Annotated in this window: 41 protein-coding genes and 2 pseudogenes (1 of these 43 running past the window's edge); 8 read left to right on the forward strand and 35 right to left on the reverse strand. The window is 68.6% G+C overall.

Going from position 1 to position 41,130, the window contains the following annotated elements:
* A protein-coding gene (locus LOK44_RS19745; RefSeq protein ID WP_237571795.1) for an FAD-dependent oxidoreductase crosses the window boundary here: on the forward strand, positions 1-302 show its final stretch. It extends 1,336 nt beyond the left edge of the window; 302 of the gene's 1,638 nt are visible here — the last part of the coding sequence; its start codon lies beyond the left edge, outside the window; the stop codon is at positions 300-302.
* 73 nt (positions 303-375) lie between these two features.
* Positions 376-1,320 (forward strand): alpha/beta fold hydrolase, encoded by a 945-nt coding sequence (locus LOK44_RS19750; RefSeq protein ID WP_237571796.1) that lies wholly within the window; start codon positions 376-378, stop codon positions 1,318-1,320.
* On the opposite strand, the gene LOK44_RS19755 is transcribed toward LOK44_RS19750, so the two are convergent.
* Complete coding sequence (locus LOK44_RS19755) at positions 1,317-2,666, reverse strand: flavin monoamine oxidase family protein (protein WP_237571797.1); 1,350 nt, start codon at positions 2,664-2,666, stop codon at positions 1,317-1,319. The genes LOK44_RS19750 and LOK44_RS19755 overlap by 4 nt on opposite strands.
* 145 nt (positions 2,667-2,811) lie before the next feature.
* Between LOK44_RS19755 and LOK44_RS19760 the strand changes: the two genes are divergently transcribed.
* Complete coding sequence (locus LOK44_RS19760; RefSeq protein WP_237571798.1) at positions 2,812-4,362, forward strand: flavin-containing monooxygenase; 1,551 nt, start codon at positions 2,812-2,814, stop codon at positions 4,360-4,362.
* Positions 4,363-4,366: 4 nt separating this feature from the next.
* On the opposite strand, the gene LOK44_RS19765 is transcribed toward LOK44_RS19760, so the two are convergent.
* Positions 4,367-6,010: an alkaline phosphatase D family protein gene (locus LOK44_RS19765; RefSeq protein ID WP_237571799.1), complete on the reverse strand. Its 1,644-nt coding sequence runs from the start codon at positions 6,008-6,010 to the stop codon at positions 4,367-4,369.
* A gap of 148 nt (positions 6,011-6,158) precedes the next feature.
* Between LOK44_RS19765 and LOK44_RS19770 the strand changes: the two genes are divergently transcribed.
* Positions 6,159-6,326 (forward strand): hypothetical protein, encoded by a 168-nt coding sequence (locus tag LOK44_RS19770; RefSeq protein ID WP_170314462.1) that lies wholly within the window; start codon positions 6,159-6,161, stop codon positions 6,324-6,326.
* Between the two features lie 55 nt (positions 6,327-6,381).
* On the opposite strand, the gene LOK44_RS19775 is transcribed toward LOK44_RS19770, so the two are convergent.
* Both LOK44_RS19775 and LOK44_RS19780 read right to left on the reverse strand, forming a co-directional pair.
* Positions 6,382-7,497: an Rv3169 family protein gene (locus tag LOK44_RS19775; RefSeq protein WP_237571800.1), complete on the reverse strand. Its 1,116-nt coding sequence runs from the start codon at positions 7,495-7,497 to the stop codon at positions 6,382-6,384.
* On the reverse strand, positions 7,497-8,672 hold the full coding sequence (locus tag LOK44_RS19780) for a phosphotransferase family protein (RefSeq protein ID WP_237571801.1): 1,176 nt from the start codon (positions 8,670-8,672) through the stop codon (positions 7,497-7,499). Before LOK44_RS19780 ends, LOK44_RS19775 begins: the two co-directional genes overlap by 1 nt.
* Before the next feature lie 41 nt (positions 8,673-8,713).
* On the opposite strand from LOK44_RS19780, the gene LOK44_RS19785 reads away from it, so the two are divergent.
* Together LOK44_RS19785 and LOK44_RS19790 are read left to right on the forward strand one after the other, a co-directional pair.
* Entirely contained in the window at positions 8,714-9,337 is a 624-nt protein-coding gene (locus LOK44_RS19785; RefSeq protein ID WP_237571802.1) for a TetR/AcrR family transcriptional regulator, read from the forward strand.
* 17 nt (positions 9,338-9,354) lie between these two features.
* Entirely contained in the window at positions 9,355-9,690 is a 336-nt protein-coding gene (locus LOK44_RS19790; RefSeq protein ID WP_237571803.1) for a hypothetical protein, read from the forward strand.
* Here LOK44_RS19790 and LOK44_RS19795 read toward each other — a convergent pair.
* The 18 genes from LOK44_RS19795 to LOK44_RS19880 all read right to left on the reverse strand — a co-directional run bounded on the left by LOK44_RS19795 (position 9,687) and on the right by LOK44_RS19880 (position 28,125).
* Complete coding sequence (locus tag LOK44_RS19795; RefSeq protein WP_308192769.1) at positions 9,687-11,045, reverse strand: FAD-dependent oxidoreductase; 1,359 nt, start codon at positions 11,043-11,045, stop codon at positions 9,687-9,689. The genes LOK44_RS19790 and LOK44_RS19795 overlap by 4 nt on opposite strands.
* Entirely contained in the window at positions 11,042-11,824 is a 783-nt protein-coding gene (locus LOK44_RS19800) for an enoyl-CoA hydratase (protein ID WP_237571804.1), read from the reverse strand. The genes LOK44_RS19795 and LOK44_RS19800 overlap by 4 nt, the downstream gene beginning before the upstream one ends.
* A 10-nt stretch (positions 11,825-11,834) precedes the next feature.
* A complete protein-coding gene (nuoN, locus tag LOK44_RS19805; protein WP_237571805.1) occupies positions 11,835-13,412 on the reverse strand; it encodes an NADH-quinone oxidoreductase subunit NuoN in 1,578 nt (525 codons plus the stop codon).
* Positions 13,409-14,983 carry an NADH-quinone oxidoreductase subunit M gene (locus LOK44_RS19810; RefSeq protein ID WP_237571847.1) on the reverse strand — a complete coding sequence of 525 codons (1,575 nt, stop codon included), beginning with the start codon at positions 14,981-14,983 and terminating at the stop codon, positions 13,409-13,411. Before LOK44_RS19810 ends, nuoN begins: the two co-directional genes overlap by 4 nt.
* A gap of 5 nt (positions 14,984-14,988) precedes the next feature.
* Entirely contained in the window at positions 14,989-16,872 is a 1,884-nt protein-coding gene (gene nuoL / locus LOK44_RS19815) for an NADH-quinone oxidoreductase subunit L (RefSeq protein ID WP_237571806.1), read from the reverse strand.
* 3 nt (positions 16,873-16,875) lie between these two features.
* Complete coding sequence (nuoK, locus tag LOK44_RS19820; protein WP_163918553.1) at positions 16,876-17,175, reverse strand: NADH-quinone oxidoreductase subunit NuoK; 300 nt, start codon at positions 17,173-17,175, stop codon at positions 16,876-16,878.
* Positions 17,172-17,909 (reverse strand): NADH-quinone oxidoreductase subunit J, encoded by a 738-nt coding sequence (locus LOK44_RS19825; protein WP_237571807.1) that lies wholly within the window; start codon positions 17,907-17,909, stop codon positions 17,172-17,174. Before LOK44_RS19825 ends, nuoK begins: the two co-directional genes overlap by 4 nt.
* Entirely contained in the window at positions 17,906-18,454 is a 549-nt protein-coding gene (gene nuoI, locus LOK44_RS19830; protein WP_308192770.1) for an NADH-quinone oxidoreductase subunit NuoI, read from the reverse strand. Before nuoI ends, LOK44_RS19825 begins: the two co-directional genes overlap by 4 nt.
* The gene (gene nuoH / locus LOK44_RS19835; RefSeq protein ID WP_237571808.1) at positions 18,447-19,670 is read right to left on the reverse strand and encodes an NADH-quinone oxidoreductase subunit NuoH; all 1,224 of its coding nucleotides are present in this window, start codon (positions 19,668-19,670) and stop codon (positions 18,447-18,449) included. Before nuoH ends, nuoI begins: the two co-directional genes overlap by 8 nt.
* Positions 19,667-22,051 (reverse strand): NADH-quinone oxidoreductase subunit G, encoded by a 2,385-nt coding sequence (locus LOK44_RS19840; RefSeq protein WP_237571809.1) that lies wholly within the window; start codon positions 22,049-22,051, stop codon positions 19,667-19,669. The genes nuoH and LOK44_RS19840 overlap by 4 nt, the downstream gene beginning before the upstream one ends.
* Positions 22,048-23,361, reverse strand: coding sequence for an NADH-quinone oxidoreductase subunit NuoF (gene nuoF, locus LOK44_RS19845; protein WP_237571810.1), 1,314 nt, complete (start codon positions 23,359-23,361; stop codon positions 22,048-22,050). The genes LOK44_RS19840 and nuoF overlap by 4 nt, the downstream gene beginning before the upstream one ends.
* A complete protein-coding gene (nuoE, locus tag LOK44_RS19850) occupies positions 23,358-24,197 on the reverse strand; it encodes an NADH-quinone oxidoreductase subunit NuoE (RefSeq protein ID WP_237571811.1) in 840 nt (279 codons plus the stop codon). Before nuoE ends, nuoF begins: the two co-directional genes overlap by 4 nt.
* Positions 24,194-25,510 (reverse strand): NADH dehydrogenase (quinone) subunit D, encoded by a 1,317-nt coding sequence (gene nuoD, locus LOK44_RS19855; RefSeq protein ID WP_237571812.1) that lies wholly within the window; start codon positions 25,508-25,510, stop codon positions 24,194-24,196. The genes nuoE and nuoD overlap by 4 nt, the downstream gene beginning before the upstream one ends.
* Positions 25,510-26,208 carry an NADH-quinone oxidoreductase subunit C gene (locus LOK44_RS19860; protein WP_237571813.1) on the reverse strand — a complete coding sequence of 233 codons (699 nt, stop codon included), beginning with the start codon at positions 26,206-26,208 and terminating at the stop codon, positions 25,510-25,512. Before LOK44_RS19860 ends, nuoD begins: the two co-directional genes overlap by 1 nt.
* Entirely contained in the window at positions 26,205-26,762 is a 558-nt protein-coding gene (locus LOK44_RS19865; RefSeq protein ID WP_163918544.1) for a NuoB/complex I 20 kDa subunit family protein, read from the reverse strand. Before LOK44_RS19865 ends, LOK44_RS19860 begins: the two co-directional genes overlap by 4 nt.
* A gap of 6 nt (positions 26,763-26,768) precedes the next feature.
* A complete protein-coding gene (locus tag LOK44_RS19870; protein ID WP_163918543.1) occupies positions 26,769-27,143 on the reverse strand; it encodes an NADH-quinone oxidoreductase subunit A in 375 nt (124 codons plus the stop codon).
* Positions 27,144-27,323: 180 nt separating this feature from the next.
* On the reverse strand, positions 27,324-27,746 hold the full coding sequence (locus tag LOK44_RS19875; RefSeq protein WP_237571814.1) for an Rv3143 family two-component system response regulator: 423 nt from the start codon (positions 27,744-27,746) through the stop codon (positions 27,324-27,326).
* A gap of 10 nt (positions 27,747-27,756) precedes the next feature.
* Positions 27,757-28,125 (reverse strand): nuclear transport factor 2 family protein, encoded by a 369-nt coding sequence (locus LOK44_RS19880; RefSeq protein WP_237571815.1) that lies wholly within the window; start codon positions 28,123-28,125, stop codon positions 27,757-27,759.
* 53 nt (positions 28,126-28,178) lie between these two features.
* Here LOK44_RS19880 and LOK44_RS19885 point away from each other — a divergent pair, with 53 nt between their 5' ends.
* Positions 28,179-28,805 (forward strand): class I SAM-dependent methyltransferase, encoded by a 627-nt coding sequence (locus tag LOK44_RS19885; protein ID WP_237571816.1) that lies wholly within the window; start codon positions 28,179-28,181, stop codon positions 28,803-28,805.
* A gap of 5 nt (positions 28,806-28,810) precedes the next feature.
* On the opposite strand, the gene LOK44_RS19890 is transcribed toward LOK44_RS19885, so the two are convergent.
* The 11 genes and pseudogenes from LOK44_RS19890 to LOK44_RS19940 all read right to left on the reverse strand — a co-directional run bounded on the left by LOK44_RS19890 (position 28,811) and on the right by LOK44_RS19940 (position 38,755).
* Entirely contained in the window at positions 28,811-29,155 is a 345-nt protein-coding gene (locus LOK44_RS19890) for a DUF6285 domain-containing protein (protein WP_237571817.1), read from the reverse strand.
* The gene (locus LOK44_RS19895; RefSeq protein ID WP_237571818.1) at positions 29,152-30,132 is read right to left on the reverse strand and encodes a phosphotransferase family protein; all 981 of its coding nucleotides are present in this window, start codon (positions 30,130-30,132) and stop codon (positions 29,152-29,154) included. The genes LOK44_RS19890 and LOK44_RS19895 overlap by 4 nt, the downstream gene beginning before the upstream one ends.
* Positions 30,129-31,387: pseudogene (locus LOK44_RS19900) on the reverse strand (acyl-CoA dehydrogenase family protein). The gene LOK44_RS19895 and the pseudogene LOK44_RS19900 overlap by 4 nt, the downstream one beginning before the upstream one ends.
* A gap of 26 nt (positions 31,388-31,413) precedes the next feature.
* Entirely contained in the window at positions 31,414-32,019 is a 606-nt protein-coding gene (locus LOK44_RS19905; RefSeq protein WP_237571819.1) for a TetR/AcrR family transcriptional regulator, read from the reverse strand.
* A gap of 7 nt (positions 32,020-32,026) precedes the next feature.
* Entirely contained in the window at positions 32,027-32,950 is a 924-nt protein-coding gene (locus tag LOK44_RS19910) for a hydroxymethylglutaryl-CoA lyase (RefSeq protein ID WP_308192771.1), read from the reverse strand.
* Complete coding sequence (locus LOK44_RS19915) at positions 32,947-34,146, reverse strand: CaiB/BaiF CoA transferase family protein (protein ID WP_237571820.1); 1,200 nt, start codon at positions 34,144-34,146, stop codon at positions 32,947-32,949. The genes LOK44_RS19910 and LOK44_RS19915 overlap by 4 nt, the downstream gene beginning before the upstream one ends.
* A gap of 74 nt (positions 34,147-34,220) precedes the next feature.
* Positions 34,221-35,399, reverse strand: coding sequence for an alpha/beta hydrolase family protein (locus LOK44_RS19920; RefSeq protein ID WP_237571821.1), 1,179 nt, complete (start codon positions 35,397-35,399; stop codon positions 34,221-34,223).
* Entirely contained in the window at positions 35,396-36,502 is a 1,107-nt protein-coding gene (locus LOK44_RS19925) for a homogentisate 1,2-dioxygenase (protein WP_237571822.1), read from the reverse strand. Before LOK44_RS19925 ends, LOK44_RS19920 begins: the two co-directional genes overlap by 4 nt.
* Before the next feature lie 67 nt (positions 36,503-36,569).
* Complete coding sequence (locus tag LOK44_RS19930) at positions 36,570-36,959, reverse strand: nitroreductase/quinone reductase family protein (protein ID WP_237571823.1); 390 nt, start codon at positions 36,957-36,959, stop codon at positions 36,570-36,572.
* A gap of 15 nt (positions 36,960-36,974) precedes the next feature.
* Positions 36,975-38,129, reverse strand: coding sequence for an acyl-CoA dehydrogenase family protein (locus LOK44_RS19935; protein ID WP_237571824.1), 1,155 nt, complete (start codon positions 38,127-38,129; stop codon positions 36,975-36,977).
* A gap of 47 nt (positions 38,130-38,176) precedes the next feature.
* Positions 38,177-38,755 carry a TetR/AcrR family transcriptional regulator gene (locus tag LOK44_RS19940; protein ID WP_237571825.1) on the reverse strand — a complete coding sequence of 193 codons (579 nt, stop codon included), beginning with the start codon at positions 38,753-38,755 and terminating at the stop codon, positions 38,177-38,179.
* Positions 38,756-39,009: 254 nt separating this feature from the next.
* Between LOK44_RS19940 and LOK44_RS19945 the strand changes: the two genes are divergently transcribed.
* Complete coding sequence (locus LOK44_RS19945; RefSeq protein WP_237571826.1) at positions 39,010-39,981, forward strand: esterase family protein; 972 nt, start codon at positions 39,010-39,012, stop codon at positions 39,979-39,981.
* 21 nt (positions 39,982-40,002) lie between these two features.
* On the opposite strand, the gene LOK44_RS19950 is transcribed toward LOK44_RS19945, so the two are convergent.
* Positions 40,003-41,001, reverse strand: a complete 999-nt coding sequence (locus tag LOK44_RS19950; protein WP_237571827.1) for an oxidoreductase — start codon at positions 40,999-41,001, stop codon at positions 40,003-40,005.
* A 14-nt stretch (positions 41,002-41,015) separates the two neighbouring features.
* Positions 41,016-41,130: pseudogene (locus LOK44_RS19955) on the reverse strand (IS110 family transposase); the annotation flags it as partial.

Genomic DNA, 41,130 nt, shown 5'->3' on the forward strand with positions numbered 1-41,130 from the left:
CGCCGTCGGCGTGGCAGGCCGCGGTCGACCTGGCTGAGACCATGACACGGAAGGTCGCCGGTGACCTGCGGGCCGTCGTCGCGGTGCCCGCGACGCTCGAGGACGAGGCGGCCTTGGGCACCACGCTCGTCGACGGCCAGGCCAATCTCGCGGCTGCCTACGGATTCGGCGCGGCCGACGAGGTGCCCGAGGCATGCCTGATCAGGCCCGACGGGTACGTGTCGTACCGATCGGCCGCCGTGGACGTCGGTCGGCTCGTCGAGCACCTCTCGACGACGACCATGCATGTCGGCGCGGAGTAGTTGACAGGCGTCAACCCCACCTAGTTAGACTTCTCCCGCCGCGGCAAGGGTGCCGTGGCGGATCGGAGTTGCCGTGCCAAGGCGTCTGCTGCCCTACGCGCCGGTCGAGACGCTGCCGAAGGGCACGCCCGTGCTGGTCCGCTCCGCGGACGGCACCCGGCTGCACACCGAGGTGTTCGGTCCGGCCGACGGCTACCCGATCGTGTTGGCCCACGGCATCACCTGCGCGACGCGCGTGTGGGCCAACCAGATCGCGGACCTGTCGACCGACTACCGCGTGATCGCCTACGACCACCGCGGCCACGGCCGCAGTGCCGTCCCGAAGCGCGGCCGGTACAGCCTCGACTTCCTCGCCGCCGACCTCGACGCCGTGCTCGACGCGACGCTGGCGCCGGGTGATCGCGCGACCATCGCCGGCCACTCCATGGGCGGCATCGCGATCCAGGCGTGGTCGCAGCGCTATCCGGCCCGGGTGCGCCGCTGCGCCGATGCGGTCGCGCTGATCAACACGACCTCGGGCGAAATCCTGCACCACGTGAACTTCCTGCCCGTCCCACGCGCACTGGCGGCAGGCCGCGTCAGGGCGGGCGGTCAGCTGCTCAAGCGGCTGGGGTCCGCGCCGCTGCTTCCCGGTTCCATCCAGCAGAGCCGACGGCTCGTCTCGACGCTCGCGGTCGGACCGAACGCCGATCCGGCCATCGCCGACTTCGTCTTCGACCTGTTCGCCAAGACGCCTCCCGCCGGCCGCGGTGCGTGGGCGAGGGTGTTGGTCGACTCGATGAGTTCGCGCCATCTGTCGCTGACCAATCTGACCGTGCCGACTCTGGTCATCGGAAGCCGCCAGGACAGGCTGCTCCCGATCCGCGCGTCACGCCGGATCGCGGCCGACGCCCCGAACCTGGCGTCCTTCGTGGAACTCGACGGCGGTCACTGTGCGATCCTCGAGCGCCCCGACGAGGTGAACGCCCACCTGCGCACCCTCGTCGAGTCGGCGCGCGAGTCGCGGCTCAGTTCCTAGCCCGCCGCCAGGAAGTCGCCGACCTCGCCCGCCGCACGGCGTCCCGAGCGCACCGCGCCGTCGAGGAAGCCCGTCCACGTGTCAGCGGTCTCGGTGCCCGCCCAGAACACGCCGTCGACCGGTCGGCGCAGCCACTGGCCGTACTGGGTCCACGACCCCGGCGGCACCGCGGCGGTCGGGCCGCCCGGCGCGAACTCCTCACTGCCCCAACGATAATCGAGGTAGTCGATCGGGTGCAGCGCCTTGGCGCCGAAGAGTTCGGCGAAGCAGGCCAGGACCCTTTCGCGACGCTCCTCGGCGGACAGCGGGTCGAAGGTGCGCGCGTCGGTGAAGCCGAGGAGCACGCCGGGGCCCTGCGCGGACCCGGACTCCTCGGGGCTCGTGTCGAACGTGATGAACACCGGTCCCTCGTCCGACAGCGCCTCACCCGAACGGCCGTCCGCCCGCCAGAACGGCGTCTCGTAGGCGGCGTAGGCCTTGCTCAGCCTGCCCTGGGGCCAGTGCTTGGCCAGCGCGGCGTAGCCGGGCGGCAGCGCGGGCTCGAACGCGATCGCGTCACGGTGCTGCGGTGGGATCGCGACCACGGCCGCGCGGGCCTGCGTGGACGTGTCACCCGCGTGGACCACGACACCGTCCGCCGTGCGCTCGATCCGGGTGACCACCGTGCCCAGGCGCACCTTGTCGCCCAGGTCGGCGGCCATCCGCTCGGCGATCTGCTGGGTACCGCCGGGGAAGCGGTCCTGTTGGGCACCGCCCTCGACGTCGAGCATGGGGCCGATCCCACCCGCGGCCTTTACGTACCGCACGGCGTGCAGCATCGACACCTCGTCGGGCTCGCAACCCCACGTCACCCGCGACATGATCGCCATGAGGTCCCGGGTCGACGCACCCGCGTGCACCGAGCGCAGCCACCGGTCGAGCGACTGCGAGTCGAGTCGGTGCGCACCCGGCGCCGTCCACGGCTCCGCCAGCGGAACCTGCTTGGCGAGCCTCTCGAACCGCCACTGGATCCGCGACACGTCGACCAGTTCGAGCAGCGACAGCTTCGGGATCGTGCTGCGGTAGGAGCGCACCCGGCCGCGCCACTGGATCAGGTTCTTGCCCTGGCCGTACGTCGGCACGGTCGGGCAGCCCAGTTCGGCCGCCAACGCGTTGACCTCGGTCTGGGTGGGGCCGACGAAGGTGCCGCCCAGGTCGACCGGCACCCCGGCGATGGTGTCGGTGAAGGACCGCCCACCCACCCGGTCGCGGCCCTCGAGCACCACCACCTCGTGACCGCGCTGGGTCAGCAGCCGCGCCGTCATCAAGCCCGCGAAGCCAGCCCCCACCACCACCACGTCCGCCATCCACCCAGTGTGGCGATTCGTGCACGCGGAGGAGCGTGTACCGCACCTTTTCGTGCACGAGTCGCGCCCTGGCCCCTAGGGTGGTGGTACGCGACAGGACCATCATGCTCCACGAGTGGTCCTCGACAGCCAATGGAGGTTCGCCATGAGTGTCACCGAGCACGACGCCGCCGGAGCAGACACCGAGATCACCGAGACCGTCGACGTCCTGATCATCGGCGCCGGGATCTCCGGCATCGGAGCGGCGTACCGGATCGCCGAACGCAACCCACAGTTGCGCTACACCATCCTGGAGCGCCGGTCCCGCATCGGCGGCACCTGGGATCTGTTCCGCTACCCCGGCATCCGCAGTGACAGCGACATCTTCACGCTGAGCTTTCCCTTCGAGCCGTGGACGCGGCGGGAGAACGTGGCCGACGGCGGCGACATCCGCGACTACCTCGACACGACGGCCCGCAAGCACGGCATCGACCAGCACATCCGGTTCGACACCCACGTCACCTCCGCCGAGTGGGACCCGGCCACCGACACGTGGACGGTCCGCGCCGAGCAGGACGGTCCCGATGGCCGACGGGCCACCACCTACCGGGGCCGGTTCGTGTTCTTCGGCACCGGCTACTACAGCTACGACGAGCCGCACCGCCCAGACTTTCCAGGCATCGACGAATTCGGCGGCCAGGTCGTGCACCCGCAGTTCTGGCCCGAGGACCTCGACCACTCCGGCAAGCGCGTGGTGGTGATCGGCAGTGGCGCCACCGCCATCAGCCTGATCCCCGCGCTGGCGCGTACCGCGGCGCACGTGACGATGCTGCAACGCTCACCCACCTACATGATGTCGATGGCGCGCATCGACCCGATGGTCGAGGCCATCCGAAAGGTGCTGCCGCCCAAGCCGTCGCACGCGGTGGTCCGGCTGCGCAACGCGCTGTTCCACGTGCTGTCCTACTTCATGTTCCGCAAGGCTCCACGGTTCGGGCGATGGCTCATCCGCAATCGGACCATGGCCGCGCTGCCCAAGGGCTACGACGTGGACACCCACTTCAAGCCGCGCTACGACCCGTGGGATCAGCGCATGTGCCTGATCCTCGACCGGGACCTGTTCAACGAGATCGGTGCCGGGCGAGCGGAAGTGGTCACCGACCACGTCGACCACTTCGACGCCACCGGCATCGTGCTGAAGTCCGGGAAGCACCTCGACGCCGACGTCGTGGTGACCGCGACCGGGCTGCAACTGCAGGCGCTCGGCGGCATCCGGATCGTCGTCGACGGCCAGGAGGTCAATCCCGCCGACCGGTTCGTCTACAAGGAGTACCTGCTCGAGGACGTCCCGAACATGGCGTGGTGCATCGGCTACACCAACGCGTCGTGGACGCTGCGCGCCGACATGACCGCCCGCGCCTTCGCGAAGTTGCTCGCCTACATGGACTCGAAGGGCTACACGCACGCGTACCCGCATCTCGGCGACGGCCCCATCGACGAGAAGCCGACCTTCGACCTGCAAGCCAACTACATCAAGCGCTCACCGCACGCGCTGCCGCGATCGGGCACGAAGCGGCCGTGGCACGTCCGGCACAACTACCTGCTCGACGTCGTCGACCACCGCTTCGACCGGATCGAGGAGTCGATGGTCTTCGGCCGTACGCACGGTCGGGCCCCCGCCCCGACTCCGGCGAACCGGGCGGCGCAGACGGCCTAGCCGCTCACTCGGTCAGTGGGATCCTGGCGACCTCGACCAGATCGCCTGTCTCCGAGGGCTGTTCGAAGACGACCTCGGCCTTCCTGCCCGCGGTGTTGAGCGCCGCGATCGTGTTGCCGAACAGCGGCCCGCTCAGGTTGCGCCACTCGATCGGTAGGTCGGGCGACCCACTGTGGCGGGCCAGGCGCCGGGTGACCCGCGCTGCGCGCGGTGACCAGCTGAGCTTGAACGCGGGTTTGACGAACATCGGCACGTAGTTGTGGACCGGTGAACACACCAGCTGGTGCACCCGCGCCGAGGTCGACCCGGGCACGACCGCGCGTGCGGCGTAGCTGTGGTGGACGTCGCCGGAGAGCACCGACACGGTGGCGGGACCGCCCTTGCCGTCGGACGCGCGCGATGCGGCCCGGACGATGGTGTCGGTGAGTCGCAGGAACGACTGCAGGAACGCCGCCCAGTGCTCGAAGTCCGCTGCCTGACGGAACTTCTCGGCCAGCTTTCCGCGGATGCCGCTGCGGTTGGCCGCGATCTCGTTGATGGTCTGCAGGTCGCCGATGGCCGGCGGCAGCAGCCACGGCAGCGAGGAGCCGAGCACGAGGTGGTCGAGGTCGTCGAGCCCCTCGTCGACCTGATCCTCCAGCCACTTGAACTCACGGTCGCCCAGCATCTTGCGATCGCCGCTGTCGAGGATCCGGGCGTTGCGCGAGTCGACCATGATGAGCCGGCTGCGGCCCAGATCCCACCGGTAGCTGAACCGCAGGCCCTTGTCGCCGTCGACCTCGCTGTCGGCACGGTCGGCGAGATCGGACAGATGCGGCCAGGTGTCGGACTCCGCGGTCAGCACCTTGCGGTAGTCCTTGTCGGCCGACAGTTCGGCCGGGCTGAGGTTGCCCAGGTGCTGATACACCCAGTAGGAGGCCAGGCCGGCCCGGATGCGGTCGCGCCACCACGGCTTGGCGTTGACCTCCTTGCGCCACGCGGCGGAGGTGTTCCAGTCGTCGCGGATGTCGTGGTCGTCGAAGATCATCGCGGTCGGCAGCGTCGAGAGGATCCACCGGATCTCCGGGTCGCCCCACGTGTGCCGGTACAGCGATTCGTACTCGCCGTAGCTGACGACCTCGTCGGGCGGCCGCTGGCCCGAAGTTCGACGGCCCGACCGGCGACCCGCCAGCTTGCGGCGCGCGTCGGGCGTCAGTTCGTCGGCGTAGACCTGGTCGCCGAGCAGGATCAGCGCATCCGGCCACTGGTCGACCGGCAGTTCGGTCAACCGCTGGGCGTAGCAATCCAGCGCGTCCTGGCCCAGCTTGTCGTCGAGCTTGGCGTCGCCCGTCTTGGGGTAGCGGCACGACCCGAAGATGGCGCGCAGCCGGTACGCGGACTCCGGCCCGCGGGTGCGGATGACGCTGGGCGGGAAGGCGGAGTCGGCCTCCGGCCAGACCTTGGCGCCGTCGATCCGGACCTCGTACTCCGTGGTCGAATCCGGCGTCAGGCCCTGCACCGGGACGATGGCGTAGTGGAAGCCCTGTACCTCGAACGTGGGCGCTGAACATCCGAGTACCTCGACGGTCGCCGAGTGCTCCGTTTGGACCCACACCTGGGCTGTGGTCGCGCCGACGTGGCGCAGGACGGGACCGAGTAAGAGGCTCACCAACCCAGCCTAGGGGTAGTGGATTCCTGCCACTCGGCGATCAAATGCTGCCACCGGAATTAAACCCCTGACCTGCAGGTTCTAGCTATCAGACCGGCCGGAGAACCTCCCCCCGGCCACCGAGAACCAGAGCAGAAGAGAGATCATCATGAAGAAGTTTGGATTCGCCAGCGTCATCGCGACCGGTTTCGCCGCTGCTTTGCTGGGCTTGGCAGGACCTGCCGCCGCCGACAGCACCCACCACGGATGGATCCAGGACATCCAGCAGCAGGCCACCGTGGGCGTGGTCTCCTCGACCATCGGCAACGGCCGCTAGTAACCGACGACGAGGGGCACCCGAGCGATCGGGTGCCCCTCGTCGCGTTCGGCTGTCAGTCGGCGACGGTGAGCCAGTCGGCGAAGCCGGAGGGGTCGTGGCGACCGAGCGCGCCGTGTTCGAACAGACCCCACCCTTCGACCGGTGGCGCATCGCCCTCCGTGCAGAGGCCGCGACCGACGTGGTCGATGACGCCGAATCCGGCCCGCCCGACGATCGCGGGGTCGGTCATGTCGTAGGTGAGTCGTTCGGTGAACTTCTCGCCCTTCCAGAGCCCATGCACCCAGTCGGAGTCGCCGCCGTACCCACCGCCGACGTGGATCGGCACTGGGAGCTTGCTCTCCACCTCGAACCGGACCGGTGAGCCGTCGCCTGCGGTCGCGTCGATGGTCGCCCCGGTGGGGATACGGGTGCCCGAGCGGTAGTGAATCTTGATGCGCGGCCAGCCCAATTGCTCGATGCGACCGTCCTTCCAGATGCGGGTGCAGTCGTTGAGCGAGCGGAACCCCGTCGGCTCCTCTTGGATGATCAGCACGATCGAGAAGTCGTCGAACGCCATCGGCACGTACAACCACCACATGCCTTCGAACGGCGGATCGGCAGGCCGCCCGGCGGGCTCCGACTCGCCGATCGGGCGGATGCCCCAGGACCGGTCCCGCGACCCGATCCACGTCTGCGGGTCGACGGTGATCTCCTGACCATCGATCGCGAGACGACCGCTCCACGAACCCAGTTGGGCGAAGCGCTGGGCGTCGAGCGTGACGCGGTTGCCCGCGCGCAGGACGTGGCGTTGCTCCTGCACGACCGGGAACAGGCCGGTCCAGGTGAGGTCGGCGGCGACGCCCTCGGTCTCCTCGAGCACGATGCGCAGTCGGTGCAGGGGCTCGTCGACCTCGACGCGGTAGTTCACCACCTTCTGGTTGAGCCGGTCACCGTCGATCGCATCCGAGAGGTGCACTGCCGTCTGCTCGTCCCCGCGTCTCACGAGCACGAACGCGTCCTTGACGCCCAAGTTCGGGTAGTAGCCGATTCCGCTGATGAGGAAGACGTCGCCGGTGCGGTCGTGGGCGTTGAAGTACGACCGGTCGTAGAAGTTGCGGTCCGACGACCCGGGTGACGCAATGGGCTGCGGCAGTTGGTGAACGGGGAATTCGTCCATGGGGCCAAGCATCAGGCGATTCCTCCTTCCCGGGTCGCTGCGCTCCTGCCCTCCGCCTCTCCGATGAGCCGCTTCAGCAGGCCGACGTGATAGAACGTCGACTCCACGTCGTCGGGCTGGTCCATCTCGCCGAAGCGGACGCGCCGGGCAGTGGTGCGCATGAACACGCAGCACCAGATCACCCCGGAGTAGACGTAGAACCATCGCAGGTCGCCGAGCGTGACGCCGGTCAGTGCCTCGTAGGTGGCGCGCACGTCGTCCTCGCGCATCACCTCCGGCAGGCCCGGGAGCCCCGCCATCCCGGCCAGCTCCTGAAAGACGTCGTGCGCGAACACCATCCACGCGACGTCGAGTTCGCGCGGTCCGACGGTGGCCATCTCCCAGTCGAGTACCGCGACGGGGCGGAAGTCCTCGTAGAGCACGTTGCCGATTCGCGAGTCGCCCCAGGCGAGTACGGGCGGCTGCGCGGCCACGTCGTCGGGGAAGTTCTCGTCGAGCCATGCCAACGCCCGCTCGACGGTAGGGGAGCGGCCGATGTCGGGGACGGCGAACTCGTACCAGTCCTTCAGCCAGCCGAAGTGCCTGCGCAGCGGGTTCTCGCCGGGCGGGTCCATCTCGGCGAGGAACCCAAACCGCTGCTGTGGGTCGGAAATCGAATGCAAGTCGGCAAGCACCCGAACCGTTGCGTCCTGCAGCTCGCGCTGTCGCTCCAAGGGAGCGTCGAAGAACCAGTTGTCCCCGAACGTGTAGGGCATCACGTCGGGCGGCACCAGGCCGTCGACGTGGTCCATCAGGAAGAACGGGGTGCCGAGCACGGTGCCCACGTCGTCGATCCACCGGACGCGAGGCACCGGGACGTCGGTCAGTTCGCCGACCTGGCGTATCACCTCGAACTGGTGGTCCAGCCGGTAAGACGGGAACACCGGCACGTCCTCGGTGGTCGGCGCCACCCGCGCCACCCACTTCTGCTCGACGGGTCGACCGTCCTGTTGCCATCGTCCGGTGAGGATGATCGTCTCCGACGACATGCCGTTGGAGTCGATGCCGCTCTCCACTGTGACGTCGGGCGCGATTCCGCCCGGCATGACCGTCGAGAGCCATTCCGACAGCACGGCGGGAAGGGCCGTGGTGTCGCGGGATGAGTGCTGCAGGCGGCTGACGTCTTCGACAGCCGGTTCGTTGGCCACGGTTCACCTTTCCGGAGAATAACGCTACGGTGAGTAGCGTTATGAAAACAGACTCGGGTGCCGATGTCGAGACCCGCGAGGATCAGGGGCGAAATTCGGGCGCCGGTCGACCACGCGACCCACGCATCGACGCTGCCATACTCGAGGCCACCGCGGACCTTCTCGTCGAAATCGGTTATGCCAACCTCACGATGGCCGCGGTCGCCGAGAAGGCGGGCACCACCAAGACCGCGCTGTACCGCCGCTGGTCCAGCAAGGCCGAACTCGTCCACGAAGCCGCGTTTCCCGCTGCGCCGACGGCGTTGAGCGCCCCCGAGGGCGACATCGCAGGCGACGTGCGGGCGATGATCGCCGCGACGCGCGACGTCTTCGTGACCCCGGTGGTGCGGTCGGCACTGCCCGGCCTCATCGCCGACATGGCCGGTGACCCCGAGTTGAACGCCCGCGTCCTGAACCGCTTCGTCGGGCTGTTCGACCTGGTCCGCGAACGGCTCGAACACGCGATCTCCCAGGGCGAGGTGCAACCCGACGTCGACCCGGTGCGCCTGATCGAGATCGTGGGTGGCGCAACGCTTCTTCGCCTGCTGCTCGACCCCGGTGGCGGACTCGACGACACCTGGGTCGATCAGACCGCCGCCATCATCAGCCACGGCGTCAAGGTCTGACCAGTACCGTTTACGGCATGTACGTGCAGCTGACCGTGAACGACGAGGACGGGGTGCCCGAGGTCTACTCCACTCCGCCCTGGACAGACGATGCGGATGGTCGCGCCGAGACCGCCAGGGTGGTCGTCGACCCCGTCGGCAGGCCCGACGGTGACCGCGCCGGGGTGTTGCTCACCATGACCATCGGCGAAGCCCTGGTCCTGGGTCGCAGGATCACCGAGATCGCCGAGCTGGCCGCCGAGGGGCAGTTCTCCAGGCGCGGCACCCAGTGGCGCAAGGAGGTCCAGGACCGCAAGCGGCGGGAGGCTTGGAACGTTCTGATGGCGGGCTCCGACGACGAGACGCCGGACTAAGCCAGGGCGCCCAACAGCTGATTGAACGCCTCGGTCATCGAGGGGTGGGTGTAGATCTCGTCGCGCAGCGTCGAGGCCGTGATGCCGTGGCGCATGGCCAGGGCGACGGTGTTGATCACCTCGTGCGAGTCGTAGCTCAGCAACGCGGCGCCGAGGATCTCGTCGGTGTCGGCGTCCACGACGGCCTTCATCATTCCCTTGGCCTGGTGCACGATGCGCGCCCGCGGCACGGTCGCCATCTTGGCCACCGGCAGTGCCGCCACCTTGACGCGGTGACCCGCGGCCCTGGCCTCGCGCTCGGTCATGCCCACCCGCGACAGCGGCGGCGTCATGAACAGCGAGAACGGCACCGCCCGCCGGTCGGCGGTGGAGCGGGATCCGGAGCCGGAGAGTTGATCGGCGACGATGCGGTAGTCGTCGAGCGAGACGTACGTGAACTGCGGGCCGCCGTTGACGTCACCGACCGCGAACACGTGCGGCACGTTGGTGCGCAGGTACTCGTCGACCTCGATCGAACCGTCGGGCCGCGTGACGACGCCGGCGTTCGGCAGGCCCAGATCCGCCGTGACGGGATGCCGGCCCAGTGCCACCAGGATCAGGTCGGCGTCGACGCTCGTCGGCGCACCGCCCATCTCGTAGTGCACGGTCCCGCCATCGACGGCCGTCACCTGCGCCGACGTGACCACGCGGACGCCGGCTTCGCCCAGCAGTTCGGTTGCGCACGAGGCGATGTCGTCGTCCTCGCGACTCAGGACCGCGTCGTGACGTTCCAGCACGGTCACCTCGGCGCCGTACGCGGCGTACATCGCGGCGAACTCCAGTCCCACGTATCCGCCGCCGAGCACAACCAGCCGTGCGGGCAGGTCCTCGGTGGACAGCAGGTCCGTGCTCGTCACGGCACGCGGGTTGTCGCGCAGGCCGGGGACGTCGGGCCACGTCGGCTCCGATCCCGTCCCGATCACGATGGTGCGACCGGTCACGGTCACCGTGCCCTCGGCGGTGTCGACGGCCACGGTGTGCGGATCGACGAACGACGCGGCGCCGGTGAGGACCTCGACGCTGGGAATGGTGTTCAGCATCGCGAAGTTCTCCGCGCGCAGCCCCGTGGTGAGGTCCGCGGTGGCCCGCACTGCGGCGGTGTAGACCACGGGCGTCGGCGGGTGCACCGACACCTCCTCGGCCTGGTAGACCATCGACTTCGTGGGGACGCAGCCGATGTTGATGCACGTGCCGCCGTACATCCGAGCCGAGCGTTCGATCATCACGACGCGCTTGCCCTGCTTGCCGAGTGTGGCCGCAAGAGTCTTGCCGCCCTTGCCGAAGCCGATGACGATCAGGTCTGCGTCGATGGTCACGGTGCCGCCTTTGGGTTGATCTGCGCCTTGTTGTTGGCGACGACGTCGCGGCGGCGTTGATCCAGCCCCGCGAGGTCGTAGTCGTGCGCGCCTGCGATGTCGCCTTCGGCGGCCAGTGCGGGTTGGGTCACGGTCGCAGCGCCGCGCACGTAGATCTCCTTGAGTCCCAGCATGGTCGGACGCGGCACCTCGGCGATCCTGCTTGCGAGTTCGACCGCGTGGGCGAGCAACCGCTCGTGCGGGACCACCTCGGTGACGAGCCCGATGTGCTCGGCGCGTGCGGCGTCTACCACCTCGCCGGTCATCGACAGCCGCCGTGCCATCGCCACACCGACCACCTGAGGGAGCCGTGCCGTCATGCCGCCGCCCGGCAGGATGCCCACCCGGGCATGGGTGTCGGCGAACACTGCGCGGTCGGAGGCGATCAGGAAGTCGCAGCCCAACGCCATCTCCAGACCACCGGTGAAGGTGGCGCCATTGACCGCACCGACGACGGGTGTCGTCATCTGGGCCACGGCCGCGATGCAACTCTGCGTCTTGAACTCCTCGAAGTACTTCAGGCCGTCGCGCGCGGCCTCCTTCAGGTCGATGCCCGCGCAGAACGCCGGATCCGTGCCGGTGAGCACGACGGCCCGCACGGCGTCGTCGACGTCCGCGGTCCGAAGTGCGGCGTACAGCGCGCGAATCAGCTCGCGGTTCAGAGCGTTTCGCGACTCGGGCCGGTTCAGGGTCAGCACCCGGACGTGCTCGTGGTCGGCGACGAGCACCAGTTCGCTCATGGCGGGCACGCTAGCGCACGAACTGACTCGCGTCGTTGGCCAGGTCGAGCAGCGGCTGGGGTAGCGCGCCCAGGGCCAGGGTGATCGCCGCGGATACGACGACCGCCGCCATGCTCAGCGAACTCGGCACCACCACCGTCGGCGCGTCGTCGGGCGGGTCGGTGAAGAACATCAGCACGATCACGCGGACGTAGAAGTACGCGGCGACCGCGCTGGCGCACACGCCGACGATCACGAGTGCCGACGCGCCACCCTCGGCCGCCGCCTTGAACACCGCGAACTTGCTGACGAAGCCACTGGTCAACGGGATGCCTGCGAACGCGAGCAGGAACAGCGCGAAGACCACGCCCACGAGCGGATGTCTGCGCCCCAGGCCCGCCCACCGGGCCATGTCGGTCTCCTCCTCGCCGGCGGCGTTGCGCACCACGCTCACCACGGCGAACGCGCCAAGCGTGCTGAAACCATATGCGGCGAGGTAGAACAGCGTCGCCGACAGCCCACTCTCGTTGAGCGCGACGACGCCGGTGAGGATGAAGCCGGCGTGGGCGACCGACGAGTACGCCAGCATGCGCTTGACGTTGCTCTGCGACACCGCGGTGATGGTGCCCACCACCATCGTGAGGATCGCGACCGCCCACATCAGCGGGCGCCAGTCGTCGGCCAGCCCGGGCAGCGCCACGTAGAAGATGCGCAGCGTCGCACCGAACGCGGCGATCTTGGTGGCCGCGGCCATGAAGGCGGTGACCGGCGTCGGCGCTCCCTGATAGACATCGGGGATCCATGAGTGGAAGGGCACCGCACCAACTTTGAACAGGACGCCGACAGCCAGCAGCGCGACGCCGACGAGCGCCATCGTGGTGTCGCCCGTGCCTGCCTCGACCGCGTCGCCGATTCCACCGAGGCTCAGCTCGCCGGAGTAGCCGTAGAGCATGGCGATGCCGTACAGGAAGAACGCCGAGGAGAAGGCGCCGAGCAGGAAGTACTTGAGGGCGGCCTCCTGCGACAGCAGCCTGCGGTGCCGGGCAAGACCGCACATGAGGTAGAGCGGCAGCGACAGCACCTCTAGCGCGATGAACATGGTGAGGAGGTCCTCGGAGGCGCCGAAGAGAAGCATGCCGCCGAGGGCGAACATGGTCAGCGGGAAGATCTCGGTCTGTGCGACACCGGCTTTGGTGGCCTGGATCTCGGCGACGCTGCCCGGCACGGCCGATGCCTGCGGGGTGAAGGCGTCGAGCCCGGCCGCGCCCTCGTCCGCGTCGACCTCGGAGGCGATGCGGCGCTCGGCGATCAGCAGCGTGCCGAGTATCCCGATCACCAAGAGGGTGCCCTGCAGGAACAGTGCGGGCCTGTCGATCGCGACCGAACCCATCACCGCGGTCCTGCCGATCGAGTCGCCGAGGTCCAGCCACACCTTGACCGCGGCGACCAGTGCCGCCGCCTGGGCGACCACCGCGACCGTCAGCTGCGCCGGGTAGCGGCCACGGCGCGGTACGAAGGCCTCGATCAACACGCCGACGATCGCCGCGCCCAGCACGATCAGCAGCGGCGACACCAGTCCGTATTCGACCGTCGGCGGCACGAGGTTCATCGAGCGGGTCCTTCCTGCGCCACGCGCGGTGCCGGATCCTGCCGGCCGATGGTGGTCAGCGTGTGGCCCACGGCCGGGTCGATCACGTCCAGCGCAGGCTTCGGGTATACCCCCAGCACCAGCAGGATCGCGATCAGGGGCGTGATCACCAGCAGTTCGCGAGGCACCAGGTCGGGGATGGCCTCGTTGCCGACGGTGACCGGCCCCGTCATCATCCGCTGATAGGCCCACAGCACGTAGATCGCCGAGAGCACCAGGGCCAACGCGGCGAACACCGCGAACACGGGGTAGACCGTGAACGTGCCGATCAGCACGAGGAATTCGCTGACGAACGGGGCGAGACCCGGTAGCGACAGCGTCGCGAGACCGGCAACGAGGAACGTGCCGGCCAGCACCGGCGCCACCTTCTGCACCCCGCCGTACGCCGCGATGGCTCGAGTGCCCCTGCGGGACACAAGGAAACCGGCGACCAGGAACAGCGCGGCGGTCGAGATGCCATGGTTGACCATGTAGAGCGTCGAGCCCGACTGCCCCTGACTGGTCATCACGAAGATGCCAAGGATGATGAACCCGAAGTGGGATATCGACGTGTACGCGATCAGCCGCATCACGTCGGTCTGCCCGATCGCCACGATCGCGCCGTAGACGATGCCGATCACCGCGAGCGTGATCACCAACGGGCGGAACGTCATCGACGCGTCGGGGAACAACTGCAGGCAGTACCGCAGCATGCCGAACGTGCCGACCTTATCGACCACCGCCATCATGAGCACCGCGGTCGCGGGTGTCGACTCCACCGCCGCGTCGGGCAGCCACCGGTGGAACGGCCACAGCGGCGCCTTGACCGCGAACGCGAACATGAAGCCGAGGAACAGGGCGTTGAGCACTGCCGGATCGACGTCGAGCGCACCGCTCGACATCGCGTCGACGATGGCGCGGAAGTCGAACGTGCCCGAGGCGAACGCGTCACTGCCCGCGGTGGCCACGTACAATCCGATGACCGCGGCCAGCATGATCAGGCCGCCGAAGAGGTTGTACAGCAGGAACTTCACCGCGGCCTTGCTCTTCTCCTGCCCACCGAAGCCGCCGATGAGGAAGTACATCGGGATGAGCATCGCCTCGAAGAAGACGTAGAACAGCAGCACGTCCAGCGCGGTCAGCGAGATCAGCACCATGCCCTCGACCGCCAGCGTCAAGGCCATGTAGGCGTGTACCGAACGGGCGTGGCCGCCCGCGTCCGCTTGATTGCGGGCTCCGCCCGCGTCGTTCCAGCCGGCGACGATCAGCACGGGGACGAGTACCGCGGTCAGCACCACCAGCGCCAGCGCGATGCCGTCGATGCCCAGGATGTACCCCGTGCCGAACGAGGGGATCCAGTCGTGGTCCTCGACGAACTGATACCGGGCGCCGCCGGGCTCGAACCGCACTGCGAGCAGCGCGGTCACGGCCAGCACCACCAGCGACACCGCGAGCGCGGCGTACTTCGCCAAATGCCTTGCCCCGGCGGGCAGCAGCATCACCAGGGCGGCACCGACCATCGGCACGGCCCACAGGATCGTCAACCACGGCATGCTCGTCACCAGACCCTCGCCGCCAGGATCGCCGCCACCACGACGGCAGCCCCGCCCAGCATGGACAGCGCGTAACTGCGGGCGAAGCCCGTCTGCAGACGCCCGAGGCCACGCGAGGAACCGCCGACGACGGCGCCCATCCCGCGGGACACCCCGTCGATGCCCTCGTCGTCGATCTCGACGAGACCGGCGGTGAGCAGCTGGCCGGGTCGCATCAGGAATTCCTCGTTGGCGGCGTCGCCGTACAGGTCTCTGCGGGCAGCGACGGTCAGGGCGGAGACGTCGTCGGGAGCGGTCTCGAGCACCGGCCGCCTGCCGTACATCCGGTAGGCGATGAGTGCTCCGACGGCGATGACCGACATGGTGATCACCGTCATCACCCATGCGGGGACGACGTGGTGCGCCTCGTGCGCGCCGACGACCGGTTCGAGCCAGTGCTCGAGCGTGCCGCCGATCGCCAGCAGCGCACCGGCGCCGACCGAGCCCACCGCGAGCACGATCATCGGCAACGTCATCGTGGCAGGCGACTCGTGGGGATGGCTGTCGGGTTGCCAGCGCCTCTCACCAAAGAACGTCATCAACATGACTCGCGTCATGTAGAACGCCGTGATGCCCGCGCCGAGCAGTGCCGCGCCGCCGAGCAGGATGCCCTTGAGACCGCCTGCGCCGAAGGCGGTCTCGATGATGGGGTCCTTGGAGAAGAAGCCCGACAGCGGTGGCACGCCGATGATCGCGAGGTAGCCGAGCCCGAACGTCACGAACGTGATCGGCATGTACTTGCGCAGCCCGCCATAGCGGCGCATGTCCGTCTCGTCATTCATGCCGTGCATGACCGAGCCCGCACCGAGGAACAGCCCCGCCTTGAAGAAGCCGTGGGTGAGCAGGTGCATGATCGCGATCGCGTAGCCGGCCGGGCCGAGGCCCGCGGCGAGCACCATGTACCCGATCTGCGACATCGTCGACGCGGCGAGCGCCTTCTTGATGTCGTCCTTCGCGCACCCGATGATCGCGCCGAACAGCAGTGTGACCGCACCGACCACCACGACGCCGGTGCGGGCCGCGGGCGCCAGGTCGTACACCGGCCCGGACCGCACGATCAGGTACACGCCCGCGGTGACCATGGTGGCGGCGTGGATCAGCGCCGAGACAGGTGTCGGACCCTCCATCGCGTCGCCCAGCCACGACTGCAGCGGCACCTGCGCGGACTTGCCGCACGCCGCGAGCAACAGGAGCAGGCCGATGGCGTTGAGTGCGCCCGGCGACATCTGCCCGGCGGCGTCGAACACGCCTGCGTAGGAGACGGTTCCGAGTTGGGCGAACATCACCATGAGCGCCAGCGCGAGGCCGATGTCGCCGACCCGGTTGACGACGAACGCCTTCTTGGCGGCAGTCGCCGCCGACGGCTTGTGCGACCAGAACCCGATCAGCAGGTACGACGCCAGGCCGACGCCCTCCCACCCGACGTAGAGGCCGAGGTAGTTGTCGGCGAGCACGAGCAGCAGCATGGCGGCCACGAACAGGTTGAGATAGGCGAAGAAGCGCCTGCGTTCGGGGTCGTGCGCCATGTAGCCCATGGAATACACGTGGATGAGGGAGCCGACGCCGGTGATCAGCAGCACGAAGCAGATCGACAGCTGATCCAGCTGCAGCCCGAAGTCCACCCGGAGTTCGCCGACCGGGACCCAGGAGAAGAGATTCTGGTGCATCGCGCGGTCCTCGGCGCCGCGGCCGAGCAGATCGACGAACAGCACCACCCCCACCGCGAACGAGGCGACGGCGGTCGCCGTGCCCAGCAGATGCCCCCAGGCGTTGGTAGCTCGCCCGCCGAGCAACAGCACCACCGCACCGGCCAGCGGTAGCGCGATCAGCAGCCACACCGGAAGTGTCATCTACTAGTGCCTCAACAGGTTCGCGGAGTCGACCTCGGCCGACCGTCTGGCCCGGAAGATGGCCATGATGATCGCCAGCCCGACGACGACCTCGCACGCGGCGACCACCATCGTGAAGAACGCGACCACCTGGCCGTCGAGATGGCCGTGCATGCGGCTGAACGTGACGAACGCCAGGTTCGCGGCGTTCAGCATCAGCTCCACACACATGAACATGACGATCGCGTTGCGGCGCAACAGCACTCCGGCCGCCCCGATGGTGAACAACAGCACCGACAGATAGAGGTAGTTGGTGGGATTCACGTCCCGCTCCTGGGCGTCAGGATGGCGCTGACGGACAGCTCCGAGTCGGACCCGTCGGGAAGCCGCGCGGAGATGTCGACGGCGTTGTGCCTGGCGTAGACGCCAGGGTTGGGCATGGGCGTCGGGTGACTGCCCGCGGCGAACCGTTCGATGGCCATCTCGCGCTGCGTCTTCCGGCGTCCGATCCGTTCCCGGTGCGCGAGCACCATTGCGCCGAGTGCCGCCGTGATCAGCAGCGCGCTGGTGAGTTCGAACGCCCACAGGTAGCGGACGAAGATCAGCGCGGCGAGGCCCTCGACGTTACCGCCGGCATTGGCCTGCGCGAGGCCGGTGAACCCGCCCGCCGACGCGTTGCCAACACCGGCGATCAGCAGCAGTCCGAACGCCACGCCCGAGACGATCGCGGCCACGCGCTGTCCGCGGATGGTCTCGACGAGCGAATCTGCCGAGTCGACCCCGATGAGCATGAGGACGAACAGGAACAGCATCATCACCGCGCCGGTGTACACCACGATCTGCACGACGCCGAGGAAGATCGCGCCCTGGGCGATGTACAGCACGGCCAGGATGATCATGGTGCACGCGAGGAAGATCGCCGAGTACACCGCCCGCGGTGCGGCGACCATCGCGATTGCGGCGATGACGGCGAGCGTGCCGAAGGCGTAGAACAGCACCGCCTCACCGGTGGACGTGCGGAACGCGGCGTCGGCGGCGAGTACGAGTTCCGCCGTCACAGCACGGGTTCCCTCGGTGTGGCGAGTCCGTCGGCGGTGACGTTGCCGCGGTAGTAGTCCTCGTCGGTGCTGCCCTCGGCCATCGCGTGCGGCGGTGGTGTCATGTCCGGCTGCAGCGGTGCCAGCAGCTTGTCCTTGCCGTAGATGAGGTCGGACCGATTGTCGTCGGCCATCTCGTAGTCGTTGGTCATCGTCAGCGCCCGGGTGGGGCAGGCCTCGATGCACAGGCCGCAGCCGATGCACCGCAGATAGTTGATCTGATAGACGCGGCCATACCGCTCACCAGGGGAGAAGCGTTCCGCCTCGGTGTTGTCGGCACCCTCGACGAAGATCGCGTCGGCCGGGCAGGCCCAGGCGCACAGCTCGCAGCCGATGCACTTCTCCAGCCCGTCCTCGTACCGGTTCAGTTGGTGGCGACCGTGATAGTGCGTGGCGGTCGGGCCCGGCTGCTCCGGATACTCCTCGGTGATCGGCTTGTGGAACATCGCCTTGAACGTGACGCCGAAACCGGCGACCGCGTCGATGAAGTTCGGTTTGCTAGGCACGGGTGACCTCCTTGCTGGGGATCGGGGGAGTCGGGAACGAACCCGAGTCGGGACTCGGTCCAGGGTCGAGCCTCAATCGTCTGCGTCGCAACTGTTTTCCCATGTACACCAGTAGGCCGACGCCCACCACCGCGCTCGCGATGACGAGGAAGACTGCGAGCCCGCCGTACCCCTCGGCGCGCAACGTGCGCACGATCGCGACGGTCATGATCCACACCAGCGAGATGGGGATCAGGACCTTCCAGCCCAGATTCATGAACTGGTCGTAGCGCATCCGTGGCAGCGTGGCCCGCAGCCACATGAAGAAGAACAGGAACATCCAGACCTTCGCCACGAACCACAGCAGCGGCCACCAACCAGTGTTCGCGCCGTCGATCAGGCTGATCGGCCAGGGTGCCTGCCAGCCGCCGAGGAAGAGCGTGGCGGCCAGTGCCGACACCGTCGTCATGTTGACGTACTCGGCGAGCATGAACATCGCGAACTTCAGCGACGAGTACTCCGTGTGGAAGCCGCCCACCAGTTCGCCCTCTGCCTCCGGCAGGTCGAACGGCGCACGGTTCGTCTCGCCGACCATCGACGTCACGTAGATCAGGAAGGACGGCAGCAGCAGGAAGACGTACCACAGGTCGCGCTGTCCGGCGACGATCTCCGAGGTCGACATGGTGCCCGAGTAGAGGAACACCGCGGCGAACGACAGCGCCATGGCGATCTCGTAGGAAACCACTTGAGCGCTGGAGCGAAGCCCACCGAGCAGGGGGTAGGTCGATCCGGATGCCCAGCCGGCCAACACGATTCCGTAGACCCCGATCGACGTGACCGCCAGCACGTAGAGCACGGCGACGGGCAGGTCCGTCAGCTGCAGTGGCGTCTGATGGCCGAAGACGCTGACCATGCCGCCCATCGGGATGACCGCGAACGCCATGATCGCCGGCACCACCGAGATGACGGGCGCCAGCAGGTAGATCGGCTTGTCGACACCGGCCGGAACCAGCCCTTCCTTGAGGGCGAGCTTGACCCCGTCGGCGAGGCTCTGCAGCAGGCCGAACGGACCGACGCGGTTGGGTCCGTACCGCATTTGCATGCGGCCCAGCACCTTCCGCTCGACCAGGATCGCGACCAGCACCGTCAGCACGCAGAACACGAAGACGCCCAGCGCCTTGGCGAGCACCAGCCACCAGGGGTCGTGCCCGAACGACGAGAGGTCGGGATAGGTCACGACGGGTCACCCGCCCTGGCGATGTCGACGACTGAACCCGGCTGCGCCGCAACGAGGCCCAGCGGCGCCCACACCACGCCGTCGGGCATCGCGGTGATCTCCAGGGGCAGCGTGACCGCACCCGCCACGACCACCGGATCGCCGTCGACCGCGCCGATGGCTTCGGCGCTCGCCGGCGACAGCCGCGCGATGGCGGGCCGGGCCGTTCCGGCCAGGTGCGGCTCACCGTCCTGGAGGCGGCCGCGGACGGCGCCGGTGCCGAGCAGCATGCGCCATCCGGTGAGCACTGCGGTGCCCGCCGGTGGTTGCGCAGGCGCCTGCGCCGCGACGTCGGGACCCTCCGGCGTCGATCCCTCCCACGCTCCGAGTCGCATGATCTCGGCGCGGGTGCCCGCGGCGTCGCGCAGGGTCAGGTCGATGCCCACCTCGTCGGCGAGTGCCGCCAGGACGCGCATGTCGGCGGTGGCCTCGGGCGGCAGCGCGGGCTCGAACGGCCGGAGCCTGCCCTCCCAGTTGACGAACGAACCCGCCTTCTCGGCGACGGGTGCCACGGGGAACACCACGTCGGCGCGCTCGGTGACGTCGCTGTGCCGCAGCTCCAGGCTGACCACGAACCGTGCGGCGTCCAGGGCGAGGCGCGCTGCCTCCGGATCGGGCAGGTCGGCGAGTTCGACGCCGCCGACGAGCAGTGCATCGAGCGACCCGTCGAGTGCGGCGGCCAGTATCGCCGACGTGTCCCGCCCTGCCTGCGAGGGCAATTCGTCGACGTGCCATGCCGCGGCCACCTCGGCGCGGGCGCGGGTGTCTTCGACCGGGCGGCCGCCAGGCAGGAGATTGGGCATCGCGCCGGCCTCCAGTGCGCCGCGGTCGCCCGCGCGACGTGGCACCCAGCCCACCCGGGCGTCCGCGGCTCGTGCGAGTCGGAGCACCGCGGAGTAGGCGCCGGGTGAGCACGCGAGCCGTTCGCCGACCAGCACGACCGTCCCGGGTACCACGTCGGCGGCCAGCGCGTCGAGCGCCTCGGCCTCCGCGCCTGGTGGGGTACTGATGAGCGCTCCGCCCAGCTTGGTCAAACCCCGACTGGCGAACGGCGCGACGGCGGTGACCGCGAGGCCGCGCTTGCGCACGGCCTTGCGCAACCGCAGGAAGACGATCGGCGACTCCTCCTCGGGCTCGAATCCGACGAGCAGCACGGCGGGCGCGGTCTCCAGATCGGCGTACGTGACCGCCATCGAACGGCCCGCCACGGCTGTGGCCAGGAAGCGCGCCTCCTCTTCCGAATGGGCGCGGCTGCGGAAGTCGACGTCGTTGGTGCCGAGCACGATTCGCGCGAATTTGGCGTAGGCGTAGGCGTCCTCGAGCGTCGCGCGGCCACCGACCAGGACGCCGGTGCGGACGGACGCCGACGTCAGACCTCGGACCGCGACCGCGACGGCCTCCGACCACGACGCCGGGCGGTGGGTGCCCTCTGGCGTGCGGATCAACGGGGTGTTGATCCGGTCGCCCTGCCTGGCGTAGGTGAACGCCCAGCGGCCCTTGTCGCAGTTCCACTCCTCGTTGACCTCGGGATCGTCACCGGCAAGACGGCGCAACACCTTTCCGCGGCGGTGATCGGTGCGCTGGGCGCACCCGGAGGCGCAGTGCTCGCACACGCTGGCCGACGACACCAGGTCGAACGGTCGGGCCCGGAAGCGGTAGGCGGTCCCGGTCAGTGCGCCGACGGGACAGATCTGCACGGTGTTGCCGGAGAAGTACGAGTCGAACGGCTCCCCGGCCGCGATGCCGACCTGCTGCAGCGCGCCGCGCTCGATCAGCTCGATGAACGGGTCGCCCGCGATCTGATTGGAGAACCGGGTACACCTCGCGCACAGCACGCACCGTTCGCGGTCGAGCAGTACCTGCGACGACAGATTGATGGGTTTCGGATAGGTCCGCTTGACGTCGGTGAAGCGAGAGTCGGCCCGGCCGTTGGACATCGCCTGGTTCTGCAGGGGACACTCGCCGCCCTTGTCGCACACCGGGCAGTCCAGCGGATGGTTGATGAGCAGCAGTTCCATCACGCCGTGCTGCGCCTTGTCGGCGACCTCCGAGGTGAGCTGTGTGCGCACCACCATGTCGGGGGTGGCGGTGATGGTGCACGAGGCCATCGGTTTGCGCTGGCCCTCCACCTCGACCAGACACTGTCGGCAGGCGCCGACGGGGTCGAGCAGCGGGTGGTCGCAGAACCGGGGGATCTGGATGCCCATCAGCTCGGCGGCGCGAATCACCAACGTGCCCTTCGGCACGCTGATCTGGTGGTCGTCGATGGTCAGCGAGACCATCTCGACCTCGGGCGGGGCCGGTGCCGCCTTCTGGCCGGCCTCGTTCTTCGCCGTCGTCATACGCCAACCCCTTCCGGCGCTGCGAGCATGGATGCAAGAGGGTCGAACGGGCACCCGCCTTCGAGGTGGGCGAGGTACTCGTCGCGGAAGTACTTGACGGACGACACGATCGGGCTCGCGGCGCCGTCGCCGAGCGCGCAGAACGACTTGCCCAGGATGGCGTCGGAGACGTCGAGGAGCTTGTCGATGTCGGCCTCGTCGGCCTGCCCGGCTTCGAGCCGCGCATAGATCTGCGCCAGCCAGTACGTGCCCTCCCGGCACGGCGTGCACTTGCCGCACGACTCGTGGGCGTAGAACTGCGTCCACCGCCGCACCGCACGCACCACGCACGTGGTCTCGTCGAAGATCTGCAGCGCCTTGGTGCCGAGCATCGATCCCGCCTTGGCCACGTTCTCGTAATCCAGTGGTACGTCCAGGTGTTCGGCCGTCAGCAAGGGCGTGGAGGATCCGCCTGGTGTCCAGAACTTCAGCTCGTGCCCGGCCCGTACCCCGCCGGCGTACTCGAGCAGCTCGCGCAGCGTGATGCCGAGCGGCGCCTCGTACTGACCGGGACGCGTGACGTGACCGGACAGCGAGTAGAGCGTGAAGCCCGGTGACTTCTCCGACCCCATCGACTTGAACCAGTCGACGCCGCCGGACACCACCGCGGGGACGCTGGCGATCGACTCGACGTTGTTGACCACCGTCGGACACGCGTAGAGGCCCGCGACGGCTGGGAACGGCGGCCGCAACCGGGGCTGACCGCGCCTGCCCTCCAGGGAGTCGAGCAGCGCGGTCTCCTCGCCGCAGATGTAGGCGCCCGCCCCGGCGTGCACGATGAGGTCGAGACCGAAGCCCGAACCCATGACGTCGCTACCCAGATACCCCGCCGCGTAGGCCTCCGCGACGGCGGACTGCAGCCGGCGCAGCACCGGCACCACCTCACCGCGCAGGTAGATGAACGCGTGCCGGGCCCGGATCGCGTACGCGGCGATGATCGCGCCCTCGACCAGGACGTGCGGGTTGGCCATCATCAACGGCATGTCCTTGCACGTACCGGGTTCCGACTCGTCGGCGTTGATCACCAGGTACTTCGGCTTGGCCCCCGGTCCGTCGTCACCCTGGGGGATGAACGACCACTTCTGGCCCGTCGGGAACCCCGCGCCGCCGCGGCCGCGCAATCCCGACTCCTTCACCAGGGCGATGACCTCGTCGGGCGTCATCGCCAGGGCCTTGCCGAGCCCTTGATAGCCGTCGTGGCGACGGTAGGACTCTAGGGTCCAGGACGACGGCTCGTCCCAGTAGCGGCTCAGCACGGGTGCGAGGGTCATGGCCGGCGACCGTTCGTTGGCGGCGCCTCGGGTGCGGGCGCCGGTTCGTTGCGCGCCGACTCCGCGGCGATGTGCTCGTCGTCGGGTGCCTCTGCCACCGGGCGTTTCTCGCCAGGCGATGGCGCACTCATGCCGCGTTCCCGGGCCACCTCGAGACCGACCAGCGTCGCCGCGCCGGGCATGCCGTCGTTGGCGCCGGGGCGGTCGTCCGGGAAGCCAGCGAGGATGCGCGCCGTCTGGCGGAACGTGCACAGCGTTGCCCCGCGGGTGGGGGTCACCGGTTGGCCTGCCCGTAGGTCGTCGACGAGATCGCGGGCCGACGAGGGGGTTTGGTTGTCGAAGAACTCCCAGTTCACCATCACCACGGGCGCGTAATCGCAGGCGGCATTGCACTCGACGTGCTCGAGCGTGACCCGGCCGTCAGGCGTCGTCTCGCCCGCGTGCACCCCGAGGTGCTCCTCGAGCACCTCGAGGATCGCGTCGCCGCCCATGACGGCGCACAGGGTGTTGGTGCACACGCCGACGAGGTACTCACCGGTCGGCGTGCGGCGGTACATCGAGTAGAAGGTGGCGACGGCGGTGACCTCGGCGGGGCTGAGCGCCAACCGGTCTGCGCAGAACGCGATCCCCGCGGGGGTCAGGTAGCCGTCCTGCGATTGCACCAGGTGCAGCAGCGGCAGCAGGGCCGAACGCGGGTGCGGATACTTGGCGACGATCACCGCTGCGTCGTCGGCCAGCCGGGCTGTGACGTCGGCGGGATAGGCCTGCGGGCCGGCCGTGATCGGTGGCCCGGCTTCGTCGGGTCGCTGCCCCAACTGGAGTTCTACGAGACTCACCTGTCCACCCCGCCCATCACCGGATCGATCGACGCCACCGCCGCGATCGCGTCGGCCACCATGCCGCCCTCGCACATCACCGCCACCGCTTGCAGATTCGTGAACGACGGGTCGCGGTAGTGCACCCGGTACGGGCGCGTGCCGCCATCGCTGACCATGTGCACGCCCAGCTCGCCGCGCGGCGACTCGACCGCGGCGTACACCTGCCCGGCGGGCACGCGGATGCCCTCGGTCACCAGCTTGAAGTGGTGGATCAGCGCCTCCATCGAGCTGCCCATGATTTTCGCGATGTGCTCGGGGGAGTTGCCAAGGCCGTCGGGGCCGATCGTCAGATCCGCGGGCCATGCCAGCTTCTTGTCGGTGATCATCACCGGCCCTGGGCGCAGGCGGTCGAGGCACTGCTCGACGATCTTGATCGACTCGCGCATCTCGTTGACGCGGATCATGTAGCGCCCGTAGGCGTCGCACTCGTCGGTGGTGACGACGTCGAACTCGTAGTTCTCGTAGCCGCAGTACGGCTGCGCCCGGCGCAGATCGTGGGGCAGCCCGGTGGAACGCAGCACGGGGCCCGTGATCCCCAGCGCCATGCAGCCGGTCAGGTCGAGGTACCCGACGCCGACGGTGCGCGCCTTCCAGATGTAGTTCTCGTTGAGCAGGTTCTCCATGTCGTACAACCGCTTCGGCAGCAGGACCAACAGTTCCTGCAACTGCGGGATGGCCTCGTCCGGCAGGTCGGCGGCCAGCCCGCCGGGCCGGATGTAGGCGTGGTTCATCCGCAGACCCGTGATGGTCTCGAACATCGAGAGGATCAGCTCGCGTTCGCGAAACCCGAAGAACATCGCAGACATCGAACCCAGCTCCATGCCGCCGGTGGCCAGCGCGACGAGGTGGCTCGAGATGCGGTTGAGTTCCATCAGCAGCACGCGAATGACGCTGGCGCGCTCGGGGATGTCGTCGGTGACGCCGAGCAGCTTCTCGACGCCGAGGCAGTACACCGTCTCGTTGAAGAACGGCGAGAGATAGTCCATCCGGGTGACGAACGTGACGCCCTGGGTCCAGGTGCGGTATTCGAGGTTCTTCTCGATACCGGTGTGCAGGTAGCCGATCCCGCAGCGCGCCTCGGTGATGGTCTCGCCGTCGATCTCGAGGATCAGCCGGAGCACGCCGTGCGTCGACGGGTGCTGCGGCCCCATGTTGACGACGATGCGGTCGCCCGCCGACGACGCGTCACGTGCCGCCGCGACGACGTCCTGCCAGTCTTGCCCGCCGACGGTGACGAGTGTCTCGCGGCGGTCGGTGTCGTGATCGGTCATTAGTTGTAGGCCCTCCGCTGGTCGGGCGGGGGAATCTTGGCCCCGTGGTACTCCACGGGGATGCCGCCCAACGGGTAGTCCTTGCGTTGCGGATGCCCGACCCAGTCGTCCGGCATCTCGATTCTGGTCAGCGCGGGATGTCCGTCGAAGACGAGCCCGAAGAAGTCGTAGGTCTCCCGTTCGTGCCAGTCGGTGGTCGGATATACCGAATACAGTGACGGCACATGGGGATCGGCGTCCGGTACGGCCACCTCCAACCGGATCCTGCGATTGTGCGTGATCGACATCAGGGGATACACGGCGTGCAGCTCCCGTCCCACGTCACCGGGGTAGTGCACGCCCGACACCCCCAGGCAGAGTTCGAATCGCAGCCCGGGCTCGTCGAGCAGCGTGCGCGCCACGGCGACCAAATGCTCGCGGCGCACGTCGAGGGTCAGCTCGTCGCGGAACACCACCACGCGCTCTATCGCGGTGGCGAAGGCGTCGTCACCGAGGCTGGCGGCAAGCGTGTCGACCACCTCGTCGAAGTAGCCGCCGTAGGGCCGAGGCGAGCTGGCCGGCAGCGCCACCTCCCGGATCAGTCCGCCGTACCCGGACGTGTCGCCGCTGCCGTGGACGCCGAACATGCCCCGCCGTGCGCCGATCACCTCACGGCCGTCCTCGGCGCCGGTGGCGCTGCCGTTCTCCACGTTGGTCATGGGCGCAGCAACCCGGTGAACTCGATGGTCGGCCGCGATGCCAGTGCCGCCTGCTCGGCGGCCGCGATCGCCTCGGCGCGGTTGACGCCGAGTGGCATCTCCTGAATCTTCGCGTGCAGCTTCAAGATCGCGTTCATCAACATCTCGGGCCGGGGCGGGCACCCGGGCAGGTAGATGTCCACCGGGACGATGTGGTCGACGCCCTGCACCACGGCGTAGTTGTTGAACATCCCGCCCGAAGAGGCGCAGACGCCCATCGCCAGAACCCATTTCGGTTCGGCCATCTGGTCGTACACCTGGCGCAACACCGGTGCCATCTTCTGGCTGACGCGACCCGCGACGATCATGAGGTCCGCCTGGCGTGGCGTTGCCGAGAACCGCTCCATGCCGAACCTGGCGATGTCGAAGCGCGGTCCGGCGGTGGCCATCATCTCGATGGCGCAGCAGGCCAGTCCGAACGTCGCGGGCCACAGCGAACCCTTGCGGACGTAGCCCGCCACCTTCTCGACGGTGGACAGCAGGATGCCGCCCGGCAGACGTTCTTCGAGTCCCATTCGTCCTCAATCCCAGGAGAGTCCGCCGCGGCGCCACACGTAGGCGTAGGCGACGAACACGGTCAGCATGAACAGCAGCATCTCGACCACGGCGAACAGTCCGAGCGAGTCGAACGACACGGCCCACGGGTAGAGGAAGACGATCTCGATGTCGAAGACGATGAACAGCATCGCCGTCAGGTAGTACTTCACCGGGAACCGCTGACCCGTCGCCAAGCCGTTCACCGACCCTCGTTCGATCGGCTCGATGCCGCACTCGTAGGCCTCGAGTTTGGCGCGGTTGTACCGCCTCGGTCCGATCAGCAGCGCGATGCCCACCGAGCCGACCGCGAAGAGCGTCGCGATCGCGCCGATGACCAGGATGGGTATGTATGCGTTCATACCGCCGCCGCTCCCTCGTTGGGCTGTCGATGTGAGCTACGACACAGCTTAGTCACGTTAACGGATGGCATGACGGGTTTTGGATAGGATCGAAATCAGCTGATCGACGGCTGAGTCACTCGCCGGTCCGCCGCGATGAGCGGCGCGAAGATCAAACGCCCACAGGCCATTTCGTGCTGGTCACTTGACCAGCGTGCGCAGCAGAGCCGCGACTGCCTCCCCGAGTGCGATCGGGTCGATGGGGTGCGGGACGGCGGCCTCCGCGCGGGACCAGGAAGCCAGCCAGGCGTCGTCGGGGCGGCCGGTCAGCACCAGGATCGGCGGACAGGCGGCGACTTCGTCCTTGAGCTGCTTGGCCAGCCCCATGCCGCCTGCCGGTGCTGCTTCGCCGTCCAGAATCGCCAGGTCGATGCCACCGCCGTCGATGGTGGACACCACCACGGGCGCGGTCGCGACGTCGAGGTACGTCAACTCCGGAAGATCGGGATGCACCCGCGTGCCGAGCGCGGACCGGACCTGGTCGCGGACGTGTGCGTTGTCGCTGTACACGAGGATCCGGACGTGGCCCGAGGAACTGGCGGCCGACTCTTGCGCTGAGGGCACGTCGCCGATGCTACGACAGCAGCGGTGCCATGTCCGCGGGGTCGAAGTACTCGTCTATTCGGGTGATCAGGCCGTCGGTGCCCACCTTGATCACGATGCACACCCGCAGGGCGATCGACGCGCCCGTCGTCGCGTCGGCATGCAGCACGTGCTGCTGGACGAAACCGCCGTCGAACGTCTGGCGGTCGAGGACCTCGTAGCGCCGCGACACGGTGGCGTCGATGAACCACCGGATCACCTTGAGGGCGCGAACCCGGTCGTTGTCGGACCGGTCGCCGCTGTGCCACACCGTGACGTCGTCGGCCCACATCGCCTCGACGTCGGCGTAGGCGCCGCGTGCGATGGCGTCGAACAGGCGACGGGCGACAGCCTCGGTCATCGGTCCTCCTCGGCTCTTGACCTCGAGTTTGGTTCAGGTACGACACTGGCGCCATGACCACACCAGCAATGCAACGCTTCGACGACGCCTACAAGACCCATACCGCCCCATGGGTGATCGGCGAGTCGCAGCCCGCGATCGTCGGCCTGGAGCAGACCGGCCGGATCCGCGGCAGGGTGCTCGACGCGGGATGCGGACTCGGTGAGCACACCATCCTGCTCACCGCGCTCGACTACGACGTCCTCGGCATCGACTTCGCGCCCAGCGCCGTCGCGCAGGCCCGCGCCAACGCCGAGGCGAAGGGCGTCCCCGCGCGCTTCGAGGTGGCCGACGCGACCGACCTGGGCGGCGAACCCGAATACGACGCCGTGGTGGACAGCGCGCTGTTCCATCTCTTCGGCGACGCCGACCGCGAGCGCTACGTTCGGAGCCTGCACGCCGTCGTGCGCAGGGGCGGACTGGTGCACCTGCTCGCGCTGTCGGACGCGGGTCGCGGTTTCGGCCCGCAGGTCAGAGAGGCAACGATCCGCGAGGCCTTCGGGACCGGCTGGGAGATCGAGGCCCTCGACGTCACGACCTACCGCGGCGTCGTGACCGAGGCTCGTGCCGAGGCGCTCGGGTTGCCGGTGGGCACCACGGTCGACGAGCCGGCGTGGCTCGCGCGAGTTCGCCGGATCTGAGCCCCTCACTCGTCCTCGTACCCGGGGTGCGCGACGGCGAGCCGCCGCATGACCAGTGTCCGCAGCACGGGCAGGACGTCGGCCGGCCGGTCGTCGAGTTCGCCCGAGCGGATCGCCGCCGCGAGCGCGCGTTCGTCGCCGTGGCCGAGGAAGTCCGGATCGGGTGCGGTGTCGAGCAGTTCGCGCTCGACGATCCGCAGCGCGTTGGCGGCGACGCGGGCATGGAAGTCGACCGCCCCCGCGAGTCGACCATCGGGTGCGGTCGACTTCCCCCGCACCTCGGTGTCGAGGAACTCGGCCACCGCCGCGACGAGTTCGGCGGCCGTGGGCCTGCCATGGAGTCCGGTCACGTGTGCTCCTCGAGGAGGGTGAGCAGGTCGAACTCGGTCTCGCACACCCGGCGCCCGATCGCCGCCAACTCGACCGACCGGGTCTGGCCCGAGAGGTGCCGCTCGGCTTGGTACCGGCAGATGACCCCCCACCGCAGGGTTGCGAGTACCAACCACCAGTGCACGGCAGCGCGATCCAGGTCGACGCCCGACGCCGCCTCGTACGCGAGCAGGAAGTCCTCGACGCTGCCGAGCCCACCGGCGCCGAGTGACCTGGGTGCGCCGAATCGCCACGCCCTGATGCAGAACCAGGCGATGTCCTCGTAGCTCTCGCCTGCGTGGGTGAGTTCCCAGTCCAGTACCGCCGCCAGCCGGGCCGGCGAGGCCTCGGTGTCGATGATGAGATTGCCCATCCGGAAGTCGCCGTGGACGAGCACCGTCGGTGACACCGGGGGCCGGTTTGCGGCCAGCCAGCGGAATGCCCACTCGAATGTGGCGGTGGTGTCACCCATCTCGTCGAGCTGGCCGTGCCACTCCTCGAGTTGGTCGGTGGCCGGGAGGCCGATGCCGTCGGCGTCGGCGCGGTGGATCGTCGCGAGCGCGCCTGCGCACTGGGTGAGCAGCTCGGCCCGCGAGGCGTCGTCGAGCGCACGCTGGATGCGCCGCACGATCGTCTCGCCGCCGATGAAGTCGCACACCAGGAACGGATTGCCCAGCGAGGTCGTGGCGTCCTCGGCGACCAGGACGTGGGGGACCGGCGCACCGGCCGCAGCAGCCCGGGTCAGCGCCGCCGCCTCGAGCGTCATGCCGGCGTGCACCTCGTCGGGCGGGCCGATGCGCAGGATCAGCGGCCGAGATCCGCTACCCGACACCGCATTGAACGCCCACGTCGCCCTGCTCGCGCCACCGGTCAGTACCCGCAGGTCGTCCACCCGGACATCGCCGAGCGCGGGTGCCAGCACTGCGGCCAGTGCTGGCGCGAGGTCCTCGGGGCTCACGGTGCCTTCGGCTCTTCGCGCCGCGAGCCGAACTTGAACATCCGCTGCGCGACCCGGCGGATCTGGATCTCCTCGGCTCCCTCGGTGATCCGGTAGCGCCGATGATGGCGGTAGATGTGCTCGAACGGTTCGTGGCGGCTGTAGCCGATTCCGCCGTGCACCTGCATCGCGCGGTCGGCGGCCTCGCACACCAGCCGGTTGGCGCGGTAGTTGGCCATCGACACCTTGTCGCTGACCTCCATGTGGTGATTGCGGTCGAGGTGCCAGGCGGCGTAGTACACCAGCAGCCGCACCATCTGCGCCTCGGTCTGGAGTTCGACCAGCGGCCACTGCACGGCCTGGTTCACCGACAGCGGCTTGCCGAACACCACCCGCTCACTGGCGTACTCCGCGGCGCGGTCGATGCAGAACTGCGCTGCACCGAGGCTGCTCGCGGCCTGCCGGATCCTGTTCTCGTGCAGGAACGTTTGCCCCACCTCGAGTCCGCGGCCCCCACTCCGAGCACGGCGTCGGTCGGCACTCGCACGTCCTTGAGCTCCACCTCGCCGTGGTCGGTGGGCATGTTGAAGGTCCACCAGTAGAACGGGACGGTGAATCCAGGGGTGTCGGTCGGAACCAGGAACGCGGTGATGCCGCGCGCCTGGCCCGCCTCGCCGGAGGTACGGGCGAAGACCAAGTCGTGGGTGGCGCGATGGACGCCGGTGTTCCACCGCTTGGTCCCGTTGATCACCCACCCATCCCCGTCGGCGACGGCCGTGGTCTCCAGCCAGGTGGCGTCGGATCCGTGGCCGGGTTCGGAGAGACCGAAGGCCATCGACCGCGTACCGGTGAGCAGGGCTTCGATCCAGTCCTGCTTCTGCTCGTCGGTACCGAACCGGTCCATCATGATGACCTGGGGGAAGTTGCCGACGATCGACGACTCGTCCTGTAAGTCATTGTGCAGACCGAGACCTTTGTGTGCCAGGTGTTCCCGGATGACGGCCATGTCGAGGTTCGTGCCGTCGCGCCCGCCGAATCGCGACGGCAGCCCGTACCGCAGCCAGCCGGCGGCGTCTGCGCGCCTGCGCATCTCGTCGAGCAGGTCCTCCCACTCCCGGCGCGGGATGCCGTCGTTCTCCCAGTCGGTGCGCGCGTATTCGCGGCGCCGGTCGAAGTACTGCATGTGTTCGGCCTCGAGCGGTTTGATCTCCGCGTCGATGAAGGCGTCCATCTCGGCCAGCAGGCCGGGAAGGTGTTCGGGCAGTGCGAAATCCACGTTGATTCCTTTCGGCGACCGGGTCGCTAATAGCCGTACAGCGTCTTCTTCCAAATCGTCGAGAGCGTTGTGATGGCGTCGGCGTCGCTGATGTCGAGGCCCAGCCCGGACGGGCGCAGCGAGACCACGGTGAAGTTCTCGAACAACAGCGCGATCGCCGCACCGGTGTGCTCGGGATGGACGTCGGCGGCATAGCCCTGCTCGTGGGCGCGGCGTACCGACGCGGCGACCATGTCGATGCCGAAGCGCCGGAACTCGTTCTGCACCTGGGCGAAGCGCGGTTTGGTGTCCGCGAGCTGGTTGACCGCGACCATGATGCCGAAGTTCTGCTTGAACATGTTCCAGTACCCGGTGACCACCTCGGTGAAGAACGCGGTGTCGTCCGGTGACTCGGGCAGGTGCACCGTCAGCCCCGACGGCATCACGACGTCATGCAGGAACGACTCAGCCAGCGCGTACAGCAGGTCTTCCTTGTCGGTGTAGTACCGGTAGAACGCGGCCGACGACTTGCCTGCCGCGGACGTGATGTCCGCCAGGGTGGTACCGTGGAAGCCGCGCTCGGCGAACAGCTTTCGTGCCGCGCGTTCGATCGACTCACGGGTTTGCCTGCCCTTGGCGGTGAGGACTGTCATTGGGTGGTCAGCCCAGTTTCCGGTCACCGGCGCGCAGCAGCGCGCTCGGCAGATCGTGGCCGACCACCCGGCGGGCGACGTCGGCCGCGCGGATGGCGGCTTCGAGATCCACGTCGACGCCGATGTCGCTGTCGCGCAGCATGTACACGAGGTCCTCGGTGGCGATGTTGCCGCTCGCGCCGGGTGCGAACGGGCAGCCGCCCAGCCCTCCTACGGACGCGTCGAGCCGGGTGACGCCCGCGCACACCGCGGCGTACGCACTCGCCAGCCCGGCGCCACGGGTGTTGTGGAAGTGGGCGCCCAGCGGGACGTCGCCCACGACGGGTGTGAGTGCCTCGACCAGGGCGGTGACGCGCCGCGGCGTGGTGGTGCCGATGGTGTCCGCGATGGCGAGCCGGTCTACACCGATCTCCATTGCCGCCGTTGCGATGTCGAGTACGCGGCGGGTATCGGTGGGTCCGTCGAACGGGCAGTCCCACGCCGTCGCGATGATCACCTCGATGGCGGCGTCGTGCTCGTGCGCGATCCTCGCGATGTCGGCGATGAGGTGGGTCGAGTCGGCGGTCGAGCGGCCGACGTTGGCCTGGCTGTGGCCGTCGGCTGCGGAGACCACGTACTCGATGGAACCGATCCCGGCCGCGACGGCGCGGCCGGCGCCGCCCGCTCCGGCGACCAGTGCGGAGAATTCCACGTCGTACGACTGGCGCAGCCGGGGCAGTTCGGCCGCCAGTGCGGCGGCATCGGCCAGGGCGGGCACCTTCGACGGTGACACGAATGCGGTGGCCTCGACCTCGCGCACCCCGGTGGCGAGCACGGCCTCCAACAGTTCGAGCTTGGCCGACAACGGGATCGGGGCCTCGATCTGCAGGCCGTCGCGCATGCAGACCTCGCGGATCGTGACGTGTCCCGGCGGGCTGGAAACCCCGGTCACAGCACGCCCTCCGCTCTCAGCTCGTCGAGTTCTTCGGCCGACCGGCCCAACAGGTCGCGGTACACCTCGTCGTTGTGCTGCCCCGGCGTCGCGGAGCCTGCGTAGCGGATGGTGCCCGGCGTCTCGGACAGCACCGGCACGACGCCGGGGCCCTTGACGTTGCGGCCGATCCGTTCGTCGAAGTGGTCGGCGATCATGCCGCGCGCCTGCAACTGAGGGTCGGCCACCACCTCGGCGACGGTGTTGATGGGGCCGCTGATCACGCCGGCGGCCGACAGCGTCGCGATGATGTCGGCGGGCAGGCGTTCGGCGGCCCACGCGCCGATGATCGCGTCGATCTCGTCCTGGTTCCGGCCCCGGCTGACGTGATCGGCGAACCGCTCGTCGGTGGCCAGCTCGGGACGGTCCATCGCACTGCACAGACGGCGGAACACGGTGTCCTGGTTGGCGGCGATCACCACCCAGCTCCCGTCGGCGCTCTGATAGATGTTCGACGGTGCGATGCCTTCGAGCCGGGTGCCCGACGGGCCGCGGACGACGCCACCCACGTCGTAGTCCGGGATCGTCGATTCCTGCACCGCCAGGCAGGCCTCGGTGAGGGCGGCGTCCACCACCTGACCCTCGCCGGTGACGCTGCGCCGGTACAGCGCAGCCAGTGCGCCTTGGGCGGCGAACATGCCTGCCAGGCTGTCGCCGAGGGAGAGGGCCAGGCGTGGCGGCGGGCCGCCGGGGAAGCCGTTCATGTGTCGCAGGCCGCTGGCAGCTTCGGCGACCGAGGCGTAGCCCGCCTTGTGCGAGTCGGGTCCGGTCTGGCCGTAGCCCGACACCCGGACCAGGATGATGCCTCGATTGCGTTGCCGCAGAACGTCGTAGCCGAGACCCCACTTCTCCAGCGTGCCGGGCCGGAAGTTCTCGACGATGACGTCGGACTGCTCGACCAGATCGAGGAAGAGGTCGCGGCCCTTGGCTTCGCGGAGGTTGAGGGTGACGGCCTTCTTGTTGCGGGCGTGCACGGTCCAGAAGAAGTGGTGCCCGTCGAGTTCGGCCTGGCCCCAGGTGCGGAGCGGGTCGGGCGCGCCGGGCGGCTCGATCTTGACGACCTCGGCGCCCATGTCACCGAGCAACCTGCCGGCGAACGGCCCCGAGATGAGCGTGCCGACCTCGATGATCCGAATCCCGTCGAGCGGGCCGGACACATTCCCCGGGTCGCTACGCTCCTGCCCGCCGGACACATTCCCCGGGTCGCTACGCTCCTGCCCGCCGGACACACTCACTCCGAGAACCCGTGCCGCTGCAGCCAATCGGTGCAGATCCCGACGGCCCGTCGCAGCGTGTCGCGCTGGTCCGGCCCCGCGTAGTAGTGGTTCGCGCCCGGAATCTCGTGCATCTCCTTGTCGGGATGCCCGATGGCCTCGAACAGCCGGCGGGTGTGGCTCGGCGTGCAGGCGTCGTCGGCGAGGTTGCCGATGACCAGCGCGGGTACCGCGATGTCGGGCCCGGCCTTCACGGCGTCACCGTTGGCGTCGTCATAGCTCCATTGTGAGAGCCAGCTGCGCAACGTGCAGAACCTCGCGAGGCCGACGGGGGAGTTGTTCACCACCTGAGGATCGCCCAGATAGCAGGTGCCCGGGGCGCGTTCGTTGGGATCGACGGTCGGATCGAGCCAGCGCGGGTCGGCCATGGTGCCGTGCACGACGAACGCGAACTCGTCATCCGGGCGGCCCGAGGCTCGCAAGGCTGCCAGCTTGTCCTTGACCCAGGCGGTGATCCGGCGGTTGCGGGCGATCTGCGCCGCGCGGTAGCGGTCGAGGAACTCGGCCGTGTACGGCGGCTGATTCGGGTTCGCCGGGTCGTAGAGGTCCAACTCGGGATCGCGGCGGGACGGGTCGGACTCGTCGAGGATCGACGCGTCGAGCCATTCGGTCATGGTGCCGTGCCTGCTGACGTGGGCTGCCAGCAGCATGATGCCGTCGGCGGGGATCAGGCCGAGCTTCGTCAGGTCGGGGCCGTCGCCGGACGGACTCGCGGTGACGGTCGGGTGTTGCGCCTGCTGCTGATAGAACGCCGACAGCGACCCGCCGCCGCTCCAGCCGGCGAGCACGACCTTGGCGTAGCCCAACCGGTTCTTGGCGTCCTTGATGCACTCGCCGAGGTCCTCCACGACCTTCTCCATCAGCAGAGCCGAGTCGGTGCCGCGGAATCGGCTGTTGCAGTAGATGACGTGATGACCCGCGCGGGCCAGGGCGTTGATCATCGGCAGGTATGCACCCCCGCCGATCGGGTGCATGAACACCAGCACGGTGTCGCTCGGGGTGTCGGGCCTGAGCAGATAACTCTCCAGCACGACGAGTTCGGCGACGCCGCCGTAGACGTCGCGCACGCCCGAGGTGTTCTGGTAGGCAACGAGATACGGGATGCGATCGTAGGCGTGCTTCGTCGGGGCGCTCACTGGTGCTGTCCGAGGTCGTTGGCCAGAAGCTCCGGCGACGGGATGAGCCGGCGCCGGGTGTCCACGGCGATCACCGACCAGTCGACGCGGTCGTATTCGCCGAACTTGCGGCGGGCACGTTCCCGCGCCTTCTCCGGTGCGCCATGGTGAACGCCCTGCGGCGCATGGGAAACCAGCCCCGGCGGCATCGGGATGCCGTAGAGCGAGCCGCTGTGGAAGAACGCGATTTCGTCGAAGTCGACGTTGCGGTGGTACCAGGGTGTGCGCTCGGTACCGGGCCTGCTCTCGGCGGGTTTGGGCAGGAAGTTCATGACGTAGACGCCGGTGGCCTCCATGAAGAGGTGCACCGTCGGCGGCAGGTGGACGCTGTCGGAGGTGACGACGTTGTAGTCCTCGATGTTGAACGTGAACGCGAAGTTGTCGCCGCGCCAGCCCTCGACGTCGAGCGGATGGTGTTGATAGAACAGCGATGTCGGGCCGCCGTCGTGGATCAGTCGTACCTCGTACTCGCCGTCGACCAGAGGTCCGTCGCCGTCGTCGATGGGCTGCGGGTCGGGGATCTCGGTCTGCGACGGATCGAAGGGGAAGTGCCTGCCGAGCGTTCCCGGCGGTGGCACCCGGAACTCGTCGGTGGCTTGCACCATCAGCCATGTGCTCGGCGAACTAGGTATCTGGCGCCACGTGCACGCCTTCGGGATGTAGACCCAGTCGCCGGTGCGGTAGCGCAGCGGACCGAACTCGGTCTCGAGCAGTCCGGAACCCTCGTGCACGAACGACAGCAGGTCGCCGTCGACGTAGCGGACGAAGAACGGCATCGGCTCGCTGCGCCGCGAGAGCAGCACCTGGCAATCGGCGTTGGAGAACATCAGCATCGGTCCGCCGTGGGCGTCGGTGGCGTCGCTGGGCTTCAGCTCGGAGGACAGCACGTCGACCGGGCGCAGAGGGCCGACCGACCGGTACGCCGTTGGGTCGTTGCGGCGGTACATGTTCGCGGTGCGTCCGACGAAGCCGCCGCGGCCAAGTTCGTCGTCCTTCAACCCGTCGAGATCCGCGTGCAACCGCCTCGGCGTGGTGCCCTTGCGGAGGTGGACGAACGATTCCATGGCGACTCCTTCGGCGCAGTGAACTAAAAGTGACATTAGTTTTACTTCTGGAGTGCGTCAACACCCGTCAACGGTCGAGGTGGACCCGAATCGTCAAGAGGTTGGTGCCGAACGTGCGCACGCCGAAGCTGTTGAACGAGGGGAGCGATTCGAGGCGCCGCCGAGGATCGTCGTCGGGCACCGGGTGCGCCACGCCGGAATGCCAACGTCCACGTAAGCGCACCCGAACCCGGGGATTCGCCTGGATGTTCTTGACGTACTGCGACTGGTCGCCGAACTCGGAGACGAACCAGAACTCGTTGCCGATCCGGCTCCCGCCGAGCGGGGTGCGCCGGGGCTGACCGGACTTGCGCCCCGTCGTCTCGAGCAGCGTCTGAAGGGGATTCCGTCTCATCACGGGGTTGGCGACGTTCTTCTGGAAGAAGGCGGTGAAGCGGTCACGTACGTGGTCGGCCATGCACCGCAGCCTTCCTCACACCATCGCCGTGCGTGGGATCTTCATGCCGAGCGTCAGGGCGCCCGCCAACTCGCGGCTGGTGTCGTAGTCGAACACCACGTGGCCGGACAGGACGTCGACGTCGCGCTTGAAGCGTTGCAGCGGGCTGTCCAGGAAGTGCACGCTGGCGCCCGACGCCTCGAACAGCATGGCGATGACCGCTCGGGATTCGTGCACGACGTGCGCGGCCGCCATCCGCGCATCGCCACGGACCGGGCGCCCAACGACCTCGCCCGCGGTCACCGTGGCCTCGATCTGGTCGACGGTGGAGCGGAGCAGCCCGTGCAGTGCGCGCAATCGCACCCTGGCCTCCGCGAGCCGGGCCTGGGCGATGGGCTTGTCCTTCTGCATCACACCCTCGTAGGCCAGTACGCGTTGGCCCACCCGGTCGGCGTACAGCTGCGTGACGCGCTCGGCGCTGCCCAGTGCGGGCATGGCCGCGAGGAGGGCGAGTGCGGGCACCAGCGGCCACCGGTAGGTGGGGCTGTCGTGCAGCTGGGCGCCGGGCGCCGTGCCGCCGTAGATGTCGGCGACCCGCACCATCCGGTGGTCGGGCACGAAGACGTCGGTGACGACGGCGTCGTTGGAGCCGGTCGCGCACATGCCGTCGGTGTGCCAGACGTCCTCGATCGTCACGTCGTCGATGGGGAGCAGCGCCAGCGCGGGGTACAGGGCCGCCGGGTCGTCGGGGCCGCAGATGCAGGCCACGATCATCCAGTTGCCGCCCATCGCGCCGGTGGCCCACGACCATCTGCCGGTCAGCCGGATGCCGCCGTCGACGGGCGCGCCGCGGCCGGTGGGTGCCAGCGGGGCAGGCGCCAGGAAGGGCCGCGTGCGGAACGCCTCCTCCTGGGCCTGCTCGCCGAACAGCGCGAGCATCCAGTTGTGCAGGGCGTAGAAGCCGATGGTCCAGGCGCTCGACGTACAGCCGTGGGCCATGCGCCGCACGGGGTCGAGCACCTCCGGGAACGCCGCCTGGTCGCCACCGAAGCGCTTCGGCACCAGCAATTCGGTGAAGCCGCTCGCCGCGAGGTCGTCGAGCGTCTCATCGGGCAGGCGCCGCATCCGCTCGGCGCTGCGCGCGCGATCGGCGAGCCGTGCGACGAACTCGTCTGTGATGGCGTTCGGCATGGCCGAAACCTAACATACTTTTTAGTATGGGAGCTGACTGCTGGAGATCAGCGGGCGAGCATCAGGTCGAGGAAGCGTTCCGCCTGGGCGGCGTCGCGGGGCGCGGGCGCGCTACCGGACAGATGGAGGAGGCCAATGCCTGCGGCGAACGTCGCGTTGGCCCGCACGTCGGCCTCCTCGTCGTCGAACCCGAAGTCGACGAACGCGTCGCGCACCGCCCGCAGCACCCTGCGATCGGCCGCCCGCACGCCCACGGCGACCGACTCGTCGGTGCGGGCCCACTCGCGCATGGCCCGCTCGAGCGTCCAGTGCGTCGGGCTCACGAGCGACGCCATCATCCGCGTCAGACGTTCGCGGGGCGGCAACACGCCGAGTTCCTCGAAATCGCGTCGATCCCGGTCGCGAAGTTCGCCCCAGGACGTCACGAGCGCCGATCGGTAGCCGGGCATCCCGGTGAAGTGCCAGTAGAAACTGCCCTTGGTGACCCCGAGGCGGGCGCACAGCAAATCGACCTTCAAGGCCTTGATGCCCTGCTCAGCGAGGATGGCGAAGCCCGCCTGCAGCCAATCGTCGATGCCGAGGCGCGCCGCCGGACCGTCGTCCGGGCGGGCCCGCGAAGTTGCCATGGCGGCACTCTACGGGCGGTCGAAATGCCGTTTCTGACGACGCCGTCACCGGCCCTGGACTTTCTGAAGGCGACGGCTACATGTTTTACTGCCTTCACCACAACTGAATGCTTACGGTCTACTCGACTATGCCCGTGGCGTGGTTGAGTGGGCATATCGCGGGGCATTGGCGCCGCCGCGGTGCTAGAAGCGGTCATCCGGCCGCAGGATGCACGGCCTCATGCCGTAAACGGAACTGAATGGGAAACTCTTTGATGTTTGACAGAATTGGCGGCCGATGGGCGCGCCGGTTGTTTGTGTCGGTCATGGCGGCGGTCATGCTGCCTGCGGTGATCGGCCTCACGGGCGGTAGCGCGACCGCGGGGGCGTTCTCACGCCCCGGTCTGCCGGTGGAGTATCTGATGGTGCCGTCGCCGAGCATGGGCCGCGACATCAAGGTGCAGTTCCAGAGCGGTGGCCCGAACTCGCCGGCCATCTACATGCTCGACGGCCTGCGCGCACGCGATGACTTCAACGGCTGGGACATCGAGACCGCAGCCTTCGAGTGGTACGTCGACTCGGGCATGTCCATGGTCATGCCGGTCGGTGGCCAGTCCAGCTTCTACGCCAACTGGTACAAGCCCGCCTGTGGCAAGTCGGGCTGCTTGACCTACAACTGGGAGACGTTCCTGACTCAGGAACTCCCCGCCTACCTGGCCGCCGAGAAGGGCGTCCGGAGCGATGGCGGCGCAGCCGTCGGTCTGTCCATGGCGGGTAGCGCGGCGCTGACGCTGGCTGCGCACCACCCCGGCCAGTTCATCTACGCCAGCTCGATGTCCGGGTTCCTGAACCCGTCCGAGGGCTGGTGGCCCTTCCTGATCAACATCTCGATGGGCGACGCCGGTGGCTACAAGGCCAACGACATGTGGGGCCCGGCCGAGACCGATCCCGCCTGGAAGTACAACGACCCGATGGTGCAGCTCCCGACCCTGGTCGCGAACAACACCCGCCTCTGGATCTACTGCGGTAACGGACAGCCCAACGAGCTCGGCGGCGGCAACCTGCCCGCCAAGTTCCTCGAGGGTCTGACCGTGCGCACCAACCGCACCTTCCAGGACAACTACATTGCTGCCGGTGGCAAGAACGGGGTCTTCAACTTCCCCGATGCCGGTACCCACGCCTGGGCGTACTGGGGTCAGCAGCTTCAGCAGATGAAGCCCGACCTCCAGCGCGTGCTGGTCGCCTGATGTGAGTGGGGTGGCGGGCGCTTAGAAACCGCCCGCCACCCTCACCACACCCCGGCCCGAGTAACGGCCGGCCCGCACCTCGTCGATCACGGACACCACGTCCTTGACATCGACGGGGTGTTTTACGTTGTCCAGGTGCTGAGGCCGCATCGAGTCGCCCAGCCGCCGCCACAGCTCCCGCCGGGCCTCGATGGGAAGCATGACCGAGTCGATGCCCAGAAGCGCTACTCCGCGCAGGATGAACGGCATTACGGTGGTGTTGAGTGCCGGCCCGCCCGTCAGCCCGCTGGCGGCCACGGCGCCGCCGTAGGCGACGGTGCTCAGGACGTGGGCCAGCGTGGCGCCGCCGACGCAGTCCACGGCGCCGGCCCACCGCGTCTTGTTCAGCGGCCGGGGCTTGGCGTCGGGGTCCTCGGGCAGCCGGGGGATCACCTCGCTGGCGCCCAGCGCCATGAGGTGGTCGGCGGCATCCTGTTTGCCGGTCGACGCCACCACCGTGTAGCCAGCGGATGCCAGTAGGTCGATCGAGAGCGATCCGACGCCGCCCGTGGCGCCGGTGACGACGATCTCGCCGTCGTCGGGTCTGATGCCACGGTCCACGAGCGCCTGAACGCTCATCGCTGCGGTGAAGCCGGCCGTGCCGATGGCCATGGCGTCCTCTGCGCTCAGCGCGCCGAGATGGACCACCTGGTCGGCGGGCAGCCGGGCGTACTCGGCGTAGCCGCCGTGCTTCGCGGTACCGATGTCGTAGCCGTGCGCCAACACCTGGTCGCCGACGGAGAAGTCCGGCGACTGCGAGTCGACGACCTCGCCGGCGAGATCGATGCCCGCCACGATGGGGTAGTCACGCACGACGCCACCCTTGGGGGTGACGGCGAGCGCGTCCTTGAAGTTCACGCTGGAGTAGGCAACCCGGATCGTGACGTCACCCGGCGGCAGATCGTCGTGGCTCAGTGTCTCGACGGACGTGGTGATCCGATCGCCGTCCTGCCGGGCGACGAGAGCGTTGAAGGAATCCATGTGTTTCTCCTATGTCAAGCCGCTGCGAGTTGGCGTGGCTTTGGTCGGGTTTTCTGGTCGGTATGGAGGTGGTTGAAGACCACGCGGGCTAAGCGGCGTTTGAGGCAGCGCAGGGCCTCGGCGCTCGAG

This window comes from Mycolicibacterium lacusdiani, assembly GCF_021916785.1.
GTDB classification, from domain to species: Bacteria; Actinomycetota; Actinomycetes; order Mycobacteriales; family Mycobacteriaceae; genus Mycobacterium; species Mycobacterium lacusdiani.

What these genes read in the sequence shown, in the direction of transcription:
- LOK44_RS19755 (WP_237571797.1), bottom strand. Translation starts at nt 2,666, where the DNA reads ATGGCGGACGTGGTGGTGGTGGGGGCTGGCTTCGCGGGCTTGATGACG.
- LOK44_RS19760 (WP_237571798.1), top strand. Translation starts at nt 2,812, where the DNA reads ATGAGTGTCACCGAGCACGACGCCGCCGGAGCAGACACCGAGATCACC.
- LOK44_RS19770 (WP_170314462.1), top strand. Translation starts at nt 6,159, where the DNA reads ATGAAGAAGTTTGGATTCGCCAGCGTCATCGCGACCGGTTTCGCCGCT.
- LOK44_RS19775 (WP_237571800.1), bottom strand. Translation starts at nt 7,497, where the DNA reads ATGCTTGGCCCCATGGACGAATTCCCCGTTCACCAACTGCCGCAGCCC.
- LOK44_RS19785 (WP_237571802.1), top strand. Translation starts at nt 8,714, where the DNA reads ATGAAAACAGACTCGGGTGCCGATGTCGAGACCCGCGAGGATCAGGGG.
- LOK44_RS19790 (WP_237571803.1), top strand. Translation starts at nt 9,355, where the DNA reads ATGTACGTGCAGCTGACCGTGAACGACGAGGACGGGGTGCCCGAGGTC.
- LOK44_RS19800 (WP_237571804.1), bottom strand. Translation starts at nt 11,824, where the DNA reads ATGAGCGAACTGGTGCTCGTCGCCGACCACGAGCACGTCCGGGTGCTG.
- nuoN (WP_237571805.1), bottom strand. Translation starts at nt 13,412, where the DNA reads ATGAACCTCGTGCCGCCGACGGTCGAATACGGACTGGTGTCGCCGCTG.
- LOK44_RS19810 (WP_237571847.1), bottom strand. Translation starts at nt 14,983, where the DNA reads ATGCCGTGGTTGACGATCCTGTGGGCCGTGCCGATGGTCGGTGCCGCC.
- nuoL (WP_237571806.1), bottom strand. Translation starts at nt 16,872, where the DNA reads ATGACACTTCCGGTGTGGCTGCTGATCGCGCTACCGCTGGCCGGTGCG.
- LOK44_RS19840 (WP_237571809.1), bottom strand. Translation starts at nt 22,051, where the DNA reads ATGACGACGGCGAAGAACGAGGCCGGCCAGAAGGCGGCACCGGCCCCG.
- nuoF (WP_237571810.1), bottom strand. Translation starts at nt 23,361, where the DNA reads ATGACCCTCGCACCCGTGCTGAGCCGCTACTGGGACGAGCCGTCGTCC.
- nuoD (WP_237571812.1), bottom strand. Translation starts at nt 25,510, where the DNA reads ATGACCGATCACGACACCGACCGCCGCGAGACACTCGTCACCGTCGGC.
- LOK44_RS19860 (WP_237571813.1), bottom strand. Translation starts at nt 26,208, where the DNA reads ATGACCAACGTGGAGAACGGCAGCGCCACCGGCGCCGAGGACGGCCGT.
- LOK44_RS19865 (WP_163918544.1), bottom strand. Translation starts at nt 26,762, where the DNA reads ATGGGACTCGAAGAACGTCTGCCGGGCGGCATCCTGCTGTCCACCGTC.
- LOK44_RS19870 (WP_163918543.1), bottom strand. Translation starts at nt 27,143, where the DNA reads ATGAACGCATACATACCCATCCTGGTCATCGGCGCGATCGCGACGCTC.
- LOK44_RS19880 (WP_237571815.1), bottom strand. Translation starts at nt 28,125, where the DNA reads ATGACCGAGGCTGTCGCCCGTCGCCTGTTCGACGCCATCGCACGCGGC.
- LOK44_RS19885 (WP_237571816.1), top strand. Translation starts at nt 28,179, where the DNA reads ATGACCACACCAGCAATGCAACGCTTCGACGACGCCTACAAGACCCAT.
- LOK44_RS19905 (WP_237571819.1), bottom strand. Translation starts at nt 32,019, where the DNA reads ATGACAGTCCTCACCGCCAAGGGCAGGCAAACCCGTGAGTCGATCGAA.
- LOK44_RS19925 (WP_237571822.1), bottom strand. Translation starts at nt 36,502, where the DNA reads ATGGAATCGTTCGTCCACCTCCGCAAGGGCACCACGCCGAGGCGGTTG.
- LOK44_RS19930 (WP_237571823.1), bottom strand. Translation starts at nt 36,959, where the DNA reads ATGGCCGACCACGTACGTGACCGCTTCACCGCCTTCTTCCAGAAGAAC.
- LOK44_RS19935 (WP_237571824.1), bottom strand. Translation starts at nt 38,129, where the DNA reads ATGCCGAACGCCATCACAGACGAGTTCGTCGCACGGCTCGCCGATCGC.
- LOK44_RS19940 (WP_237571825.1), bottom strand. Translation starts at nt 38,755, where the DNA reads ATGGCAACTTCGCGGGCCCGCCCGGACGACGGTCCGGCGGCGCGCCTC.
- LOK44_RS19945 (WP_237571826.1), top strand. Translation starts at nt 39,010, where the DNA reads ATGTTTGACAGAATTGGCGGCCGATGGGCGCGCCGGTTGTTTGTGTCG.
- LOK44_RS19950 (WP_237571827.1), bottom strand. Translation starts at nt 41,001, where the DNA reads ATGGATTCCTTCAACGCTCTCGTCGCCCGGCAGGACGGCGATCGGATC.